Below are 54,283 nucleotides of genomic sequence, written 5' to 3' on the forward strand. Positions count from 1 at the left end.
CCGATGCCCAGCCAGATCACCAGCAGGGCGAGCAGCCCGATCGCCGGGGTCGCCTGGCCCATGTTGGCGAACGCCAGCGCCACCGGTGTGGCCTTGCTGAAGGCCCGCCGGGTCAGCAGGATGCCCAGCGGGATCGCGATGATCAGCACGAAGAACGTGGAGATCACGGTCAGTTCGATGTGCTCCCACAGGGCCTGCGAGACCTGGCCGTCGGAGAGCGCGTTCTCGGAGATCGGGTCGAGGTCGGCCTGCCGGAACCACAGCCAGGTCGCGAGGAGCAGCAGCACCAGCATCGTCGGCACGACGGTGAGCTTCTGCCAGCTCAGCTTGCGCGGCGGCCGCTTCGGGGGCGGGGGAGGGGGCGCCTCCTCGTCCTCGGGAGCGAGGTGTTCCTCCCCCGTCGCCGCGCCCGGCGCCTGGGACGTGCTCACGACTCCCGCCCTTCCGTGCCGCCCTCCTGCTCGGCGCGGGTGAGCCCGCTGCGCTGGTCCTCCAGCTCGTGCTGGGCCTCCAGCGCCTCCAGCCGGTCGGCCTCCAGCAGTTCGTGCACGGAGTTCATCAGCGTCTCCATGTCGACGACGCCCTCGTACTCGCCGCGCCGCCCGGTCACCGCCACCCGTCCGGTGTTGTCGGTGAGGACGGCCTCCAGGGCGTCCCGCAGGGTGGCGTCCCGGGTCACGGTGTCGCTGACCGGCGTCCCGGCCCGGGCCAGTGAACCGCGGGCGCGCATCAGGTCGCCGCGCCGCAGCCACTTGTAGGGGCGGCGCCGCTTGTCGAGCAGCAGGATCTCGTTGGTGCCGCTGGAGCGCAGCCGGTTGAAGATCTCCTGGAGCGGGTCGTCGATGGTCACCGTCGGGTAGTCGGTGATCTCCACGTCCCGCACCCGGGTCAGGTTGAGCCGCTTCAGCGCCGCGCCCGCGCCGACGAACCCGGACACGAAGTCGTCGGCCGGGTTGGTGAGGATCGCCTCCGGGGTGTCGAACTGGGCGATGTGCGAGCGTTCGCGCAGCACCGCGATCCGGTCGCCGATCTTGATGGCCTCGTCGAAGTCGTGCGTGACGAACACGATCGTCTTGTGCAGTTCCTGCTGGAGCCGGATCAGCTCGTCCTGGAGGTGGTCCCGGGTGATCGGGTCGACCGCGCCGAACGGCTCGTCCATCAGCAGCACGGGCGGGTCGGCGGCCAGCGCCCGCGCCACGCCGACCCGCTGCTGCTGCCCGCCGGAGAGCCGGCGGGGGTAGCGGCCGTGGAACTCGCCGGGGTCCAGTCCCACCAGGTCGAGCAGCTCCTCCACGCGGGAGGCGATCCGGGCCTTGGACCAGCCGATCATCCTCGGCACCAGGCCGATGTTCTGGGCGACCGTCATGTGCGGGAACAGCCCGGCCGACTGGATGGCGTAGCCGAGGCGGCGGCGCAGCTTCACCGGGTCCATGTCGGTGACGTCCTCGCCGTCGATGCGGATGCGGCCGCTGGTCGGCTCGATCAGCCGATTGATCATCTTCAGGGTCGTGGACTTGCCGCACCCGGAGGGGCCGACGAAGACCACCACCTCGCCCGCCTTGATCTCCATGTTCACGTTGTCGACGGCGGGCTGCGGGCTGCCGGGGTAGCGCTTGGTCAGGTTCTCCAGCTCGATGGAGGCACCGTGGTGGTCGCTCTCAGACACGGATCCCCCTGGGAATGGTCAGCCGTCCGAGGACGACGTAGGCGGCGTCGAACAGCAGCGCGAGGATGATGATCCCGACGGTGCCCGCGAGCACCTGGTTGAGCGCGTTGGCGCTGCCCAGCGAGGCCAGCCCGCGGAAGATCACGTTGCCGAGGCCGGGACCCGACGCGTACGCGGCGATCGCGGCGATGCCCATCAGCATCTGGGTGGCGACCCGGATGCCGGTCAGGATCGGCGGCCAGGCCAGCGGCAGCTCCACCCGCAGCAGTTGCGCGAGCCGGGACATCCCGATCCCGCGGGCGGCGTCCACCAGGGACGGGTCGACGCCGCGCAGCCCGACGACGCAGTTGCGCACGACCGGCAGCAGCCCGTACAGCGTCAGGGCGATCACCGTCGGCGCCACGCCCAGCCCCACGATCGGGATGAGCAGGCCGATCATGGCGAGGGACGGGATGGTCAGGATGCCCGAGGTGGTCAGCGTGGCCAGGTTCCCGGCCCACTCGCTGCGGTACGTCAGCACCCCGATCAGCACCCCGATGAGGGTCGCCACCACCATGCACTGCAGGACCGCGCCGGCGTGCTGCAGGGCGTCGGCGAACAGCTGCTGGTGGCGGTTGCCCAGGTACTCCCAGAAGCTCACGAGGACTCACCCCCAGCTGATCGCGCCGCTAACTGCTCTCCCGGTCCTGCGCCGCCTGTTCCACCAGCGGGATGACCCGCAGCGGGACGGGGTTCTCCATGACGATCGCGGTGGAGGCCCGGACGATCCCATCGAAACCGACGACCCGGTCGATCACACGTTGGAGATCGGCGTTGGAACGCGCCACCAGCCGGCACAGCATGTCCCCGGTGCCGGTGGTGGTGTGCAGCTCCAGCACCTCCGGCACGGACGCCAAGTGCGCCCGTACGTCGGCTCCTTGGCCCTGCCGGATCTGCAGCGTGGCGAACGCCGTGACCGGGTAGCCGAGGGCCGCAGGATCGACCTCGGGCCCGAAGCCGCGGATGACTCCGTTCGACTGAAGACGGTCCAGCCGCGCCTGCGCGGTGCCGCGGGCCACCCCCAGCCGCCGGGACATCTCCAGCACCCCGATCCGCGGCTCGCGCGCCAGCAGCGCGATGATCCGCCCGTCCAGCCGGTCGATCGCCATACGGCCCCCTTCCGGGGTGGTCATCCTGTACAGAAAGTCCGCCGGTACAGCCCAGGCGCTATGCAGACTGCCCAGCGAAGAACGAAACTATTGCGCACCTTGCCGTGCCGGGTGAGGCTGCGCCTATGACGCAGACCACACACCACACTCCCGACACCGCACGGCAGGCCGACCCCTTCCCGGTCAAGGGAATGGACGCGGTCGTCTTCGCCGTGGGCAACGCCAAGCAGGCGGCGCACTACTACTCCACCGCCTTCGGCATGCGCCTGGTCGCCTACTCCGGACCGGAGAACGGCAGCCGCGAGACCGCCTCCTACGTGCTGGAGAGCGGCTCGGCCCGCTTCGTCCTCACCTCCGTGATCAAGCGGTCCACCGAGTGGGGCGCCTTCCTCGAGGACCATGTGGCCGCGCACGGCGACGGCGTGTACGACCTCGCCATCGAGGTGCCGGACGCCCGCGCCGCGTACGCCTACGCGATCGAGCACGGCGCCACGTCCGTCGCCGAGCCGTACGAGCTGAAGGACGAGCACGGCACCGTCGTGCTGGCCGCCATCGCCACCTACGGCAAGACCCGCCACACGCTCGTCGAGCGCGGCGGCTACGACGGCCCGTACCTGCCCGGCTACGTCACCGTCGACCCGATGGTCGAGCCGCCGGCCAAGCGCTCCTTCCAGGCCGTCGACCACTGCGTCGGTAACGTCGAGCTCGGCCGGATGAACGAGTGGGTCGAGTTCTACAACAAGGTCATGGGCTTCACGAACATGAAGGAGTTCGTGGGCGACGACATCGCGACCGAGTACAGCGCGCTGATGTCGAAGGTCGTGGCCGACGGCACGCTCAAGGTCAAGTTCCCGATCAACGAGCCCGCCATCGCCAAGAAGAAGTCCCAGATCGACGAGTACCTGGAGTTCTACGGCGGCGCCGGGGTCCAGCACATCGCGCTGAACACCAACGACATCGTCCACACCGTCCGCCAGATGCGCGCGGCCGGCGTGCAGTTCCTGGACACCCCGGACTCGTACTACGACACCCTCGGCGAGTGGGCGGGCGAGACCCGCGTGCCCGTCGAGACCCTGCGCGAGCTGAAGATCCTCGTCGACCGCGATGAGGACGGCTACCTGCTGCAGATCTTCACCAAGCCGGTCCAGGACCGCCCGACCGTCTTCTTCGAGATGATCGAGCGCCACGGCTCCATGGGCTTCGGCAAGGGCAACTTCAAGGCCCTGTTCGAAGCGATCGAGCGCGAGCAGGCCAAGCGCGGCAACCTCTGACGGCCCGGTCCGCCGGGCAGGCTCACTCCCCGGCGGACCAGTCCTCGAAGTCCGGGACGTCCTCCATCGACGGCTCGCCGAGCTCCCGCAGCGCCTCCTCCGCCCTCGGCACCAGCGTCGGCGAGAAACGCGGACTGATCCGCAGCGCCTCCTGGAGATGCCGCCGCGCCGGGCCCTCCCGGCCCAGCTCCCGCTCGATCATCCCCAGGTGATAGCTGTACAGCGCGCTGCGCACCCCGCCTCCCTCGGCCCGGTCCGTGGCCCGCCGGGCGAACGCCAGGGCCTCCTCGTCCTCCCCGGCCCGGTGCAGCGCCCAGCCCAGCGCGTCCGCGACCGCGATCCCCGGCTGGCGCCGCCACTCCGCGCGCAGCCGCCGTACCGCCGACTCCGCGTCCCCGTGGTCCGCCTCGAAACGGCCCAGCACCAGCTCCTCGTCCACCCCGGCCGCCGCGGCCCGCGCCGCCCGCTCGCGCAGCAGGTCGTACTGCACGCGCGCCGCCTGCCCCAGCCCCATCGACTCGTACAGCTCGCCCAGCTCCAGCGCGTACTCCGGCGACGGCTGCCGTGCGAGGGCCGCCCGGTAGGCGGTCAGCGCCTCCGTGGTGCGGCCCAGCGCGGCCAGCGCCCGGCCCTGCCCGGCCAGCGCCGCCCACTGGTCCTTGTCGAGCCGCACCGCCTGCCGGAAGTGCCGCAGGGCCTCGTCCACGTCCCCGCGTTCGAAGGCCAGCTGCCCCGCCCGCTCCAGATAGGCCGCCCGCTCGGCCGGGGCCGTCGCCCCGGCCGCCGCGTCGGACAGCGCCGCCGCCGCGTCCTCGAGCCGCCCCCGGTCCCGGTACACGGCCGCCGCCCGCGCCTGCACCGCCGGGCCCGAGCGCAGCTTCAGCAACCGGTCCAGGGCCCGCCCCGCCGCCTTGTAGTGCCCGAGCCCGGTGTGCGCGTCGATCAGCTGCGGATACGCCGTCCACTGCTTCGGGTCCGCCTTCACCGCGGCCTCCGCCCAGGTCAGCGCCGCCCCGAAGTCCCGCCGGGCGTTCGCCAGCGCCGCCATGCCGCTCAGCGCGTCGGCATTGCGGGAGCGGGCCTCCAGCGAGGCGCGCAGCGCCTTCTCCGCCTTCGGGTAGTACGCCGGTTGCGCGGTCCGCCGGCCCTGCTCGACGTACGCGCCCCCCAGCACGGCCCACGACACGGCGTCCCGGGGATGCGTGCGCACCTGCCGCTCGCGCCGGTCGATCAGCACCGCCAGATCGGGCAGCGCCGCCGGCACCCCCGAGGTCACCGCGGTCAGCGCCCGCGCCCCCGGGGCCGGTGCGGGCGGCCGCGCCGGCCCCGGCCCGGACGGCAGCAGCGCCAGTGCCCCGCCGAGCACGGCGCACCCCGCCACCGACGCGACGAGGACCCGGCGCCGCAGGCGCCGCCGGCCGGTCGCGTCCTGTTCCTGGTCCACGGCCTCGTTCTCCATGGCGTCACTGTGCGCGAAGCGGGGCGCGGACACGACGACCACACCCGCCCGGGCCCAGCTGCCGCGCGTGGGGTTCACACCGATGGCCCCGGGTGTCACGCTGTGATCATGAGCCGTACCGAAGCAGCACCCGACCAGGCCCTGGGTGACCTCACCGAGCGGCTGCTCGCCGGTCTGCCCGCCGAGGCCGTCCTCACCGACACCGACGTCACCACCTCCTACGCGCACGACATGGCCAGCTTCTGCCCGGCCGGCGCCCCCGCCGTCGTCGTCCTCCCGCGCACCGTCGAAGAGGTCCAGCACGTGATGCGCACCGCCACCGCGCTGCGCGTCCCCGTCGTCCCGCAGGGCGCCCGCACGGGCCTGTCGGGCGGCGCCAACGCCTCCGACGGCTGCATCGTGCTGTCCCTGACGAAGATGGACCGCATCCTCGAGATCAACCCGGTCGACCGGATCGCCGTCGTGGAGCCCGGCGTCGTCAACGCGGCGCTCTCCCGCGCGGTGGGCGAGCACGGCCTGTACTACCCGCCGGACCCCTCCAGCTGGGAGATGTGCACCATCGGCGGCAACATCGGCACCGCCTCGGGCGGGCTGTGCTGTGTGAAGTACGGGGTGACGGCCGAGTACGTCCTCGGCCTCGACGTCGTCCTCGCCGACGGACGCCTGATGAGCACCGGCCGGCGCACCGCCAAGGGCGTGGCGGGCTACGACCTGACGCGGCTCTTCGTCGGCTCCGAGGGCTCGCTCGGCATCGTCGTGCGGGCGGTGCTCGCGCTGCGCCCCAAGCCGCCCCAGCAGCTCGTCCTGGCCGCCGAGTTCGCCTCCGCGGCCGCGGCCTGCGACGCGGTGTGCCGGATCATGGCCGGCGGACATGTGCCGTCGCTGCTGGAACTGATGGACCGTACGACGGTCGCGGCGGTCAACTCCATGGCGAAGATGGGGCTGCCGGAGACCACCGAGGCCCTGCTGCTGGCCGCGTTCGACACCCCCGACCCGGCCGCCGACCTCGCCGCCGTCGGCGCGCTGTGCGAGGCGGCCGGCGCCACCCAGGTGGTCCCGGCGGACGACGCCGCCGAGTCCGAACTCCTCCTCCAGGCCCGCCGGCTGTCCCTGACCGCGCTGGAGGCCGTCCGGGGCGTCACCATGATCGACGACGTGTGCGTGCCGCGCTCCCGGCTCGGCGACCTGATCGAGGGCGTGGAGCGGATCGCGGAGAAGCACCGGCTCACCATCGGCGTCGTCGCGCACGCGGGCGACGGCAACACCCACCCCACCGTCTGCTTCGACGCCGCCGACCCCGACGAGTCCCGGCGCGCCCGTGCGTCGTTCGACGAGATCATGGCGCTCGGCCTGGAACTCGGCGGCACGATCACCGGCGAACACGGCGTGGGCGTGCTGAAGAAGGAGTGGATGGCGCGCGAGATCGGCCCCGTCGGGATCGAGATGCAGCGCGGGATCAAGCGGGTCTTCGACCCGCTGGACCTCCTCAACCCCGGCAAGCTGTTCTGACCCGCCCTCCGGGCGCCCGTCACCGCGCGAGCAGCTCGTCGAGCGCGTCGTCGATCCCGAGCTGCTCGGCCTCGCTGCCCGGGGGAACCGCCCGCAGCGTCCGCTCCAGCCACGCCGACACCTGCGCGGCGGGCGCCTCCAGCAGGGCGTCCCCGTCGGGCGAGCTCAGCGCCATCAGCACCACGCTGCGGCCCTCCGACTTCGTCGGCCACACCCGCACGTCCCCGTGCCCGCACTGCCGGAACACCCCCTCGACCAGCAGTTCGCGGGAGAAGGTCCAGTGCACGGGGCGCGTCGAAGTGATGTGGAAGGCGACGTGGACGGCGTACGGGTCGTCGCTGCGGTAGCCCAGCCGGGCCGGGACCGGGACGCTGCGCTCGGGCGACAGGATGAGCCGCAGCTCCAGTTCGCGCTCGACGACGGTGTGAGACATGGCAGGGGTCCTCTCTCGTGACACGTACGGGTTCCCCCGATGGGCCCGTACGAGTGGAGAGGGATGGCCCCGCGCGGCATTACGCGACTCGGGCGTACCTTTTCCCGGCCCGGTCTCCCACCCGGCTTTCGTACCTGTGACGTACGTGCACGAGGTTGCCCGGAAAGGAGCGGGTCCCGTGGGACCGGCGGTGGCGGGTGCGTCCGTCTGATAGATGTGGAGCCCCCGTAGTGACCCACGAGCAGATACCGGACGACGGACATGAGCGCCCCAACCCCGGCCCCCGGTGACGACCGGCCCCGCGAAGGGTATTACCCGGACCCGTCCATTCCTGGATACGTCCGGTACTGGAACGGCGCCTCCTGGGTGCCGGGCACCAGCCGTCCCGCCCCGACCGACGGCGAGCCGCTCGCCCCGCCGCCGGGCGCCCGGCCGGCCGGCGCGCCCGCCCCGGTCGAGGAGACCGGCCCGCACTTCTTCGACGAGGACCCGGTCGCCCCGCCCGCCGCCGGCGAGGCCCAGCACGGCAGCCGCCCCGAACCCGCCTCCGCCTGGGGCGCCGACCGCTCCCGGCAGACCGGGTTCGGCGGCGACCAGGACCGCCGGGTCTCCTGGGGCGGCCAGCGGGAGGGCGCCGACCCGCGCGTCCCGGCGCCCGCCGAGCCGGAGGCGGAGTCCGGCGGCGGCGCCGCGCCCGACACCTTCCTGACGCGCCGGCCGGTGACGGACGGCGGGGGAGCGCGGTCCGCCGCCGCGCCCGACCCCGGCACCATGGCCATCCGCGCGGTGAACCCGCGCGGCGGCGCGCAGGACCCGCCGCCGGCCGTGCGGGGCACCGCGGCCGGCGCCCCGCAGGGCCCCGGCTTCAACGCCGGAAAGGCCGCCGCGGCTCCCTCGCCGGCCCAGGGGGCGGCCGCGGCCCCGCCCGCCGCCCAGCCCCCCGCCCCCGCGCCCCCTTCCGGCCCCCAGCAGGCCGGGCCGGGCATCCCCCAGCAGTCGGGCGGACCGCAGCCCGCGCCCGCGGCCCCCGCCGCGTCCGGTGCTCCGATCGCGCCGGGCCCCGGCGGCGGTCAGTCCTCCTGGGCGCAGCAGGTCCACCGGCTCGCGGAGCCGGGCGCCGACGGCCGGCCGGTCGCCCCGTGGAAGCCGGTGCGGGAGGACCCGTTCGCGGCGGCCGCCCTGCGGCAGGCCGCCGCCCGGCCCGCCGGCCTCGGCAAGCGGCTGGCGGCCCGGCTCGTGGACACCGTGGTGCTCGCCGCCGTCACGGCGGTGGTGGCCGTGCCGCTCGGCACCAAGGCGCTCGACCATGTCAACGACAAGATCGAGGCGGCCAGGCTCTCCGGACGGACCGTCACCGTGTGGCTGCTGGACGGCACCACGTCGGTCTACCTCGGCATCGTCCTGGCCGTGCTGTTGGTGGTCGGCGGGCTCTACGAGGCCCTGCCCACCGCCAAGTGGGGCCGCACGCTGGGCAAGCGGCTGTTCGGCCTGGAGGTGCGCGACATCGAGGCCCACGAGCCGCCGGAGTACGGCGCGGCGGTGCGCCGCTGGCTCGTGTACAGCGTGCCGGGCGTGCTCGTCGTCGGAGTGGTCGGGGTGCTGTGGTGCCTGTTCGACCGGCCCTGGCACCAGTGCCTGCACGACAAGGCGGCGCGTACGTTCGTCGCCGGATGACGGGATCCACCGTCCGGCAAGAATGACTGCGTACTCCGGACGGCCGCGCGCCGGATGCGCGGCCGTGCGGTTCGCGGTCGACTCGGGCCATGAGCAGCGAACCGCCTCCCGGCCCCGGCCGGCAGCCCCCGGACGACGACCCGTTCCGGAAGCAGCCCCCGCCCGGCGGGGGCCCGGACGGGCCGTACGGCGACCAGCCGCCCCAGGGCGGGCAGCCCCCGCCTCCGCCCGGTGGTGAGGGCGGCCCCTACGGCGGGCAGCCGCCCCCGCCTCCGCCCGGCGGCGGTGGCCCCTACGGCGGCGGTCCCTACGGGGGTGACCCGTACGGGGGCGGCGGCGGACCCGCCGACCCGCTGGCCGGGATGCCGCCGCTCGCGGACAGCGGCAAGCGCACGCTGGCCCGGCTCATCGACCTGATCCTGGTGGCGGTCGTCGTCTGGCTGATCACCTGGGGGTTCGGGATCACCGAGTACGACGTGAACACCGACAAGGTGCAGTACGGCAAGTCCTTCGCCCAGTCGCTGGTCGCCGCGGTGCTCTTCGTCGGCTACGACACGGTCATGATCTCCCGGACCGGTCAGACGCTCGGCAAGAAGCTGCTGCACCTGCGGGTCGCCAACCTCGACAACGGGGCCACGCCCTCGGTGCAGACCACGCTGATCCGCTCCCTGGTGCTGTGGATCCCGTTCGCCTTCTGCTGCGCCTGCATCTGGACCGCGATCGCCGGCGGCTGGAGCTTCTTCGACCGGCCCTACAAGCAGGGCCTGCACGACAAGGCGGCGAAGACCGTGGTCGTCAGCACGGACGCGTGAGCGCGGGTCAGGACTTGGTGAGGGCGGGCTCCTCGGTCTTCTCCCGCTCCGCCCCGGCGGCCCGGCCCACCGTCACCACACGGGACCCGCGCGGCACGGGCACCGTCATGGCGACCAGGAGTCCGAGCAGCATCGCGGCGAAGGCGATGACCGCGATCCCGGCGCCCGAACTGGTCTGGGACAGCAGCAGCATGGCGAGCGTCGAGAAGACCACGGTGCACGAGCCGTAGGCGAGCTGTGCGGCAGTCGGACGAGGCATGGTCATCGTGTCCTCGGAATCGGGGGTGCACGGGGGTTTCGGCCTGGCTTTGCGCCGACGTCCGGGCGTTCCGCCATCCGACTCTAACGGCGTCCATGCCCGAGCGGAACGTTCGGTAAGCGTGACCTGACCAACAGTGCCGGTGCACGGGGGGCGCACGGATTCATGGCGTCCACCCTGTGGGCGGCGGCACGCGCCCGCCCTCCGGCCGCCGTTCGGTAAGTGGACAGCGACTCCGCATAATGCAGTTGACCTGTCCAAGTCAAGGTCTGTTTTTTCTGCTTAACCTCTAGTCAAATGACGTCACTTGACTACACGCGTTGATAACGCGCGCGGATCCTACGTTGACCAGGACCCTCCTTCCGCGCGCCCGAACGCGGGGGAGGATCTCAAGTGACCAGTAGACCCTGGACGTTCCGGACGGCGGCGACGGCTGTCGCGCTCGCGACGGCCGCGGCGACGTTCTCGACCTTCGCGGTGGCTCAGGCCGACGAAGGCGCACCGGCCTCGGTGGACCGTCGTGACCCGGCGGACCGCCGGCACGCCGACCACGACCTCGAAGGCCCCCTGAGCAAGACCGTGGCGGCGCAGCGGCAGGAAGCGCTCAACCAGGTCATCTCGGGCAAGACCGAGGTGAAGAGCCGCGACGGCTCGAAGGTCGTCGAGCTCAAGAGCAAGAAGGGCGACAGCAAGTACGTCGAGCTGGGCCGTGAGAAGACCGACAAGATCTTCACGATCCTGGTCGAGTTCGGTGACCAGATCAGCCAGTTCGGCGGCACGCCGGGCCCGCTGCACAACCAGATAGCCAAGCCGGACCCGAAGAAGGACAACTCGACGGCCTGGAAGGCGGACTACAACCGCGAGCACTTCCAGGACCTGTACTTCGGCACCGGCGAGAACACCGAGTCGGTCAAGAAGTACTACGAGAAGCAGTCCTCGGGCCGCTACTCGGTCGACGGCGAGGTCTCCGACTGGGTCAAGGTGCCCTACAACGAGGCCCGTTACGGCAACAACGCCTGCGGCGACACGAACTGCTCCAGCGTCTGGAACGTCGTCAGCGACGGCCTGAACGCCTGGGTCGCGCAGCAGAAGGCGGCCGGCCGCACCGACGCCGAGATCAAGGCCGACGTCGCCCAGTTCGACGAGTGGGACCGCTACGACTTCGACGGCGACGGCGACTTCAACGAGCCGGACGGCTACATCGACCACTTCCAGATCGTCCACGCCGGCGAGGACGAGTCCGCGGGCGGCGGCGTCCAGGGCACGGACGCCATCTGGGCGCACCGCTGGTACGCGTTCGGCACGGACGCCGGCGCCACCGGCCCCGCGCAGAACAAGCTGGGCGGCGCGCAGATCGGCTCCACCGGCATCTGGGTCGGCGACTACACGGTCCAGCCGGAGAACGGCGGCCTCGGCGTCTACGCCCACGAGTACGGCCACGACCTCGGTCTGCCGGACCACTACGACACCCAGGGCGGCGAGAACTCCACCGGGTTCTGGACGCTGATGTCCTCCGGGTCCTGGCTGGGCACCGGCAAGACGGAGATCGGTGACCTGCCCGGCGACATGACCGCCTGGGACAAGCTGCAGCTGGGCTGGCTGAAGTACGACACGGCCAAGGCCGCCACGAACTCGTGGCACAAGCTGGGTGTCGCCGAGTACAACACCAAGCACAAGCAGGCCCTCGTGGTCGAGCTGCCCAAGAAGAAGGTCACCACCGAGATCGTCCAGCCCGCCCAGGGCGAGAACCAGTGGTGGAGCGGCAGCGGCGACAACCTCGCCAACACGCTGACCCGTACGGTCGACCTGACGGGCAAGTCGGCGGCCTCGCTGACGCTCGACGGCTGGTGGGACATCGAGGCCGGCTACGACTACCTCTACACCGAGGTGTCCACCGACGGCGGCGCCAACTGGACGGCCGTCGACGGCACCGCCGACGGCGCGGCCATCGGCAAGGACGCCAGCGGCAAGCCGGCGCTCGACGGCACCTCCGGCGCCTGGAAGAAGCTGGTCTTCCCGCTCGACGCCTACGCGGGCAAGAAGGTCGACCTGCGCTTCCGCTACCAGACGGACGGCGGTGTGGCCCAGAAGGGCTTCGCGGCCGACCGGATCACGGTGACCGCCGACGGTTCGGCGGTGTTCTCGGACGACGCCGAGAGCGCCGACGAGGCCTGGGCGAAGAAGGGCTTCTCGCGCATCGGCGCGTCCATCACGGACGACTACGCCCAGTACTACATCGCCGAGAACCGCCAGTACGTGTCGTACGACAAGACGCTGAAGACGGGCCCGTACAACTTCGGCTTCTCGACGACCCGTCCGGACTGGGTGGAGCACTACGCCTACCAGAACGGCCTGCTCATCTGGAAGTGGGACACCTCCCAGCTGGACAACAACACCAGCCAGCACCCGGGCACCGGTCTGATCCTGCCGATCGACTCGCACCCGACCCAGCTGAAGTGGACGAACGGCACGCTGATGCGCAACCGCATCCAGTCCTACGACTCCCCCTTCAGCACGTTCCGCACGGACGGCGTGACGCTGCACAACGCGGACGTCGCCGCGACGATCCCGTCGCGTCCGGGTGTGGGGGTCTTCAACGACCGCACCAACACCTACTACGACGCGTCGAACCCCTCCGCGGGTGTCAAGATCACTGACACCAACACCAAGATCAAGATCGTCAAGGAGGCCAGGGACGGCTCCACGATCGAGCTCGAAGTGGGCCCCGCGGCGAAGTAAAGAGTAGAACTGCAGGTCAGACCATGATCGGCGGCAGCCCCCTGGCGGGGTTGCCGCCGGTCGTGTTTAGGTGCACCCTGTGCTTCCGCTATTGACACCGCATCGCACGGGGGTGTGACCGTATGGCCGCAGGAGGTTTCTGCAAGCTGCCGACCGGCAGCGTCGTGGTGGCGCTGAACCTGCCCAGACCCACCACCGACGGCACGGGCAGCGTCCGTGTCCTGGTGCACGCCCGCAACCGCGCCCGAGCCCTGACCAGGCTCCGCAACCTGGGCATGCGCGCCGTCTACCTGCGCGGCAACGCCGCCCCGCCGACCCCGGACGAGATCACGGCGGTCCTGCACCACCCCGACGGGCTGATATGGCGCACGGCCCCCTGCCCGGACGTCGTCCCCACCGTGCCGGAACTCGTCCCCGGACCGCCCCAGGAGCTCTGGCACCCGATCCGGGCCCTCCTGCGCCGGCCCGCCGCCCCCGCCTAGGCGGCGTCACGCCCGATCACGCCGGGCACCCGGTGATCCAGCCTGATCGACAGGACACCCCCTGGGGGCTACGCCACCACGGGCTTGCCGGTCAGCTCCACACCGGCCCCGCGCAGCTCCTCCAGCGCCCGCTCGGTGGTCTCCGCGGCCACTCCGGCGGTCAGGTCCAGCAGCACCTGCGTACGGAACCCCTCGCGTGCCGCGTCCAGCGCGGTGGCCCGCACACAGTGGTCGGTGGCGATGCCCACCACGTCCACCTCGGTGACCTCCCGGGCCCGCAGCCAGTCCGCGAGCCGCACGCCGTTCTCGTCGGCGCCCTCGAACCCGCTGTACGCCGCCGCGTACGCCCCCTTGTCGAAGACGGCGTCGATCGCGCCGGAGGCGACCGCGGGCGCGAAGTTCGGGTGGAAGCCCACGCCCTCGGTGCCCGCCACACAGTGCGCCGGCCACGAGTGGACGAAGTCGGGGTGGGCCGAGAAGTGGCCGCCCGGCGCGATGTGGTGGTCGCGTGTGGCCACGACGTGCTGGTAGCCGGACCCGGCCGCCTGGCCGATGAGCTCCGTGACGGCGGCGGCCACGTCGGCGCCGCCGGCCACCGCGAGGCTGCCTCCCTCGCAGAAGTCGTTCTGCACGTCTACGACGATCAAGGCGCGGCGCATGGTCGGTGTCCTTCGGTTATGGACGCTGAGGTCGGGACGGCGGATCGGTGCGGCCCGGCCGTGAACCTCCGAGCCTAGAGACTTCGCGTGCGGTGCGGGAGAGGGCATGGGGCGGGCACTGCGGGCGCGCCCGGTTCACGCCCCCGTCTGGCTACCCGGGCGCCCGTGGACGTACTCCGTCGGAATGACGGGTTCCCCCCGGGAGAGCTGGATAGCGGACAGCGGCAGGTTGGCGCGGGCCGCCGCGTGCCGGTCCCGGACGACGTCCAGCGGCTCGCGCGCCACGACGTCCCCGCCCTTGACGAGCTGGGCGAGCAGCTGCCGGTCGGCGAGCTCGGCGGGCACCGGCCCAGTGCCGACCACCTCGGCCTCCGCGACCCCCTCGGCGTCGAGCCGGCGTGCCGCCCACTTGCGGCCGCCGACGGAGGTCTTCCCGCCGGTCGACCGCTTCGCCACCGGTACCAGGGGCGCCCCGGGGTCGGCGGACTCCGAGCGGGCGACGAGCTTGTAGACCATGGAGGCGGTCGGGTGCCCGGACCCGGTCACCAGCTGGGTGCCGACGCCGTACGCGTCCACGGGCGCCGCCGCCAGCGAGGCGATGGCGTACTCGTCCAGGTCGGAGGTGACGAGGATCCTCGTGCCGGTCGCGCCCAGCTCGTCGAGCTGCTGGCGGACCCGGTGCGCGACCAGCAGCAGGTCGCCCGAGTCGATGCGGACGGCGCCCAGCTCGGGTCCGGCGACCTCCACGGCCGTACGGACCGCCTCGGCGACGTCGTAGGTGTCCACCAGCAGCGTGGTGCCGCGGCCCATGGAGTCCACCTGGGCCTGGAAGGCGTCCCGCTCGTGGTCGTGCAGCAGCGTGAAGGCGTGGGCGCTGGTACCGACCGTCGGGATGCCGTACCGGAAGCCCGCGGCCAGGTCGGAGGTGGAGGTGAAGCCGCCGATGTAGGCGGCGCGCGCGGCGGCCACCGCGGCCAGCTCGTGGGTGCGGCGGGCGCCCATCTCGATCAGCGGGCGGTCCCCGGCGGCGGCGGACATCCGGGAGGCGGCCGCGGCGATCGCCGAGTCGTGGTTGAGGATGGAGAGGATCACCGTCTCCAGCAGCACGCACTCGGCGAAGCTGCCCTCCACCCGCAGGATCGGCGAGCCGGGGAAGTAGACCTCGCCCTCCCGATAGCCCCAGATGTCCCCGGAGAAGCGGTAGTCCGCCAGCCAGCGCAGCGTCGGCTCGTCGACGACGGCCCGCTCGCGCAGGAAGCCGAGGACGTCCGCGTCGAAGCGGAAGTTCTCCACCGCGTCCAGGACGCGTCCGGTGCCGGCCACCACGCCGTAGCGCCGGCCGTGCGGCAGCCGCCGGGTGAAGACCTCGAACACGCTGCGCCGCCCGGCGGTGCCCGCGCGCAGCGCGGCCTGCAGCATCGTCAGCTCGTACTGGTCCGTGAAGAGCGCCGTCGAGGGGACATCCACCGGCAGCCCAAGGTCCGCTGTGTTCATGGCCACGCATCGTACCCCCATTTCGTCAGTCTGACGATTTAGGGGCGGGTAGGGCCGGGGATTTGTGCGACCACCCCCCTGCGGTGGCAGCATGGGCACTGTGACGTCACCCGCTCCCCTAGAGATCGAACGCACCGAGTCGGCGGAGGAAGTGTTCGCCGTCCCCGAGCCCGACGTCCCCTGGGTCACGATCGTCCACAACGACCCGGTCAACCTCATGAGCTACGTGACGTACGTCTTCCAGACGTATTTCGGGTACAGCAAGGACAAGGCCACCAAGCTCATGCTCGACGTCCACCACAAGGGCCGGGCGGTCGTCTCCAGCGGATCCCGCGAGGAGATGGAACGCGACGTGCAGGCCATGCACGGCTACGGCCTGTGGGCCACCCTCCAGCAGGACCGGAAGTAGCGAATCGTCTCCATGCCAGGAACCTTCGAACCCGTCCCCGGCGGCGGCGCCGCCGTCGCTCTCGACGAAGTCGAGATCTCCATCATCCGGTCGCTGGCCGTCCAGCTGCTGGAACTCATCGGACCCGGCCCGGCCGGGGACGCCTCCGACGACCCGCTCGCCGAGCTGTTCGCCGAGGGTCCCAGCGAGCCGCCCTCCGACCCCGTGCTCAAGCGCCTGTTCCCCGACGCCTACAGCGACCCCGAGGGCACCCCGCAGGCCCAGGAGGCCGAGGAGCAGCGGGCGTACTCCGCCGAGTTCCGCCGGTACACGGAGAACGACCTGCGCGCCGGCAAGCGGGAGAACGCGCTCGCGGTGGTGCGCACCCTGGACGCGCTCAGCGCCGAGAGCGCCGGCGAGGGCGGCGCGGTGCTCAAGCTGTCCACCGAGGAGTCCCAGCAGTGGCTCGGCGCCCTCAACGACCTGCGCCTGGCCATCGGTTCCCGGCTGGAGATCACCGATGACGACGACACCGACCTGCTGTACGGCCTCCCCGACGAGGACTCCCGCAAGCCGATGGTGATGGCCTATCTGTGGCTCGGCGGCCTCCAGGAGACCCTGGTCGCCACCCTCATGCCCTGATCCCACCGGCCGTGCGACCGTTCCGTGCCGATATGTAAGGGTTCTGTGTTCGCTCAGCGGACGCTCAAATCCGGATAACGATCCTGTCACCGCCGCCACCCGCTATGCGGGGCGGCGGTGATTTTGTCCGGTTCTTCCTGTGGGATGCGCCACACGTGCCCTCACCGATCATCGTTGCGGTCGTGATAAATCTTCACGACCGCCCGCCGAGCACCACCCGAATGTTCGGCCGGGTGCGCCACAGGGCCGGCGGATCGCCGGCCGGGCACAGCTCCAGCAATCCGGGGGGATCGAGACCCGATCCGCGGCCGACGAAAGGCCCGGGTCGGCATGGAGAAAGGCGCACAACACATGACCTCTTCGAAGGTCACTGACGCGACGGCCACGGGTGCCCCCGAAGAGGGGTACGAGCGCGGCCTCGGCAGCCGTCAGGTCCAGATGATCGCGATCGGCGGCGCCATCGGTGTCGGCCTGTTCATGGGTGCCGGTGCGAACATCGCAAAGGCCGGACCGAGCATCATCCTCATGTACGCCCTCGCGGGCGTCGTCATCTTCTTCATCATGCGGGCCCTGGGCGAGCTGCTCCTGTACCGGCCCGTGTCCGGCTCCTTCGCCGAGTACGCCCGCGAGTTCCTCGGCCCGTTCTTCGGCTTCGTCACGGGCTGGACGTACTGGCTCATGTGGGTGGTCACCGGCATGGCCGAGCTGACGGCCGCCGCGATCTACGTCCACTTCTGGTTCCCGGAGATCCCGCAGTGGGTCAGCGCCCTGGTGTTCCTCGTGGTGCTCTTCGGCGTCAACCTGATCTCCGTCAAGATCTTCGGCGAGGTCGAGTTCTGGTTCTCGATGGTCAAGGTCACGGCCATCATCGGCATGATCGTCATCGGCCTCGGCGTGCTCACCCTGGGCTTCTCGGACGCCGGTGACACCGCCGCCGCCTCCAACCTCTGGTCGCACGGCGGGTTCTTCCCCAACGGCATCGGCTCCAGCCTGATGACGCTCCAGGGCGTCATGTTCGCCTACCTCGCCGTCGAGCTGGTCGGCGTCACGGCGGGCGAGTCCGAGAACCCCGAGAAGACCCTGCCCAAGGCGATCAACACGCTGCCCTGGCGCATCATCGTCTTCTACGTCGGCGCGCTCCTGGTGATCCTCTCCGTCGTCAAGTGGACCGAGTTCACCGCCGGCGAGAGCCCCTTCGTGCACGCCTTCGGCAAGATCGGCATCCCGCTCGCCGCGGGCATCGTCAACTTCGTGGTCCTCACCGCGGCCCTGTCGTCCTGCAACTCCGGCATGTACTCCACCGGCCGCATGCTGCGCGACCTGGCCGCCAACAACGAGGCCCCGCAGGCGTTCGGCAAGCTCAACAAGCGCAAGACACCGGCCGTCGGCATCACCGTCTCCGTGGCGCTCATGGGCATCGGCGTGATCCTCAACTACGTCGTCCCGGAGAAGGCGTTCCTCTACGTCACCTCCGTCGCCACCGCGGCCGGCATCTGGACCTGGATGATGATCCTCGTCAGCCACATCCGCTACCGCGCCGCCGTCGACGCCGGCCGGCTGCGCGCCTCGTCCTTCCCCGCCCCCGGCGGCGCCCTGTTCAGCTGGGTCGCGCTGCTCTTCCTCATCGGCGTGACCTGCATGATCGCGTACGACAAGGACGCGCGCGTCTGCCTGTACGTCGCCGCCGGCTGGGCCGTCGCCCTCGGCGTCGGCTGGACGGTCCTCAAGAGCCGCAACCCGGGCATCGCCACGCGCGGCGGCGAGGAGCCGGAGCTGGAGAAGGTCGGCTGAACCGCGCGCGGACGTCAGGTCGCGGGGAGCGCTCGTGGTGCCCCCCGCGCCCGCCGCTCAGGGCGTCCGCGCCTCCCGGGACGTGACCGCACGTCCGGCATGTGGGCCGCCCCGTACCAACCCTCGGTACGGGGCGGCCCCTCTGCTTATCCTGGCCGCATGCTGACCATCACCCAGGCCCTCGTCGACCAGATCGTCGCCCACGCGCGCAAGGACCACCCGGACGAGGCGTGCGGAGTCGTCGCGGGCCCGGCCGGCTCGGACCGCCCCGAACGCTTCCTCCCGATGCTGAACGCGGCGATGTCCCCCACGTTCTACGAGTTCGACTCCGGTGACCTGCTCAAGCTCTACCGCGACATGGACGACCGCGACGAGGAGCCGGTGATCGTCTACCACTCGCACACCGCCACCGAGGCGTACCCCTCGCGCACCGACATCGCCTACGCCAACGAGCCCGGCGCCCACTACGTCCTGGTCTCCACGGCCGACACCGACGGCCTCGGCGAGTTCCAGTTCCGCTCCTTCCGCATCCTCGAGGGCGAGGTCACGGAGGAGGAGGTCAGGATCGTCGAGTCCTACTGACGGCCCGCCCGCACGGCCCGCACCGGCCCGGTCTCACCAAGCGACCCGTCACCGTCCGGGATGTGGGATCACATTCCAGGACCCGGACCGGGAATCGATACGATGACCCCATGGTTCTCCACGACGTGAGCGGGAAGACGCCGGGCATGCTGCTCGTGGCGCGACTGCACGTCGACCTGTGCAGGCTCGCCAGCGCCATCTGTTGACGCGACACCCTGCCGCCGTCCGGCCGTGAGCCCCGGCGCCGCACTCACGCACCACGCCTGTTCCAGCGCTGCCGCGCGCCCCCGACCGACTACTCCCGACAGGAGCCCCGACCCATGGCCATCGAGGTCCGCATCCCCACCATCCTCCGCACCTACACCGACGGTCAGAAGGCGGTGGAGGGCAGCGGTGAGACCCTCGCCGAGCTGTTCGCCGACCTCGAGACCCGCCACACGGGCATCCAGGCGCGCATCGTGGACGGCGGCCAGCTGCGCCGCTTCGTCAACGTCTACCTGAACGACGAGGACGTCCGCTTCCTCGACGGCATCAACACCAAGCTCAGCGACGGCGACAACGTCACGATCCTGCCGGCCGTGGCCGGCGGTATGGCCTGATCGGGATGCGGTACGACTCCCCCCTCGCCGCGGTCGGCAACACCCCCCTGGTGCGCCTGCCGCGGCTGTCGCCGTCCGACGACGTCCGCGTCTGGGCCAAGCTGGAGGACCGCAACCCCACCGGCTCCGTCAAGGACCGGCCCGCCCTGCACATGATCGAGCAGGCGGAGAAGGACGGCCGTCTCACCCCGGGCTGCACCATCCTGGAGCCCACCAGCGGCAACACCGGCATCTCCCTCGCCATGGCGGCCAAGCTCAAGGGCTACCGCATGGTCTGCGTGATGCCCGAGAACACCTCGCAGGAGCGCCGGGACCTCCTCGGCATGTGGGGCGCGGAGATCATCTCCAGCCCCGCCGCGGGCGGTTCCAACACCGCCGTACGGGTCGCCAAGGAGCTCTCCGCCGAGCACCCGGACTGGGTGATGCTCTACCAGTACGGCAACCCGGACAACGCGGGCGCGCACTACGCGACGACCGGCCCGGAGATCCTCGCCGACCTCCCCTCGGTCACCCACTTCGTGGCGGGTCTCGGCACCACCGGCACCCTGATGGGCGTCGGCCGCTACCTGCGCGAGCACAAGCCCGACGTGAAGATCGTCGCCGCCGAGCCGCGCTACGACGACGTCGTCTACGGGCTGCGCAACCTCGACGAGGGCTTCGTGCCCGAGCTGTACGACGCGTCCGTGCTGACCACCCGCTTCTCGGTCGGCTCCGCCGACGCGGTCACCCGCACCCGGGAGCTCCTCCAGCAGGAGGGCATCTTCGCGGGCGTCTCCACCGGCGCCGCCCTGCACGCCGCGATCGGCGTCGGGAACAAGGCGCTGAAGGCGGGGGAGAGCGCCGACATCGTGTTCGTCGTCGCCGACGGCGGCTGGAAGTACCTCTCCACCGGCGTCTACACGGCCGCCACGACCGAAGAGGCCATCGAGACGCTGCACGGCCAGCTCTGGGCCTGACCGCCTCCGGCGGCTACGACGACAGGTGACGGACCTGGTCCCACACGGCCGGGTCCATCACCCCGACCCGCCGCCGGAAGTCCCGCAGCGGAACGACCCGCAGCTCACCCGTCTCCAGATAGCTGGCCCGGCCCCCGGCGTCCCCGACCGACCCCGGCGGCAGCGCGATGACACCGCTGCGCTCGGCGCGGTTCTTGCTGGTGATCTTCGCGACCGTGACGCGCTGGCCGCGCACCGCCAGCACGAGACACGGCCGGTCCTTGGCCCCCGGCCGGTCCTCGTAGGGGACGTTCGCCCACCAGATCTCCGCCGGCTCCGGCAGCCGGGCCGGCGCACGCCCCCCTGCGCGCCCCCGGGGCCGTCCCGGCGGCCCGGTCAGCCGTCGACGCGGCCTGCGCCCCCGCCCCCAGCCGTCGACCAGCGCGGCCACCAGCGCGAGCAGCACGACCGCGCCGAGCGCCGGCCACCATGACGTGTCCATAGGGACGAAGGTACCGGCGCCCACCCCGACCCGCGTGCCTACCGGCGGGTCGGGACGCCGGAGGGGGAGAGGCGAGGACGGTTCGTGCAGCCCAGGGACGTGCTCACTTCGGACGCGGCTGCGAGCAACACCTTGAGTTCGTCGCCGCCCGGAAGTCCGCATGCGAAGCGTGCACTTGCACGCAAGGGCTCCTCCACGGCGAGCGTCATCTCCGCATCGCCCACCCTGAAGCCGAGGGCATCGGCATCGGACACTTCCCCGTCGGTGAAATACGGGAGTTGTCCGTATCCGTTAGGCGACTTCCCCGGGAGTTCCAGGCGTCGAGTGCGGTATTCCGGGTGTCTCGCGATGGACCTGTCACGCCTTGGGCCGGCTCGGGGCAACCGCGGCCGGCCGCCAACAACTGCTCCGTGTCGTCGACATGAGTCGTGCCTGCCATTCGGGAAGAAGGCGTCCGTCCGGGTAGGCGGACGGTGGCAGCCGGCACGCCCGCCGGAGGGTGAGCGTGCGCGCGGCACAGCATCAAGATCGCCGACGGGACGAGGGCACCCGCGAGGCGGTCGAGGACTTCCCGCCGGGGGCGGCGCGGCAGCCCCAAGGTGACCTTGGATCTTGGTCGAACGGCTGAGCGCCTGCTAACCCGGATGGCAGCGCCTGTCAGGTGAGTTCGCCCACAACAGACCTTGGCGGAGGAGCGACCGGAGGTTTTGCGCCTTACGCTCGACAAACCGCACGACCCCCGACGCCCCCCATCCCCGATCTTCGGATTTCCCGCCAGCGGAGGTTTCTGTTTCATGAAGCTCACCGTCGTCGGCTGCTCGGGGTCGTTCCCGTCCGCGGAATCGGCCTGCTCGAGCTACCTCGTCGAGGCCGACGGCTTCCGGCTGCTCCTCGACATGGGCAACGGCGCCCTGGGCGAGCTGCAGCGCCACTGCGGTCTCTACGACCTCGACGCGATCTTCCTCAGCCACCTGCACGCCGACCACTGCATCGACATGTGCGCGTACTTCGTGGCGCGCTACTACCGGCACGACGGCGGCCGCTGCGCCCCCATCCCGGTCTACGGCCCCGAGGGCACCGAGCAGCGGCTGACCACCGCCTACGCCGACACCCCCACCGCCTCGTCCATGAGCGAGGTCTTCGACTTCCACACGGTCAAGCCGTCCACCTTCGAGATCGGCCCGTTCACGGTGCACACGGAACGCGTGGCCCACCCGGTGGAGGCGTACGGCATCCGGATCGAGCAGGGCGGCCGGGTGCTGACCTACTCCGGCGACACGGGCATCAGCGGCGCACTGGACGAACTCGCCCGCGACGCCGACCTGTTCCTGTGCGAGGCCGCCTTCACGCACGGCAAGGAGAACATCCCCGACCTGCACCTCAACGGTCGCGAGGCGGGGCAGTCGGCGGCCCGCGCGGGCGCCCGGAGCCTGGTCCTCACGCACATCCCGCCGTGGACCGACCCCGAGGTCAACCTGGCCGACGCGCGCGAGGTCTACGACGGCCCGGTGACGCTGGCGGCGCCCGGCCGGACGTACGAGATCTGAGGCCCCGAGCTGTTCCGCCGGTGGCACGGCGAAGGCCCCGGAACCATCCCGGTTCCGGGGCCTTCGCCATGCCGTGGGGCTCACGCCTTGGTGAGGTCCTCGACCTCCTCCTCGGGCTCGCGGCCCGGGGTGGGGAGGTTCCACTTCGTGATGGCGAAGCGGAAGACGGCGTAGTAGATCGCGGCGAAGACCAGACCGATCGGGATGATCAGCCAGGGCTTGGTCGCCAGGTTCCAGTTGAGCGCGTAGTCGATGAAGCCCGCCGAGAAGGTGAAGCCGGCGTGCACGCCGAGCGCCCAGGTGATCGCCATGGACAGTGCGGTGAGCACCGCGTGGATCACGTACAGCACCGGGGCGATGAACATGAACGCGAACTCGATCGGCTCGGTCACACCGGTCACGAAGGAGGTCAGCGCGAGCGAGACCATCATGCCCATCACGGCCTTGCGGCGCTCGGGACGGGCACTGTGGGCGATGGCGATGGCGGCGGCCGGCAGACCGAACATCATGATCGGGAAGAAGCCGGACATGAACTGACCGGCGGTCGGGTCACCGGCGAAGAAGCGGTTGAGGTCACCGTGGACGATCTCACCGGCGGCGTCCTTGAACTCGCCGAGCTGGAACCAGGAGACGGTGTTCACGAACTGGTGCATGCCCACCGGGATCAGCGCACGGTTGATCAGGCCGAACAGACCCGCGCCGAAGGCGCCGAGGCCGGTCATCCACTCGCCGAAGTCGGAGATGACCTCACCGATCGGCTCCCAGACCAGGCCGAAGAAGACACCCATCGCGGTGCCGACGAAGGCCATGATGATCGGGACGAGCCGGCGGCCGTTGAAGAAGCCCAGCCAGTCCACCAGCTTCTTGCGGTGGTAGCGCTGCCACAGCACGGCGGCCAGCAGACCCATGATGATGCCGCCGAGGACACCGGGGTTGTTGTAGGTCGCGGCTATGTCCGCGCCGTCCTGGACCTTCGCCTCGGTGACCGGGAACGCCTTGAGGACGTTGCTGTAGACGAGGAAGCCGACGAGGGCGGCCAGGGCGGTCGAGCCGTCCGCCTTCTTGGCGAAGCCGATCGCGACGCCGATGCAGAACAGCATGGGAAGGTTGTCGAAGATCGCACCGCCCGCGGTGGCGAACACGGCGGCGACCTTGTCCCAGCCGAGTCCGTCCTTGCCGAACACGTCGGGCTGGCCGAAGCGGAGCAGCAGACCGGCCGCCGGCAGCACGGCGATCGGGAGCTGCAGGCTGCGGCCGACCTTCTGAAGGCCCTGGATCAGGCCTGATCCCCACTTCTTCGTGGGGGCCGCCGTTGGCGAGGTGGCGGTGCTCATAGACTTCCTCCATCGGGTGGTGGTCTACACCACTCAGTGGTGTAGACCTGTTGTACACGATGAAGGTGCGATAAGGAACCCACGATTCCCGAGCGTTGCCCGGACCGTTATCCCGCCTTATTCGGACCTTTGCGGAGCCCCCCGGACCGCCGTCCGCCCCCGTCAGCCCTTGGTGACGTCCTCCACCTCCTCCTCCGGCTCCCGGCCCGGCGTCTTCAGGTCGAATCTGGTGATCGCGAAACGGAAGATCGCGTAATAAAGGACGGCGAAGCACAGACCGATCGGAATGATCGCCCACGGTCTCGTCGCCAGATTCCAGTTGATGACGTAGTCGATCAGCCCCGCCGAGAAACTGAACCCGTCGTGCACCCCCAGGGCCCAGGTCACCGCCATCGACACACCCGTCAGCACCGCGTGCACCGCGTACAGCAGCGGCGCCACGAACAGGAACGAGTACTCGATCGGCTCCGTGATCCCCGTGACGAACGACGTCAGCGCCACCGACAGCATCAGACCGCCGACCTCCTTGCGGCGCCGCGGCCTCGCACAGTGCGTGATCGCCAGTGCCGCCGCCGGCAGCGCGAACATCATGATCGGGAAGAACCCCGAGGTGAACTGACCGGCGTCCGGGTCACCCGCCAGGAACATGTTGATGTCACCGTGCACCACCCGGCCGTCCGGCGTGGTGAACGTGCCGAACTGGAACCAGATGGGCACGTTCAGGAACTGGTGCAGCCCCACCACCAGCAGCGCCCGGTTCGCGACACCGAAGACACCCGCGCCCCACCCGCCCAGACCGCTCATCCAGTCGCTGAAGCTCTCCAGCGCGTCACCGATCGGCGGCCACACCCACAGACACAGCGCCGCGAACACGATCGCCACGAACGCCATGATGATCGGCACCAGCCGCCGGCCGTTGAAGAAACCGAGCCAGTCCACCAGCTTCGTCCGGTGGTAACGCGCCCAGAAGAAGGCCGTCAGCAACCCCATGACGATCCCGCCGAACACCCCCGGATTCTGGTACTCGAAGACCGTCACCGAGCCGTCCCGCAGCCGGCAGCCCACCATCGGGACCGCCTTCGAGCCCTCCGGACAGTCCTCCGGGAACTGCCGCAGCACCGTGTAGTACACGAGGAACCCCGCCACCGCCGCCAGCGCCGTCGAACCGTCCGACTTCCGCGCCATGCCGATCGCCACGCCCACACAGAACAGCAGCGGCAGCCCCAGCGCGCCGTCGAGCAGCGCACTGCCCGCACCCACCATCACCCGCGAGACATCGGTCCAGCCCAGACCCTCGTCCCCGAACACATCCCGCTGCCCCAGCCGGTTGAGGATGCCCGCGGCCGGCAGCACGGCGATGGGGAGCTGAAGACTGCGCCCCATCTTCTGCAACCCCTGGAACAGCGCGTTCCAACGAGCCCGACCGGGGGTGACCATGCCGTCGGCAGTCATCCGAACCCCTGTCGTCGCTAGGCGGTTTGTCGGCCGTCCCCCTGGTGGTGTAGACCAGTCGCGGACGGTTCCGCTGTCGTGAAGGCCATCCTTCGACACAGACGGCACGACCGCTCGCGAAGATGGGCCAACTGTGGGTTACTGCGACAAAGCGGTTCGGATCAGGGAGAGGCAACATGGCCAGCAAGGCTGAGAAGATCGTCGCCGGGCTCGGCGGCATCGACAACATCGAGGAGATCGAGGGCTGCATCACCCGCCTCCGCACCGAGGTCACCGACGCCTCACTGGTCGACGAGACCGCCCTCAAGGCCGCCGGCGCCCACGGCGTCGTCAAGATGGGCACCGCCATCCAGGTCGTCATCGGCACCGACGCCGACCCGATCGCCGCGGAGATCGAAGACATGATGTGAAGAGCGGGCATCATCCCCGGCTTCACCCCCTGAAGGGCCCCTCCCCACGCGGGACGGGCCCTTCCTCCGGTCCCGCTAGGCTCACGCCATGTCCTCACAGCCCCGCATCGACGGCCGCACCCCCGACCAGCTCCGCCCGGTCACCATCGAACGCGCCTGGAGCAAGCACGCAGAAGGCTCCGTCCTCGTCTCCTTCGGCGACACCAAGGTGCTGTGCACCGCCACCTTCACCGAAGGCGTCCCGCGCTGGCGCAAGGGCAGCGGCGAAGGCTGGGTCACCGCGGAGTACGCCATGCTGCCCCGCGCCACCAACACCCGCGGCGACCGCGAATCCGTCCGCGGCAAGATCGGCGGCCGCACCCACGAGATCAGCCGCCTCATCGGACGCTCCCTGCGCGCCGTCATCGACTACAAGGCCCTCGGCGAGAACACCGTCGTCCTCGACTGCGACGTCCTCCAGGCCGACGGCGGCACCCGCACCGCCGCCATCACCGGCGCCTACGTCGCCCTCGCCGACGCCGTCGCCTGGGCCCAGGGCCGCAAACTCATCAAGCCCGGCCGCAAGCCGCTCACCGGAACCGTCAGCGCCGTCTCCGTCGGCATCGTCGCCGGCGTCCCCCTCCTCGACCTGCGCTACGAGGAGGACGTCAAGGCCGACACCGACATGAACGTCGTCTGCACCGGCGACGGCCGCTTCGTCGAGGTCCAGGGCACCGCCGAGGCCGAACCCTTCGCCCGCGACGAACTCAACACCCTGCTCGACCTCGCCGTCGCCGGCTGCGGCGAACTCGCCGACCTCCAGCGCAAGGCCCTCGGCACCCCCCTCGAACAGTAAAGAACAAACCAAGACACCGAGCGGCCCCGGGCAACCGCACCGCCCTCCCCGGCGTCACTAGGAATACGGGCGTACGGCACACCGCCGTACGCCCGCAGTGCACGGGGGCCCGCCAGGCCCGCGCAGGGAGGGGAACGACCACCATGGCCACCAGCCGACGCCGCCGGAGCCGCATCGCCACAGCCGCCGCAGCCGTCGCGGCACTGGCCCTCACCGCCGGACTCACCACCGGCTGCGACGCCGTCAGCAAGGCGATGGACTGCGTCAAGACCGCCGACGCCATCGCCGACAGCGTCACCGAACTCCAGCAGGCCGTGGAGAACGCCAGTGACGACCCGACCCAGCTCGAGGAATCGCTGACCTCCATCGACAAGAACCTCGGCGAGATCGGCGACCAGACCGACGACGCCGACGTGAGCAAGGCCGTCGACAACCTCCAGAAGGCCGTCACCAACGTCCGCGACGCCATCGAGGACGGCGACACGACCCCCGACATCAGCCCCGTCACCGACGCCGCCGGCGAACTCACCAAGGTCTGCACGCCCTGACCGGCCGTCCCCGCGGTTGGCCATACTGGGGGCCATGACCCGCCTGATCCTCGCCACCCGCAACGCCGGAAAGATCACCGAACTCCGGGCGATCCTCGCCGACGCAGGACTCGACCACGACCTCGTCGGCGCGGATGCCTACCCCGAGATCCCCGACGTCAAGGAAACCGGCGTCACCTTCGCCGAGAACGCCCTCCTCAAGGCCCACGCCCTCGCCCGCGCCACGGGACTGCCCGCCGTCGCCGACGACTCCGGCCTCTGCGTCGACGTCCTCGGCGGCGCCCCCGGCATCTTCTCCGCCCGCTGGGCCGGCAAGCACGGCGACGACCAGGCCAACCTCGAACTGCTCCTCGCCCAGCTCGGCGACATCGCCGACCCCCACCGCACCGCCCACTTCGCCTGCGCGGCCGCCCTCGCCCTCCCCGACGGCACCGAACGCGTCGTCGAGGGACAGCTCCGCGGCACCCTGCGCCACCACCCGGCCGGCACCAACGGCTTCGGCTACGACCCGATCCTCCAGCCCGACGGCGAGACCCGCACCTGCGCCGAACTCACCCCAGCCGAGAAGAACGCCATCAGCCACCGGGGCAAGGCGTTCCGGGCACTGGCACCGGTGGTACGGGAACTGCTGGGCTGACGGTACGACAACGGCCTGCGTCTCGATCTTCGAAACGCAGGCCGTTCAAGTGCGGCGGAAGGGATTCGAACCCTCAAGCCCGCTAAGGGCCACAGGACCTAAACCTGCTGTGTCGCCATTGCACCACCGCCGCTAGGTGCCTGTCATCGTACCGGCAGACACCGGCCGCCCGGCGCCTCCCCTGCACCACGTCCCCGTGAGCGCGTGGCAGTTGGGACACAGCAGCCGCAGATTCTCCCGCCGGTCGTCCCGCCAGGCCCCGCTGATGTGGTCGACCTCCAGCGTCATGGGCTTGCCGAGCCACTCGGGGCCCACCCCGCACCGCGCACACCGCTCCGGGACACCGACCGCCAGGAGCGCCCGGCGCAGGCGGCTCGTCGCGGTCCGGCGTGCGCCGTCGTGCAGGACCAGCACTTCCTGCGGGGGCTTCGCGTTCCGGGCCGGACGGCCGCGCTGATGGGCCTGCCCCGGGAAGTGCGCGGCGTCGATCCCCTCCTCGGCCAGCCACGCGCGCAGCCGGGCGCGTTGGGTGCCGTTGACCGTGCGCTCCAGGCGCCGCAGGACGTCCGCGAGGGACGACGACTCCGCGACTGCCGTGCACAGCTCCTCACGCGTGGGCCGTGGACGTCTGCCGCAGGGGCGGAAGTGCGAGACGTCGATGCCGAAGCGGGCGAAGCGCGCCAGCAGATGACGACGCAGATTGGCGTACGGCCGCGTCCCGAGGAAGACGATGACCTCGTCGATGTCGCCGCACCGGCGGGCGGCTTCGGCCAGCCGCTCCCGGCTGTACGGAGTGCCTGCGCTCATGAGGCCCCCTCCCGAGCGCGCCGCGTGCCGCGCCCGCGGTAACGGTCGGTCGTCGAGTGACAGTTGGGGCACAGGAGGCGCAGGTTCTCGAACCGGTTGTTGCGCCACTCGCCGTCGATGTGGTCGACCTCGAGCGGCAGGGGCTCGCCGAGCCACACGCCCTCCACACCGCACAGCGCGCACCGCTCCGGCACGCCCTTCTCCCGCATCGCGCGCTTGAGGCGAGCGCTCGGCACGCGTCCGGTCCGCCCCGAGGCGAGCACGGTCAGGATCTCCTCGGCCGTCCGGCGCCGCCGGTTGTCGCGCTGCCGCTCGGTGCGGACGGCCGGCGCGAAGTGCGACGTGTCGATCCCGTACGACCTGATCCGGCGGCTGATGTGGGTGTGGTGGCCGCCGACCACGTCCAGGCCGAGGTGGCGGAGGACCTCGGACATGTTGGTCGAGGCCGTGACCGCCTCCTGGAGGATGTCGCGCGTCCACTTCACGCCCTCGCGCTCGAAGTGGGAGACGTCCACGCCGAGCCGCTTCATCCGGGTCAGGACGTATCGCCGGGACGGCCCGCGCGGGTCCACGCCCAGTCGGTGCAGAGCCTCCGAGAGCGTCCGGGCGTCCCGTGCCGCCTCCTCCAGGCGCTCCCTGGTGCAGGCCCCCGCCTCCATCGCATCCCCTCCCCGTACCCGGCCACGCGTTCGTGGCTCGTACGGATCAACGAGCCGGGCGTCGGGGTGTCACGCCCGGAATGCGGAACGGCCCGCGCCGGGGTGTCCCGGTGCGGGCCGTCGCGGTGCTGCCAGGGGCCTCAGATGCCCAGGTCCTTGATGATCTTGGCGACGTGGCCGGTGGCCTTGACGTTGTAGAGGGCGCGTTCGACCTTGCCCTCCTCGTCGACGACGACCGTGGAGCGGATGACGCCGACCACCGTCTTGCCGTAGAGCTTCTTCTCGCCGAAGGCGCCGTACGCCTCCAGGACCTTCTTGTCCGGGTCGGCCACCAGGGTGACCTGCAGAGACTCCTTCTCGCGGAACTTGGCGAGCTTCTCCGGCTTGTCGGGGGAGACGCCGATGACGTCGTAGCCGGCGCCGGCCAGGAGCTCCAGGTTGTCCGTGAAGTCGCAGGCCTGCTTGGTGCAGCCGGGTGTCAGGGCGGCGGGGTAGAAGTAGACGATGACCTTGCGGCCCTTGCGGTCCGAGAGGGACACCTCGTTGCCGTCGGCGTCGGGCAGGGTGAAGGCGGGGGCCACGTCCCCCGGCTGGAGTCGCTCGCTCATCGAACAAGCGTAACCGGGGAGCCGGACGGTGCGGTTCGCCGTGGAGCTGACAGACTGTCCGGAAACATCATCAGTTCACTTCGGAGGCCGTACGGTGGCGGACACGTCGGACACCAGGACCCCGGCACAGATCGAGGCGGACATCAAGGCCCGCCGCGCCGTGCTGGCGGAGACGCTCGACGAGATCGGGGTGCGTGTGCATCCGAAGACGATCGTCGGCGACGCCAAGGCCAAGGTCGTGGCGAACATCGACCACACGCTCGGGCGGGCCTACGTGGGCGTGAACCGGGCCGTGAGCGACGTCAGGGCCAAGTTCACCGACGAGGACGGCGCCCCGCGTCTGGAGCGCATCGTGCCGGTCGCGCTCGTGGCCGTCGGACTGGTCGGGCTGCTGGCCCTCGGCACCCGGCGCCGCAAGGGCTGAGGGCGTGGACCCGGCGGCGTGCAGAGGTGGCGGAGGCAGGTAGGTTCGAGGCGTGAGCGCCAACAGAAACGAGCAGAGCACCCAACACGACAAGCTGCCCATCCGGATGCTGCACGACCGCGTACTCGTGCGGCAGGACACCACCGAGGGTGAGCGGCGTTCCGGTGGCGGGATCCTGATCCCCGCGACGGCCGCCGTGGGCCGCCGGCTGGCCTGGGCCGAGGTCGTCGCGGTGGGGCAGAACGTACGGACCGTGGAGCCCGGTGACCGGGTCCTGTTCGACCCGGAGGACCGTGCCGAGGTGGAGGTGCGCGGCGTCGCGTACGTGCTGATGCGCGAGCGCGATCTGCACGCGGTGGCCGCCGACCGGTTCGAGGGGTCGGAGGACTCCACGGGGCTCTATCTGTGAGGTGACGGTTCGAGGGGCCGGTGACGATCGTCACCGGCCCCTTCTTCCGTGGGCTTGCTAGCGTGGGACCTGCCCGACGAGACGCGCCGTACCGGGATGAAGGCAAGGACGACGCACCCCGTTCCACGTGGTCACGTCTCGAAAGGTGCCTGTCATGGCCTGGGTCCTGCTCGTTGTCGCCGGTCTGCTCGAGGTCGCCTGGTCGGTGGGCATGAAGTACACCGACGGTTTCACCCGGCTCGTCCCCAGCCTGTTCACCGGCGCGGGCATCGTGGCGAGCATGCTGCTGCTGTCGTACGCCGCCCGTTCGCTGCCCATCGGTACGGCCTACGGGGTGTGGGTCGGCATCGGCGCGGCCGGTGCCGCGGTGGTCGGCATGGTGGTGCTGGGGGAGCCGGCCACCGCGGCGCGGATCTTCTTCGTCTGTCTGCTGCTGGTCGCCGTGGTGGGGCTGAAGGCGACGAGCGGCCACTGAACCGCTCTCAGGGCCTGCGGGTCGGGAAGCCCGCCGTGGTGCCCGTGGTGCCCGGTCCGCCGGTGTCGGTGCCGCCGTCCTGGCCGGTGCTGGTACCGCCGTCCTGGCCGCCTGGTCCGCCGGCGCCCCCGTCGGTGGTCCCGCCGTCGTCCGTGCCGCCGTTCTGACCGCCGTCGGTGGTGCCTCCGGCGTCCGTGCCGCCGGTGTCGGTGCCGCCGTCCTGGCCGGTGCTGGTGCCGCCGTCGGGGCCGCCGGGCGTCTCGCCGCCGGTCTGGCCCTCGGTTTCCGTGCCGGAGGTCGGCTTCCCGGAGGCGTCCTCGTCACCCTCGTCCTCGTCCTCGTCGCCCTGCGTCGGGTCGGAGGTGGGGTACTGGGGGACCTCGGCGTTCTCCTGGAGCTCCAGGTCGAAGTCGGTGACCGGCTTCCCCTTCAGGGCGGCCTTCGTGTAGTGGGCCCAGATCTCGGTGGGCGCGCCGCCGCCGTTGACGCGGTCGAGGCCCATCGCGCCGTACAGCGGCTTGTGCCGGGCGGTGACGGGGTCCTGGCCCATCACGGCGACGACGGTGGCGAGGTCGGGGGTGTATCCGGCGAACCAGGCCGCGGTGTCCTCCTCGGCGGTGCCGGTCTTGCCGGCGGCGGGGCGGCCGGCGGCCTGGGCCGCGGTGGCGGTGCCGCTGTCGACGACGCTCTGCAGGACGGAGGTCGTGGTGTCGGCGGCTTCGCGGCTGACGGTCTGGGAGAGCTTGCGGTGGGGCATCTCGACGACCTCGGCGCCGTCCTTGGTCACCTTCTCGATCATGGTGTAGGTGCCGTGCTTGCCGTGGTTGGCGAGGGTCGCGTAGGCCTCCGCCATGTCCAGGACGCTCGCGGTGGCGGTGCCGAGGGCGATGGAGGGGTACGGCTCCAGGTCGGGGGTGGCCGTGGGCAGACCGAGCTTGAGCGCGGTGTCCATGACCTTCTGGGGGCCGACGTCGACGGCCATCTGCGCGTACACGGCGTTGACGGACTTGTTGGTGGCGGAGCGCACGGAGAGGTCGCCGTAGGAGACGTCGTCCTCGTTGGCGGGGGCGTAGGGCTTGCCCGGCCAGCCCTGCACGGGGCGCCGGTTGGTGCCGTCGTAGATCGTGGTGGGGGTGATGGGGCGGCCGTCGCGGGTGGTCGACTCGTTCTGGACGGCGGCGGTGAACACGAACGGCTTGAAGGTGGAGCCGACCTGGAAGTCCCGGCGGGTGGCGTTCGGGGTGTACTGCTTGACGTAGTCGATGCCGTTGTACATCGCGACGACCTTGCCGGTCTTGGGGTCGACGGAGGCGCCGCCCGCGCGGACGTAGCCGTCGACCTTGCGCTTCTCCTTGTCGAGCCGGGAGATCAGCTTGTCGTTGACGGCGTCGACGAAGGCGTCCTGCCGCTTCTTCTGGAGGGTGGTGGTGATGCGGTAGCCGCCGAACTCCAGGTCCTCCTTGTCGACCATCTTGTTCTGGATCAGGTAGTCCTGGACGATCCGCACGAGGTAGCCGCGCTGTCCGGACAGTCCGGTGGAGGTGGAGGACTCCTTCGGCATGGGGAACTCCAGCCCGGCCCGTTCGGAGGCGCTGAGCCAGCCCTTGGTCACCATGCCGTCGAGGACGTAGTTCCAGCGGGCGACGGCGTCGGTCTTGTTCTCCGGGTGGGTGACGACGTCGTACTCGCTGGGGGCGTTGACCAGTGCGGCCAGGTAGGCGGCGTGGGCGGCGTCGAGGTCCTTGGCGTCCATGCCGTAGTAGGCCTGGGCGGCGGCCTGGATGCCGTAGGAGTTGCGGCCGAAGAAGCTGGTGTTGAGGTAGCCCTCGAGGATCTCGTTCTTGCTCTTCTCGCGGTCGAGCTTGATCGCGATGAAGAACTCCTTCACCTTGCGGGTGACGGTCTGCTCCTGGCGCAGGTAGTAGTTCTTGACGTACTGCTGGGTGATCGTGGAGCCGGACTGCTTGCCCTTGCCGGTGGCGGTGTTCCAGGCGGCGCGCACCATCGCCTTGGGGTCGACGGCGGACTCGGTGTAGAAGTCGCGGTCCTCGGCGGCCAGGATGGCGTGCTGGGCGGGCCTGGACATCTGGGCGAGGGTGACGTTCTCCCGGTTGACCTCGCCGTCGCGGGCGATCACGGAGCCGTCGGCGTACATGTAGACGTTGGCCTGTTTGGTGGCGAGCGCGTTGGCCGGCGGGATCTTGACCAGGGAGTAGCCGAGGAAGAACAGGCCGGCGAGCAGCAGGACGCCGATGACGAAGGTGCCGAGGACCATGCGCCAGGTCGGGATGATCCGTCGCCAGCCCGTCCGCCGGGGTCGCTTCGGCTTCCCGGCGGGCTGCTGCGGCTGTGGCTCTTCGCTCATGTAGTGCTCGGACTCCTGATTCACGTCGTACTTCCCGTACGCCTGCTGCGCCCCCATTGAAGACTCTCGCGCCGGGTGTTCCGTTCCCGGAACGGCGCGCATGTTGGGGGAAAGTGAGCTGTTTCTCGCCTCAGGGTGCCCCGGAAAACGGCTGGCAGGCCGCATCGGGCGGCCACTAGGCTCCTGCGCTTCGGTGCCGGTGCGGGTGAGGAGGGCCGTGGATGTGGGCGCGGGGCGGTTGTACCTGGCCGTCGCGGCGGGTGGTTTCCGGCGGTATGCGACCTACCGGCTGGCCACGGCGGCCGGGGTGTTCACCAACACCGTCTTCGGTGTGATCCTCGTCTTCACGTATCTGGCCCTGTGGGAGGAGCGGCCGGGGCTCGGCGGCTACGACCAGGCGCAGGCGGTGACGTACGTGTGGCTGGGGCAGTGCCTGTTCGCGACGCTGGCGATCCAGGGCGGGGGCGCGGAGAAGGAGCTGATGGAGCGCATCCGCACCGGGGAGGTCGCCGTCGACCTGTACCGGCCGGTGGATCTGCAGCTGTGGTGGCTGGCCGGGGACCTCGGGCGGGCCCTGTTCCAGTTGCTGGGCCGGGGGGTGGTGCCGTTCCTGTTCGGGGCGCTGTTCTTCCCGATGGCGCTGCCGGCGGACGTGGTCCGGTGGGCGGCGTTCACGGGCACGCTGCTGCTGGCGGCGGTGGTGAGTTTCGCGATCCGCTATCTGGTGGCGCTGAGCGTGTTCTGGCTGCTGGACGGGACGGGCGTCAACCAGGCTCTGATGATCACGGGTCTGTTCTTCTCGGGCATGGTTCTGCCGCTGAACGCGTTCCCGGGGGCGTTCGGCGAGGTGGTGCGGGTGCTGCCGTGGGCGGCGCAGCTCCAGATGCCGGCGGACGTGCTGATGGGGGAGACCGGGGTGGCGGGGGCGCTGGCCTTCCAGGCGGGCTGGGCGGTGGTGCTGCTGGCGGCGGGGCGGGCGCTGCAGTCGGCGGCGACGCGGCGGGTGGTGGTGCAGGGTGGCTGAGCGCGGCGCGGTCGTCGAGGGGCTGCGGGCCTACCGGCTGATCGCCGGGATGTGGGTGCGGTCCAGCATGGCGTACCGGACGTCGTTCGTGGTCACGGTGGTCGGCAACCTGCTGCTGACCGGGCTGGACTTCGTGGGGATCCTGCTGATGTTCTCGCAGGTCGAGGCGTTGGGCGGCTGGTCGCTGCCGGAGGTGGCGTTCCTGTACGGGCTGTCGGTGACGGCGTTCGGGATCGCGGATCTGGTGCTGGGCTCGATGGACGTGCTGGGCGCCCGGATGCGGGACGGTTCGTTCGACGTGCTGCTGGTGCGTCCGGTGCCGGTGCTGGCGCAGGTCGGCGCGGACCGTTTCGCGCTGCGCCGGCTGGGCCGGATCACGCAGGGCCTGGTGGTGCTGGGCTGGGCGCTGTCGGCGGTGGACGTGGAGTGGACGGCGGCGAAGGTGCTGCTGGTGGCGGTGACGGTGGTGAGCGGTGCGGTGATCTTCGGCGCGGTGTTCGTGGCGGGCGCGGCCTTCCAGATCGTCGCGCAGGACGCCGCCGAGGTGCAGAACGCGTTCACGTACGGCGGGACGACGCTGCTGCAGTACCCGCCGTCGGTGTTCGGCAAGGACCTGGTGCGCGGGGTCACGTTCACGTTGCCGCTCGCCTTCGTCAACTGGGTGCCGGCCGCGCATGTGCTGGGCCGGCCGTACCCGGTGGCGCTGCCCGGCTGGACGGCGTACGCGTCACCGCTGGTCGCGGCGGTGTGCTGCGCGGCGGCGGGGCTGGCGTGGCGGGCGGGGCTGCGGGCCTATCGGAGCACGGGGAGCTGAGGAGCGGACGTGGACGACGAGGCGTTCATCGAGGTCGACGGGGTCGAGAAGGTCTTCGACGTCCGGCGCAGGACGGGTTTTCTGAGGCGGGAGCGGCGGCGGGTACGGGCGGTCGACTCGATCTCCTTCCGGGTGGCGCGCGGCGAGATGGTGGGCTACATCGGGCCGAACGGCGCCGGGAAGTCGACGACGATCAAGATGCTGACCGGCATCCTGACGCCGAGCGGCGGCCGGCTGCGGGTGGCCGGGATCGACCCGTCCCGGGAGCGGACCCGGCTGGCGCACCGCATCGGGGTGGTGTTCGGGCAGCGCACCACGCTGTGGTGGGACCTGCCGCTGATCGACTCGTACCGGCTGATGCACCGCATGTACCGGATCCCGGACGCCCGGTACCGGGAGAACCTGGACCGGCTCGTCGAACTCCTCGGCCTGGAGGAGCTGCTGGCGGTGCCGGTGCGGCAGCTGTCCCTCGGGCAGCGGATGCGCGGGGACGTCGCGGCGGCGCTGCTGCACGACCCGGAGGTGCTGTACCTGGACGAGCCGACGATCGGCCTCGACGTGATGTCGAAGGCCAGGGTGCGCGCGTTCCTGCGGGAGCTGAACACCGAGCGGGGCACGACGGTGCTGCTGACCACGCACGACCTGCAGGACATCGAGCAGCTGTGCTCCCGGGTCATGGTCATCGACCAGGGGCGGCTGGTGTACGACGGCGCGCTCGCCGGGCTGCACGAGGTGGGGGAGAGCGAACGGATGCTCGTGGTCGACCTGGAGCGTGAGCTGCCGCCGATCGAGGCGGCACCGGCCCGCGTGGTGAAGGTGGAGGGGCCCCGGCAGTGGCTGGCGTTCCCGGCGTCCGAGTCGGCGGCGGCGCTGGTGGCGCGTGTCGCCGCCGACCATCCGCTGGTGGACCTGTCGGTGCGGGAGCCGGACATCGAGGCCGTCATCGCGCGGATGCTGCACGGCCCGGCCGGACGTCCCGAGGCTCCGCGGGAGGACGTGGGGCGGGTCATCTCGTAGTCCCCGGGGCGAGTTGCTCGTAGGCTGCTGTCATGAGCGACAACGCCCCGGAGCTGCGCGCCTCCGACGCCGACCGTGAACGGGTCGCCGAGGTCCTGCGGGACGCCCTCGCGGAGGGGCGGCTCGACATGGAGGAGTTCGGGGAGCGGCTGGACGCCACCTACCGGGCCCGCACCTACGGCGAGTTGGAGCCGCTGACCCGCGACCTGCCGGTCGGCGCGGCGCCCGTGCCGAGGGTCGACATGCTGAAGCGGCCCGCGCCCGCGGGCCGGCCGTGGGAGGGGCGGATCGTCGGCGGTGACGACTCACCGGCGTGGGCGGTCGCCGTGCTGTCCGGGTTCCAGCGCAAGGGGCGGTGGACGGCGCCGAAGCGGCTCAACTGCGTGGCGTTCTGGGGCGGCGGGGAGATCGATCTGCGGGAGGCGGACTTCGCGGACCGCGAGATCGAGATCAACTGCGTGGCCGTGATGGGCGGCGTGCAGGTGATCGTGCCGCCCGGCGTGGAGGTCGTGGTGCGCGGCATCGGTGTCATGGGCGGCTTCGACCACCGTGAGGACGGCGTCCTCGGTGAACCGGGCGGGCCCCGGGTGATCGTGTCCGGGTTCGCGTTCTGGGGCGGGGTCGGTGTGGAGCGCAAGCTGACGCGCGCCCAGAAGCAGGAACTGCGCGAGGAGCGCCGCCGCGAGAAGCTGGAGCGCAAGGCCGGCCGGCGCGAACTGCCGGCGCCGGTGTCCGACGAGGACTGAGACGGCGGACGGCGACGGGGACGGGGACGGCGGAGGGGCGGCCACCGGGACCGCCCCTCGCGTGCCGCTCAGAGTTCGGCGCGGGCGGCGCCCTTCAGCAGGCCGAGGTCGAAGCTGTCCGCCATCCGCTCGTACCCCTGGTCGCTGGGGTGCAGATGGTCGCCCGAGTCGTAGGCGGCGCGGAACCGGCGCGGGTTGTACGGGTCGCGCACCGCCGCGTCGAAGTCGACGACCGCGTCGAAGACGCGTCCCGCGCGGATCTGCGCGTTGATCTGCTGGCGCACCTGCTCGCGGGCGTCGGTGTAGCCGCGGTGGCCCTGGAAGGGCATCAGGGTCGCGCCGATCACCTTCAGGCCGCGGGCGTGGCCCTGGCGGACCAGGGTGCGCAGGCCGTCGAGGATGCTCCGGGGGTCGGCGACCTCGGGGTTGCGCAGGATGTCGTTGACGCCGAGGTCGATGACGACGACCTTGACGCCGGTGCGGGAGAGCACGTCCCGGTGGTAGCGGCCGAGCCCGGCCTGGTTGTCGGCGGGGCGGCCGGTGCCGCTGGCGAGGATCTGGTTGCCGCTGATGCCCTGGTTGACGACGCTGTAGCGGGGAAGGTCCTGGCCGGCCGCGATCGCGGTGCGCAGCCGGCGCGCGAGGACGTCCGTCCAGCGGCGGTTGGCGTTCGGCGTGGAGGTGATGCCGTCGGTCAGCGAGTCGCCGAAGACGACGACGGTGCCGTCCGACTCCTTGCTGAGGACGTCCACCGCGGTCAGGTACCGCCAGGACGCGACCTGCCCGGTGTAGGCGGCGCCGGTGGTGTCCTCGGTGAGGTCGCCCTCGCCGACGTAGCTGGTCTGGCGGGCGTGCGGGTGCCAGGTCACCGGGCCGGACGGGGTCGGCGAGTACGTGGTGACGAGCACGTCCGAGTCGGCCGGGAGCGCGATGCGCACCGCGTCGCTGAGCACCTGCTGCCCCGGCGGTACGACGACGGTGGTGCTGCCGCCGAAGGTCAGGCGCCGCATGGTGTCCGCGACGGCGGCCGGGGTCCCGGTGCCGGCGGCGACGGCCATCGACGCGTGCGTGATCGTCAGCGCCGACTGGCCGTAGAGATTGGACAGCGTGATCCGGGCACTCGTACCTCCGACGCCGACGCGCACGACGTTGCGCACGGAGCGGCCCACCAGGCCCTCGACCTCGGTGCCCGGTTCCGCGCCGACCGGGGACGCCGACCAGGCGCCGACCCACAGGCCGGTGGAGGCGGGGGCGGCGGGGCCGCGGCCGGTGCCGCGCTGCGCGGGCGCGGTCTCGCCGGTGGCGCTGCCGTGGTCGGCGGCGACGCCGACGTACAGGGCGACGGACAGGGTGACGATCAGTGCGACGATCGCGGCGAGCAAGGCATAACCGTTACGCCTGGTCATGCGGTGCGTTCTCCTCGGACGGATGGGAGCCCGAGGCTCCGATGTGATCACCTCATGATGCGTCATAAGGCGGAAGGGAGTTGCGCAGACCCCCCATTGGGCCGCCCGGAGTCCTCCGGAGTCGTCATCGCTCCCCCCGAGAACAGACGCCGGGAACTCCTGATTCGTTCCAGGAGTAGGTCGGGAAGGGACAATGTGTGCGGGGGATCACGGACGGACGGAGCGGAATGGAACGTACGAATCCGGAGAAATCGGGAACGTCTGTCGTGGAGGAGCATGCCCGGCCGCGGCCCGGCGGTAACCGGGACGTGCCCCCGTCGGCCGTGCGTGCGATGACCACGTTCACCGCCGCCGACGAGGAGAAGCGGCGCGGCGTACGGCGGATGAAGTTCACCGCGACCGGCCTGCTGCTGCTCGTGGCGCTCGTGTACGTCCTCGCCGAGGTCGCCTCCCACCACGGCGCCGGCGCCTGGGCCGACTACGTCGCCGCCGCCGCGGAGGCCGGCATGGTCGGCGCGCTCGCGGACTGGTTCGCCGTCACGGCCCTCTTCCGGCACCCGCTGGGCCTGCCCATCCCGCACACCGCGATCATCCCGAACAAGAAGGACCAGCTCGGCGTCTCCCTGGGCGAGTTCGTCGGCGAGAACTTCCTCTCCGAGGACGTCGTACGGCAGCGGTTGCGCGCCGTCGGCATCGGCAGCCGGCTCGGCGCCTGGCTCGCCGAGCCGGCCCACGCCGACCGGGTCACCGCCGAGCTGGCGACCGCGCTGCGCGGCGCCCTGAGGGTCATGCGGGACTCCGACGTCCAGGCCGTCGTCGGCGAGGCCATCACACGCCGCGCCGACGCCCGCGAGATCGCGCCCGGCATCGGCAAGATGCTGGAGGGCATCGTCGCCGAGGGCGGCCACAGACGGGCCGTCGACCTGATCGTGACCAAGGCCCACGACTGGCTCGTGCTGCACGGCGACGACGTCATGGGGGCCGTGCAGGGCGGAGCGCCCGGCTGGACGCCGAAGTTCGTCGACCGCAAGGTCGGCGAGCGCGTCTACAAGGAACTGCTCCGCTTCTGCGCCGAGATGCGCGACATGCCCTCCCACCCGGCGCGCGGCGCCCTCGACCGGTTCCTCATCGACTTCGCCTCCGACCTGCAGTCCGACACCGAGACCCGGGCGCGCGTCGAACGGCTCAAGGGCGAGGTGCTGGCCCGCGGCGAGGTGCAGGACCTGATCGCCTCGGCCTGGACCGCCGTACGCGCCATGATCGTGTCGGCGGCCGAGGACGAGCGCAGCGAGCTGCGGCTGCGCGTGCGGTCCTCCCTGCTGTCGCTCGGCGCCCGGATGGCCGCGGAGCCGTCCATGCAGAACAAGGTGGACCGCTGGGTCGAGGACGCCGCCGTGCACGTCGTGACGACGTATCGCGCGGAGATCACCTCCCTGATCACGGACACCGTGGCGGGCTGGGACGCCGAGCACACGACGCGCAAGATCGAGGCGCACATCGGACGCGATCTGCAGTTCATCCGGATCAACGGCACCGTGGTCGGCTCCCTGGCCGGACTGGTGATCTACACGGTGGCGCGGGCACTCGGGGCGTAGACCGTGCGTTTCGCGGGCACTCGACGAGGGTTCCACTCGCCGAGGAGGGAGCCCATGAGCACGGCACAGGCCGAGAGCGGCCGCACGATCACCACCGACATCCCCGCGAGACTCGACCGGCTGCCGTGGTCCCGCTGGCACTGGACCATCGTGATCGGTCTGGGAACCGTCTGGATCCTCGACGGCCTGGAGGTCACGGTCGTCGGGAACATCGCGCCCCGATTGTCCGAACCGGGCAGCGGACTCCCGATCTCCTCCAGTCAGGTCACCGGTATGGCCGCCGCGCTCTACGTGGCCGGAGCCTGTGTCGGCGCCCTGTTCTGGGGGCGGCTGACCGACCGCTGGGGCCGCAAGAAGCTGTTCATGATCACCCTCGCGGTGTATCTGGCGGCGACCGCCCTGACCGCGGTCAGCTTCCACACCTGGTGGTTCTTCCTGTTCCGCTTCCTCACCGGCTTCGGCATCGGCGGCGAGTACGCGGCGATCAACTCCGCGATCGACGAGCTGATCCCGGCGCAGTACCGCGGCCGCGTCGACCTGATGATCAACGGAAGCTTCTGGCTGGGCGCCGTCGGCGGCGCGCTGCTGTCGATCGTCGCCCTGAACACCTCCATCTTCCCCGCGGACGTCGGCTGGCGGCTGACCTTCGCGCTCGGCGCCGTCCTCGCCCTCGTCATCCTCCTCGTACGACGGCACGTCCCGGAGAGTCCACGGTGGCTGCTGATCCACGGCCGGGACGAAGAGGCGGAACGGATCGTGTCCTCCATCGAGGAGAAGGTGGAGGCCGAGCGGGGCGAGCCGCTGCCGCCCGCGGAGGGCGAGATCACCATCCGCCAGCGCGAGAGCGTCACCTTCATGGAGATCGCCCGCACCGTCTTCGCCAAGTACCGCAGGCGCGCCACCCTCGGCTTCGCCCTCTTCATCGGCCAGGCGTTCCTCTACAACGCCATCACCTTCGGCTTCGGCGCGATCCTGACCCGGTTCTTCGACGTGCCGAGCGGTCACACCGGCTACTACTTCGCGGTCATCGCGGTCGGCAACTTCATGGGGCCGCTGCTGCTCGGCAAGCTGTTCGACACGGTGGGCCGGCGCGTGATGATCTCGTCGACGTACCTGCTGTCCGGGCTCCTGCTGTTCGGCACGGCCTGGCTGTTCGACCGGGGCTCGCTGAGCGCCACCACGATGACGGCCTGCTGGTGCGTCGTGCTGTTCTTCGCCTCGGCCGGGGCGTCCAGCGCCTATCTGACGGTCTCCGAGGTCTTCCCGATGGAGACCCGGGCCATGTCCATCGCCTTCTTCTACGCCCTCGGCACCGCGGCGGGCGGCATCAGCGGCCCGCTGCTGTTCGCCAACCTCACCGAGACGGGCAAGGTCGGCGACACGGTCCTCGCGTTCCAGATCGGCGCCGGACTGATGTGCGCGGCCGGCCTGGTCGCGGCGTTCCTCGCCGTACGGGCCGAACGCCGGTCCCTGGAGGACATCGCCCGGCCGCTGTCGGCGGTCGCCAAGTCGGCCGCCGAGGGCGCCCGCTCGGCCACGGCCGGCACGCCGGGGGCCACGGGCACGACGGGGTCCTAGAGAGGCGGTCGGGGGGGCTCCCCTCGCCCGCGGCGCGCAGGAGCTGACCGGCCCCGGTCTTCCTCCGGCCGGGACCGGTCCCTCGCCTCGCGGGGCACCGGGCCCGCGTCCGCCGGGGCGGTCAGCCGCGGCGGTCGGCGACCGCCCAGGAGGCGAGCGCGACGGCCCCCGCCACCCCGAAGACGGCCGGCCAGGCGCCGACCTTCCTGGCCAGCGGATGCGACCCGGCGAAGGCGGCGGCGTAGGTGACGCTCAGGGCCACCGCGGCCCGATCGCCGGCCTGCCGCCGCCACTGCTGCGCGGCCGCGGCCCCCGCGACGGCCAGTACGGCCCCGCCCAGCTGCCGCTTCCTCGTCCACCGGGCCACGCCGTAACCGCCGACGAGCCCGCTCGCGGCGACCACCGCGCTGGGAATCCTCGCCATGTGCCCCTCCAACCGCTTGCGCCGGCCGCTGCTGCCGGCCGAGCTGTAGAGCATGAAGATAACGGGCGGGCCGTCGCAGGCTTCCACCGGCGAGGCCCTCCCGCTCCGGCCCGGTGTCAGAGCACGTCGGCCAAGCGGTCCACCTGGTCGGGATCGACGCCGTAGCAGTAGAGCATCACCTCGTGGACGCCCAGCCCGGCGTAGGCGGAGAGCGCCGCGCGGATCGCGGCCGGAGTGGTGAGCAGGCCCTCGGCCATCCGGTCGGCCATGCCGGTGAAGGCGTAGTAGGCGTGCAGCCGGGAACGGGCGTCGTCCAGCACGTCCGGCGGGCCGAGCGCCACGTTCACCTGCGCCACCAGTCGCGGTTCACCGGCACGGCCGTACTCCTTCCAGAAGCCCCGGACGGTGTCGAACAGGCCGTCCGCCCAGGAGGGTGGGGCCGCGGCGAGGAAGCCGTCGCCGAAGCGCGCGACGCGTTCGAGCGCGGCCGGCTTGAAGCCGCCGAACAGCACCTGCGGGCCCCCGGCGCGGGCGGGCGCCGGCCCGATGGCACCGGCGCCCTCTCCGTACGCCTCACCCGCCCACAAGCGGCGCATCAGGGCCATCTGCTCGTCCAGGAGACGGCCCCGGGTCCGCGGGTCGGTGCCCGCGGCGAGGTGGTCGTCGGCGCGCCCGCCGACCCCCAGCCCGAGGACGAGACGCCCCCCGGTCATCCGGTCCAGGGTGCCCGCCTGCTTGGCCAGCAGGGCGGTGCCGCGCAACGGGGCGAGCAGCACCTCCGTCTGGACCCGGACACGGGAGGTGGCACCCGCGAGGACGGAGAGGGCGACGAGCGGTTCGGGGTTGTCGTGGACGAGACGGTCGAGCAGACCGAGGGTGCTGATGGGACCTGCGTCGGCACGTCGGGCCCAGGTGAGCAGGGCCGCGGGATCACCGATGGGCAGACCGATGCCCACGTCGAGACGGTGGTGCGAGCCGATGGTGTGCCCGGCGTTCAGACCGGTGTTCATGGGAGACCTCCGGAATGAGGGGTCGACAAAGTCGGCTGCCGCCCCTCCCGCACCTCATCGAGGTGGGACGCTCCCACGCTGCGGCGTGTCTCCGGGGAACGTCTCGTCGAAGTGACCGCACGGTACCGGCCCCGAATCCGCACCACAAACGATTTGGTGCGGGTCAGTCATCCGAACCGGCACCGGACGAGGACCCCTTGGACGTCCCCATGCCACGGACCAGCGCCTTGACGATCCCGGCCACGCCCAGCGTCACGGCGGACACCACCCGCACCCAGCGCGGCCCGCCCCGCGACGCCCACACGACACAGACGCAGCCCACGGTGGCGAGCAGCAGAATCCCGGCCAGTACGAGCACACCCATGCGCTCTCCCCCTCGCTCGTTTCCGGAAGGTCACCCCTCTGAGGGCCACCTCCGGAAGGTCCCCCGGAAGGTCCCCCCGGGGATCGGTACGGCCCGCCATCCTCCCCCAGCGGTCACGGGACCCGCCCACCGGGTCCGATCCCAGGGACACCGGGCACCGGCGAGGGCCCCGGCGCCGGGCGTGTGCCCGGGCACCGGGGCCCGTCGGGGTGAGTCGTCCGCCGCGGACGTGCAGCTCAGTGACCGCCGCCGCAGCTGGAACCCTGGTGAGTGTGTTGCCCGCCTGGGCTCCCCTCACCGTTGAACAGATTGCCCGCCAGCCCGTTGGCGATGCCGACCTCACCGAGGATGTCGAGGTTGAAGTCGTGCGAGTGACACCCGTCGCCACCGTAGGCGGGCTGCGCGCTGGCCGTGCCGGTGGCTATGCAGGTGAGGCTACCGATCACTACGGCCGCGAGAGCGGCCCTCTGAAGCTTGCGCATTTCTCCTCCTACGGGTGGGATCGTCCGAGCGCACACGAAAAGATCCACTTTGCGCTCATCTCGGAGGCTAATCCGATATCCCACCCCGCGCCGCTCGAGGACTGCCGAACGGGCCATGGGGTGAGGGGGTATCAGAAGCGCGGGGTCAGTGCGAGGCTGAGCGGCCGTCAGCCTGTCGGCGGACAAGTGATGGCACTACCCTGCGGCGATGCTCGCGTACGACCACACGTCTGCAGGCAGTTCGTGATGGAGGCGCCAGGTGATGGCCATGGGCTTGCTGCCCTCGTGCTGGACGTAGGTGGCCGGTCCCAGCAGCATCCACGGCTGCGCCTTACCGATGTCGGTCTCTTTGTAGCGCCGGGCGAACAGCAGCACATGGCTACCGCGCCGCTCGTGCTCTTGGTACCGGAGCCCTGTCGGCGAGGTGTCCGCCGTGGTGCTCTGCGACTCCCAGTGAAAGAGCCAGGGGCTCAGCGCGTAGTCCTTGTAGCGGATGGTGGGGGAGAAGTCCTTTTCGTTCTTCTCCAGGGTGATCAGCAGCGCGTCGGTCTGGTGCGCCTCGTCCCACAGCACGCCTTGGGCGAAGGAGCCGGGCATCTGCCCGCCGAAGCGCGCCACGCCGAGCGCGGCCAGGATCTCCGACCGGTTGTAAGCGCTGTGCACCTTCAACGGGACATCGGCGTGCGGCCCTTCCAGGGGGACGGGCAGGTGGTCGGCCTGCTCCATCACATACCGGAGGACCTGGCGCAGTTCATCGCGCAGCGCGCGCTGTCCACGGAGTGCCTCGAAGCCCTCGCCGTAGGATCCGAACCCGCCGGCCTTGTCCCAGAGCGAGAAGAAGAGCATGCGCGCGTAGGTCTGGTCCCGGGGGCTGAGCGACTCGTACACCGGAGCGTCGTCAGCCAACATGCGGAGATACGCGTCGGCGCGCTCCCGGTCGTCCACGTGCAGGAACGCGTGCACACGCTTCAGCAGGTCCGCCTCGCCGGGCTGTTCGGGCTCCTCGGCCAGTCCCGCCCGGCGCAGGATCGACGTCCACGAGTTGCTGGACTTGTACAACTCCCGTATTTCACGCCGGCTTTCGTGCAGGTAGTCCGCGAGCCGCGGCGTGTGGAACGCCCTCACCTCGCGAGCGAGTGTCTGGGCCGTCGCCTTCAGCTGGGTCCGGATGTTGTCCAGCACCAGGTCCTTCGACTTGCCCTCGAGGATGATCTGGCAGCCGGACGGCAGCACGGGAAAGTCGCGTTCCGCGTGCTCGAGCAGGCGGCCTCGCGAGAGGTTGGTCAGCGCGCGGAACTGCTCCTCGAAGCGGAACTCGGCGCGGTGCTGGCCGATGAAGTCGAGCACCGTGAGCACGGGCTTGTCCGGTGTGCGGCGCAGGCCCCGTCCGAGCTGCTGGAGGAAGACGGTGGCGCTGCTCGTCGGGCGCAGGAGCAGCAGGGTGTCGACGTCGGGGATGTCCAGGCCCTCGTTGAACAGGTCGACGGAGAAGACCACTTGGGTCCTGCCCTCTTTGAGCCGCGACAGGACGTCCTCGCGCACTTCGGGACGCGACGTGCTGTCCAGTGCCTCGGCCTCGAAGCCGGCCTCCCGGAAGTACCGGGCCATGAAGTGGGCGTGTTTCCTGCTGACGCAGAAGCCTAGGGCCCGCATGGCCGCCGGGTCGGGCACCTTGTCCCGCACCTGCTTGATGACGATGCGGGCGCGGGCGTCGTCGGCGGAGAACAGTTCCCCGAGCTGTGTCTGGTCGTACGCGCCCGCACGCCAGTCAAGCCGCCGCAGATCCGTGCCGTCCGGCACACCGAAGTAGTGGAACGGGCACAGCAGGTCGTTGTCGAGGGCTTCCCACAGCCGCATCTCGGCGGCGATCCGGCCGTCGAAGAACGCGTCCTGGACGTTGAGGCCGTCGGCACGCTCGGGGGTGGCCGTCAGCCCGAGAAGGTGCTTCGGCTGGAAGTGGCCGAGTACCCGGCGATACGTGGTGGCGGTGGCGTGGTGGAACTCGTCCACGACGACGACGTCGAAGTGCTCAGGAGCGAACTGCTCGAGGCGCTGCTCGGTGAGCGACTGAACGCTGGCGAACACGTGCTTCCAGTCGCGGGGCAGCTCGCCGCTGTACAGCACCTCACCGAAGGACGCGTCGTCGAGTACCTCGCGGTACATGCGCAGCGACTGCTTGAGGATCTCCTTGCGGTGGGCCACGAAGAGCAGCCGCGGATAGTGCCGACCGCCCCCCTGCTGGTGCAGTTGCCGGTAGTCGAGCGCGGCCATGACGGTCTTGCCCGTACCGGTGGCGGCGACGAGCAGGTTCCGGTGGTGACCGTGGACCTCGCGGGCCACGCGCAGCCGCTCCAGCATGTCGGCCTGGTGCGGGTACGGCCGGACCGCCAGGCCGGACAAGCTGATCTTCGTGTCCCGGCCGGACACCGGCCCGCCCGCGGTACGCAGCGCGTCGTCCAGCCGGTGGGCATCGCGATCCGGGTCGTAGGACTCGAAGGCGATGTCGTTCCAGTAGGCGTCGAAGGTGCCCTCGAACTTGCTGAGCACGGCCGGCGTGGCCACGGATGACAGCCGGACGTTCCACTCCAGGCCGTCTAGGAGCGCGGCCTTGGAGAGGTTGGAGCTGCCGACGTACGCCGTGTCGAATCCGCTGTTCCGCCTGAACAGCCATGCCTTCGCGTGGAGCCGGGTGGAGCGGGTCTCGTAGTTGACCTTGACCTGTGCGCCGAAGTCACGCACCAGCCGGTCGAGCGCGTGGCGGTCGGTGGCGCCGATATAGGTCGTGGTGATGACGCGGATGGGGACGCCACGATCGGCGGCGGCTCGCAGGGAGTCCTCCAGGACCCGCAGGCCGTACCACTTCACGAAGGCGCAGAGCAGGTCGATCCGGTCGGCGGTCGCCAGCTCGGCGCGGAGCTCGCTGCCCAGACTGGGATCGTCGGGCGCGTTGGTGATGAGCGCGGTCTCCGACAGCGGGGTCAGCGGACGTACGGCGTAGACGCCGGGGGCCTGCTTCTCGGCGAGCGCGAGGAGCTGCCGGGGGCCCTCGGCGATGGTGTCGGCCTCGCCGCCGTCCTCGGCGTCGGCGGCGAGGGAAGCCATGATCTGGTTGGCCACGGTGACGCGCCGGTCGGGCGGCAGCTGGGCGAGCCGCCGGCCCACCGCCTGGCCGATGTGCCGGGCGAGGACGTGCGGCGAGGACTCCTCACTGACCTCGGCGTCGATCGCCTTCCACCCCGCCGCGTGCAGCTGCTCCATCTGCTGCTGCATACGCCGGGTGACGACCGCCTCGTAGACGCCCGCTACAGGCTGCGACAGATCCCTCGACTGCGCCACGCTGGCCCCCCATCCCACACCAAGAGGGGCTCAGTTCTAGCAGGAGCCACTGACAGCCCAAGAGGTGGGAGGGGTACGGGACCACACCGCGGCGTCAGAGCGCCGGGTCCGCCCCATGGCACTCCCCGTAGACCCGCCCCGACCCGCACCAGCAGTCCGCCCCGCGCTGTGGCGGCCAGGCGGCGGCCCGGCCTCGGGCGGCGAGGACGGTCGCGTACTGGGGGAGGAGGGTCGTGTCCTCCGGGGAGGAGAGCTCCGAGGCGGCGAAGGCCTCGTAGGAGGGGACCGTGCCGGTGACGATGCCCAGGTTGGGGGTGCCGGAGGCGGACAGTTCGCGCAGGGACGTCTCTATCGTCGCCAGGTGCTCCTCGTGCGAGGGGTACTCGGCGGACAGCGCCGGGTACGCCGTCAGCAGTTCGGCCAGCTCGTTCGCCGGCCAGCGCAGCATCGCCACCGGGAACGGGCGCGACAGGGCCTCCCGGTAGGCGCCCAGTTCGGCCCGCAGGCGGGAGATCTCCGCCTGGAGCTCCGCCGGGTTGTCCGAGCCCAGGGACCACACGCGCTTGGGGTCGTGGAGCTCGTCCAGGGAGACCGGCATCGAGTGCAGGGTGTCCGCGAGGGCGTCCCACTCGTCGTGGGCCAGGCCCAGCATGCGGCGGACCCGGTGCCGGCCGAACAGCAGCGGATGCGTCGCGTACGGGGGTTCCTCGACGTCCGTCAGCAGGAGGCGGGCCGCCTGCGTGAACGTCTCCTGCGCCTGCTCCAGTTCGTCGTGCGCCTCCAGCGCCTCCGCGACGATCACCCAGGGGGCCGCCTCCCTCGGGGCGGACGCGCGGACGCCGTCGATGATCGCCCTGGCCTCGGCCTCGTGGCCGTACTCCCAGAGGTTCGACGCCTTGAGGGCGCGCACCAGATGAGGGTTCTCCAAGGGGTCCGGCGACGCCAGCAGGCGGTCGTACAGGGCGGACGCGGCGGTGCGGTCGCCGGACAGTTCCAGGTGGGCCGCGGCCCGCAGCAGCAGGGCTTCGGCGTCCTCGGGGTAGAGGCCGGCGGTTCGCTCCAGGCGTGCCGCCTCGGCGGTGTGGTCGACGTTTTCGGCAGGCGTGTCGGGGCGCATGGGGGACACCGTACTGCCCGTACATGTCCGGGGAGAGGACGGTGGGGAGAAGAAGAGGGGGCCGAGGGGGGTGTCGTCGGCCACCTCCGCTCCCCGTGCGCGGACCCCCGCCGGGGGCGACGGCCCTGGGGGTGTCTCGCCGATCACGCGGGGCTCCCGGTGTCCGGCTCCGCGTTCGCCGCCTTGTCGTCGGTCGCCGGTTCCCCCGCTCTCGGGTGCGTGCGAGCGGGGGGACCCCCGTCGCAGCCGCTCCCCTCCTGCGCCTTGCGACGCACGGCACCGGACACCGCTCGCTGATCCGGCCCGATCGACAGGACGGCCTCTCGGCCCGCCTCCTCAGGCCGCCCGCTCCCGCAGGGCCGCCACGCCCGCCGCCGCCACCAGGGACAGGACCGCCGAGATGAGCATGGCGATGTCGGCGCCGTGGGCGAGGCCGCCCTTCGTGGAGGTGACGACGGCGATCGTGAGGGCCACTCCCGCGCAGGATCCGATGTACCGGAAGGTCTGCTGGGCGCCCGAGCCCATCGCGGCCCGCTGGACCGGCACCGACTCGACGGCGAGCAGGGGCAGCGCGGCGTTGAGCAGACCGCTGCCCACCCCGGCGACGACCAGGCCGGGCAGCAGCCGGGTCCAGGAGCCGGAGCCGAGCGCGCCCAGCATGGTCAGCGTGCCGGCCGCGTGCAGGGCGAAGCCGAGGGCGAGCTGGAGGCGCGGCGCCATCCGGCCCGCCAGCCTGCGGGCCTGGAGGGCGACGGTGAAGGACAGCCCGGACCACAGCAGGAACAGCCAGGCCGTGTCCATCGCGGACAGGCCGAGCGTCTGCTGGAGCAGCGCCGGCAGGAAGCTGAACAGGCCGATCACCGCGAGGCCGGTGAACAGGCCGCCGGTCGAGGACGCCAGGAATCCGGGGCGGCGCAGCAGGCTCAGGTCGATCATGGGGGTCGCCGTGCGCCGCTCCACGACCGCGAAGAGCCCCAGCAGGACCACGGTCGCGAGGAGCAGCAGGCCCACGGGTGTCCGCAGCCAGCCGTCCCGGCCCAGGGTCAGTGCCGCGACCAGGGCGACCAGCGCCAGGCCGAAGGTGACCGCGCCGGCCAGGTCGGGGCGGCCGCCGCGCGGGGCGCGGGACTCGGTGAGCGCCCGGCGGGACAGGGCGGCCACGACGAGCGCGGCCGCGCCCAGGACGCCGTAGGCGATGCGCCAGCTGGGCATCGCGCCGGTGACGAGCGGGCCCACGGCGATGCCGCCGCTGACGAACGCGCCCCACACCCCGGTGGCGTGCAGCCGGCCGCGCGGGCTCGGGAAGGCGTGGACGATCAGGCCGAGGCTGCTGGCGAGGAGGGCCGCGCTCGCGGCTCCCTGCGCGACGCGGGCCAGTGTGAACAGCCAGGTCGAACTGGTCAGGGCGCCCAGCGCGGTGGTGACGCCGAGCGCGAGGGTGCCCGCGACGAAGATCCGGCGCCGCCCGTAGTCGTCGGCGAGGCTGCCCGCGACGAGGAGCAGGGCGGCGAGGCCGAGCGGGGTGCCGTTCAGGAGCCACGCCTGCGCGGAGAGCGGGGTGTGCAGATCGGCGGCGGTCTCGGGGAGCGTGACCATCGGCGCCGTGTACGTCATCAGGGCCACGGCGGTGGCGGCGCTGGTCAGCGCGAGGGTGGCCCGGCCGGATCGCGCGCCGGGCGGGGAGGTCGGGACGGAGGCCGGGCCGGGGGCTACGGCGGCGTCAGTTCGTTCAGTGAACCTTGGCATGAGGCCACCGTAGCATCGTGAGTCTGTTCATCGAACCAAGGAGGTGGAAAGGGGTACAGTGAATGCCATGGCACTGGGCAAGGACTACGCGACGCAGGACTGCTCCATCGCCCGCGCGCTGGAGATCGTCGGTGAGCGGTGGACCCTCCTGATCGTCCGCGACGCCCTCTACGGCGTCCGGCGCTACAACGACTTCCTCGTCCACCTCGGCATCCCGCGCGCCGTCCTGGCCGCCCGCCTCCAGACGCTCACCACCGAGGGCATCCTCGTCAAGCACCGCTACCAGCAGTCCCCGCCGCGGGACGAGTACGTCCTCACCGAGCGCGGCATCGCCCTGTGGCCCACCCTGCGGGCGCTCGGCCTGTGGGGCCGCCAGCACTTCGGCGAGCGCAAGCTGCGCACCTTCCGGCACGCCGGCTGCGGGACCGAGCTCGGGGCGTACGGGGAGTGCCCCGCCTGCGGGACCGTCGTCCCCGTCGCCGACGTCGAGATGGTGCCGGGACCCGGACTCGACCCCCACCCCGCGGACCCGGTCGGCCGGGCCCTGCTGCGGCCCAAGCGCCTGCTGGAACCCCTCGAGGTGGAGCCCGCCTGACCGGGGACCCCGGAGGGCGGAACGATCCCCTCCCGTGGCGCGTCCTGTATAACGAACGGCAGGACCAGTGAGGGCAGTGCACCGAGGGGAGGGCAGCCGATGATCCGCACGGCGTCGCGGCTGCGGCCCGCCACCCTGCTGGTGTTCCTCTTCCTGGAGATCGCGCTGCTCGACACGGGCAGCCTCTCCGCGACCGTCGCCCTCGCCGCCACCGCCGCCGCGAGCTCCGCGTTCGCCGCCTGCTCCCTCCTCGCCTCGCGGGCCGCGCCCTCCGTGCCGCCCACCCGCGTACGGACAGCCATCCGCGACCGGGCCCGGCGGACCGCCTTCCTGCCCCAACGCGACCCCGACGCCTCCGGCCGGCCCCGGCCCAGGGCCCCCGGGCACGCCCTCGCGACGACCTTCGCGTAGGGCACGCGCCCCCCTCCGTCAGACCCTGATGTGACTGCCGGTCCCTGAAGTGACCGGCAGTCCTGTGGCTGTCAGTACCTGATGTGACCGTCAGTCCTGGCCGTCGGCTCCCTGATGTGACCGTGTGACCCGACGCGGGTCGTCATGCCGCCATGCCGTCCACCGGCATCCACCCGTCTCCGGCACGACGAGACCCACGGAGGGCTCACCCATGTCCGTTTTCGCCGACCTCGTGTCACGGCTCGCCGACCTGCTCACCCCGCTGTTCGGCGCCACCGCGGCCGCCGCCGCGATCGTCCTGTTCACCGCGTTCGTACGGCTGCTCGTGCACCCCCTGTCCCGGGCCGCGGCGCGGGGCCAGAAGGCGCGCCAGGAACTCCAGCCGAAGATCGCCGAGCTGCGCCGGAAGCACGCCCGCAACCCCGAGCGCCTGCAGCGGGCCGTCGTGGAACTGCACGCCGAGGAGAAGGTGTCCCCGCTCGCCGGCTGCCTGCCGGGCCTGTTCCAGCTGCCCGCCTTCTTCCTGCTGTACCACCTGTTCTCCAACACGACGATCGGCGGCCACGCCAACGAGCTGCTGTCCCATCGGCTGTTCGCCGCGCCCCTCGGCGACCGCTGGGCCGACGCGCTCGGCGACGGGGGCGCCCTCGGCCCGGCCGGGCTCGTGTACCTCGTGCTGTTCCTGCTGGTCGCCGCAGTCGCCGCCTTCAACTACCGCCGTGCGAAGCGGATGCTGGCCGCGAACCCGGTGGCGGCGGCCGTGGCCGACGGGCCGGCCGTGCCCGGCATGGGGGCGATGAGCAGGGTCATGCCGTTCATGTCGTTCTTCACCCTCTTCACCGTCGCCGTGGTGCCGCTGGCCGCCGCCCTCTACGTGGTGACCAGCACGACATGGAGCGCGATCGAGCGCGCCGCCCTCTACCGGTGACCCCGCCCCATCCCCGGTCCAGTACGTGAACCGGGTCTTGCGGACTGGTCGAGCAGCTTGGAGGATCGACCAGTCCTCCGATGGCTGCACCCGTCGGCGGGCGCCCCACGATCGAGGGAGATTGTGACCATGAAGCTGCTGCGCGTCGGTACGGCGGGATCGGAGCGGCCCGCGCTGCTCGACGCCGAGGGGACCCTGCGGGACCTGTCGGGCGTCGTCCCGGACATCGACGGACCGCTGCTCGCCGACCCCGAGGCGCTCGGCCGGGTCCGTGCCGCCGCCGGCACGGGCGAGCTGCCCGCGCTGGACCCGGAGGGGCTGCGGATCGGGCCGCCGCTCGGGCGGATCGGCAAGATCGTGTGCATCGGCCTCAACTACCACGACCACGCCCGCGAGACCGGCGCCGAGCCGCCGTCCGAGCCGGTCGTCTTCTTCAAGGCGCCGGACACCGTCGTCGGACCCGACGACACCGTGCTGGTGCCGCGCGGGTCGGTCAAGACGGACTGGGAGGTCGAGCTCGCGGTCGTCATCGGCCGTACGGCCCGCTATCTGGAGTCCGCCGAGGAGGGGCTCGCGCATGTCGCCGGGTACGCGGTGGCGCACGACGTGTCCGAGCGGGAGTTCCAGATCGAGCGGGGCGGCACCTGGGACAAGGGCAAGAACTGCGAGACGTTCAACCCGCTGGGGCCGTGGCTGGTGACGGCCGACGAGGTGCCCGACCCACAGGACCTCGCGCTGCGGCTGTGGGTCAACGGCGAGCTGAAGCAGGACGGCACGACGGCCGAGCAGATCTTCCCGGTGGGCGAGGTCGTGCGGTACGTCAGCCGCTTCATGACCCTCTACCCCGGTGACGTCATCAACACGGGGACGCCGGCGGGGGTGGCGCTGGGGCGGCCCGAGCCGAAGCCGTACCTGCGGGCCGGGGACGTGGTGGAGCTGGAGATCGAGGGGCTCGGCCGGCAGCGGCAGGAGTTCGCGCAGGCGTGACGGGCGGGACCGGGTGGCGTGGCGAGGCCGCGCCACCCGGTCCCGGCGTCCTACCGCTTCGCCAGGAAGCTCTCCAGCGCCTCCACCACCATCCGGTGGTCCGCCAGCTGCGGCAGCCCGCTCACCGTGACCGAGCCGACGACCCCGACGCCCTCCACGGTGATCGGGAACGAGCCGCCGTGGGCCGCGTAGACGTCCGGGTCCAGCCGCGAGGACTCCTCGAACGTCGTCCCCTTGGCCCGGGACCGGGCGCCCACGAGGTAGGAGGAGGCGCCGTAGCGCTCCACAACCCGGCGCTTGCGGGCGATCCAGGCGTCGTTGTCGGGCGTGGAGCCCGCCAGCGCCGCGTGGAAGAGCTGCTGCCCGGCCCGGTGGATGTCGACGGCGACCGGGGCCTGGCGCTCCCGGGCCAGCTCCACCAGCAGGGAGCCCAGCGCCCAGGCGTCCTCGTGGGTGAACCGGCGGAAGACCAGGCGCCGCTCCTGGGCCTCCAGCTCCTCCAGCGAGGGCGTGATCTCGGGCTGGAACTTCGGGGTCGGTCCGCTCGTGTGCGTCACAGGGTCACCGTCACTCCGTCACGGGCGGAGCGTCGCGCCGCCTCCAGTACGTCCAGGGTGGCGGCCGCCTCCAGGGCGGTCACCGGGTTGGGGCCGCCGTCGCGCAGGGCCGCCGCGACGGCCGCGTAGTAGGCGGGGTAGTCGCCGGGCAGGGTGGGGACGGCGCTGCCGCCGCCCGTGAGCGGGGACTCGCCGGCGCCCAGCCGCCCGTACAGCTCCTCGGGCTCGGTGCCCCAGTCCGCTCCGTCGCCGGGCCGCCGCCCGTCGCGCAGTTCCGCCTCCTGCGGGTCCAGGCCGTGCTTGACGTACCCGGCCTTCGAGCCGAGCACCCGGAAGCGCGGGCCGAGCTGGGCGGTCGTGGCGGAGACGTACAGATGGGAGCGGACGCCGTTCGCGTGGGTCAGGGCGAGGAAGGTGTCGTCGTCGGTCTCGGCGCCGGCGCGGCGGACGACCGCCTCGGCGTACACCTGGGTGACCGGGCCGAAGAGGACGAGGGCCTGGTCGACGACGTGGCTGCCGAGGTCGTAGAGCAGACCTCCGATCTCTGTGGGGTCGCCGGACTCCCGCCAGCCGCCCTTGGTCTGCGGACGCC

The 54,283-nt window shown here is 71.4% G+C and carries 57 protein-coding genes, 1 tRNA gene and 1 riboswitch (2 of these 59 only partly in view); of the genes, 31 read left to right on the top strand and 27 right to left on the bottom strand.

The window, feature by feature from the left end; all coding sequences use genetic code 11:
* The 4 genes in view from ABZ899_RS00245 to ABZ899_RS00260 are tightly spaced (at most 28 nt apart) and all read right to left on the bottom strand, a layout consistent with a single transcriptional unit that may run on beyond the window.
* Window positions 1-431: the 5' portion of an ABC transporter permease gene (locus tag ABZ899_RS00245; protein ID WP_361338533.1), read on the bottom strand. 400 nt of this gene lie to the left of the window's left edge; the window shows 431 of its 831 coding nt (coding positions 1-431); the start codon lies at window positions 429-431; its stop codon lies beyond the left edge, outside the window.
* Complete coding sequence (locus ABZ899_RS00250; protein ID WP_361338536.1) at window positions 428-1,666, bottom strand: betaine/proline/choline family ABC transporter ATP-binding protein; 1,239 nt, start codon at window positions 1,664-1,666, stop codon at window positions 428-430. The genes ABZ899_RS00245 and ABZ899_RS00250 overlap by 4 nt, the downstream gene beginning before the upstream one ends.
* Entirely contained in the window at window positions 1,659-2,306 is a 648-nt protein-coding gene (locus ABZ899_RS00255) for an ABC transporter permease (protein ID WP_361338539.1), read from the bottom strand. The genes ABZ899_RS00250 and ABZ899_RS00255 overlap by 8 nt, the downstream gene beginning before the upstream one ends.
* 28 nt (window positions 2,307-2,334) lie before the next feature.
* Complete coding sequence (locus tag ABZ899_RS00260; RefSeq protein ID WP_361338542.1) at window positions 2,335-2,814, bottom strand: Lrp/AsnC family transcriptional regulator; 480 nt, start codon at window positions 2,812-2,814, stop codon at window positions 2,335-2,337.
* Between the two features lie 125 nt (window positions 2,815-2,939).
* Here ABZ899_RS00260 and hppD point away from each other — a divergent pair, with 125 nt between their 5' ends.
* Window positions 2,940-4,085 carry a 4-hydroxyphenylpyruvate dioxygenase gene (gene hppD, locus ABZ899_RS00265; protein ID WP_361338544.1) on the top strand — a complete coding sequence of 382 codons (1,146 nt, stop codon included), beginning with the start codon at window positions 2,940-2,942 and terminating at the stop codon, window positions 4,083-4,085.
* Window positions 4,086-4,107: 22 nt separating this feature from the next.
* Here hppD and ABZ899_RS00270 read toward each other — a convergent pair whose 3' ends face one another.
* On the bottom strand, window positions 4,108-5,544 hold the full coding sequence (locus tag ABZ899_RS00270; protein ID WP_361339506.1) for a tetratricopeptide repeat protein: 1,437 nt from the start codon (window positions 5,542-5,544) through the stop codon (window positions 4,108-4,110).
* 102 nt (window positions 5,545-5,646) lie between these two features.
* On the opposite strand from ABZ899_RS00270, the gene ABZ899_RS00275 reads away from it, so the two are divergent.
* Window positions 5,647-7,053 carry an FAD-linked oxidase C-terminal domain-containing protein gene (locus ABZ899_RS00275; RefSeq protein WP_361338547.1) on the top strand — a complete coding sequence of 469 codons (1,407 nt, stop codon included), beginning with the start codon at window positions 5,647-5,649 and terminating at the stop codon, window positions 7,051-7,053.
* 19 nt (window positions 7,054-7,072) lie between these two features.
* On the opposite strand, the gene ABZ899_RS00280 is transcribed toward ABZ899_RS00275, so the two are convergent.
* Entirely contained in the window at window positions 7,073-7,486 is a 414-nt protein-coding gene (locus tag ABZ899_RS00280; protein ID WP_361338550.1) for an SsgA family sporulation/cell division regulator, read from the bottom strand.
* A 261-nt stretch (window positions 7,487-7,747) separates the two neighbouring features.
* On the opposite strand from ABZ899_RS00280, the gene ABZ899_RS00285 reads away from it, so the two are divergent.
* Together ABZ899_RS00285 and ABZ899_RS00290 are read left to right on the top strand one after the other, a co-directional pair.
* Window positions 7,748-9,160 carry an RDD family protein gene (locus ABZ899_RS00285; protein WP_361338552.1) on the top strand — a complete coding sequence of 471 codons (1,413 nt, stop codon included), beginning with the start codon at window positions 7,748-7,750 and terminating at the stop codon, window positions 9,158-9,160.
* An 89-nt stretch (window positions 9,161-9,249) separates the two neighbouring features.
* The gene (locus ABZ899_RS00290; RefSeq protein ID WP_361338555.1) at window positions 9,250-9,972 is read left to right on the top strand and encodes an RDD family protein; all 723 of its coding nucleotides are present in this window, start codon (window positions 9,250-9,252) and stop codon (window positions 9,970-9,972) included.
* A gap of 7 nt (window positions 9,973-9,979) precedes the next feature.
* On the opposite strand, the gene ABZ899_RS00295 is transcribed toward ABZ899_RS00290, so the two are convergent.
* Window positions 9,980-10,237: a hypothetical protein gene (locus ABZ899_RS00295; protein WP_361338558.1), complete on the bottom strand. Its 258-nt coding sequence runs from the start codon at window positions 10,235-10,237 to the stop codon at window positions 9,980-9,982.
* A 387-nt stretch (window positions 10,238-10,624) separates the two neighbouring features.
* Between ABZ899_RS00295 and ABZ899_RS00300 the strand changes: the two genes are divergently transcribed.
* Complete coding sequence (locus tag ABZ899_RS00300; protein WP_361338561.1) at window positions 10,625-12,970, top strand: immune inhibitor A domain-containing protein; 2,346 nt, start codon at window positions 10,625-10,627, stop codon at window positions 12,968-12,970.
* A 122-nt stretch (window positions 12,971-13,092) separates the two neighbouring features.
* Entirely contained in the window at window positions 13,093-13,452 is a 360-nt protein-coding gene (locus tag ABZ899_RS00305) for a hypothetical protein (RefSeq protein ID WP_361338564.1), read from the top strand.
* Between the two features lie 68 nt (window positions 13,453-13,520).
* On the opposite strand, the gene ABZ899_RS00310 is transcribed toward ABZ899_RS00305, so the two are convergent.
* Window positions 13,521-14,111 carry an isochorismatase family protein gene (locus tag ABZ899_RS00310; RefSeq protein ID WP_361338567.1) on the bottom strand — a complete coding sequence of 197 codons (591 nt, stop codon included), beginning with the start codon at window positions 14,109-14,111 and terminating at the stop codon, window positions 13,521-13,523.
* Window positions 14,112-14,246: 135 nt separating this feature from the next.
* Entirely contained in the window at window positions 14,247-15,605 is a 1,359-nt protein-coding gene (locus ABZ899_RS00315; RefSeq protein ID WP_361338570.1) for a nicotinate phosphoribosyltransferase, read from the bottom strand.
* Between the two features lie 91 nt (window positions 15,606-15,696).
* Here ABZ899_RS00315 and clpS point away from each other — a divergent pair, with 91 nt between their 5' ends.
* The 7 genes from clpS to ABZ899_RS00350 all read left to right on the top strand — a co-directional run bounded on the left by clpS (window position 15,697) and on the right by ABZ899_RS00350 (window position 20,563).
* On the top strand, window positions 15,697-16,014 hold the full coding sequence (gene clpS, locus ABZ899_RS00320; protein WP_055623360.1) for an ATP-dependent Clp protease adapter ClpS: 318 nt from the start codon (window positions 15,697-15,699) through the stop codon (window positions 16,012-16,014).
* Window positions 16,015-16,026: 12 nt separating this feature from the next.
* Window positions 16,027-16,635 carry a DUF2017 domain-containing protein gene (locus tag ABZ899_RS00325; protein WP_361338573.1) on the top strand — a complete coding sequence of 203 codons (609 nt, stop codon included), beginning with the start codon at window positions 16,027-16,029 and terminating at the stop codon, window positions 16,633-16,635.
* A gap of 351 nt (window positions 16,636-16,986) precedes the next feature.
* Window positions 16,987-18,426 (top strand): amino acid permease, encoded by a 1,440-nt coding sequence (locus ABZ899_RS00330; protein ID WP_361338575.1) that lies wholly within the window; start codon window positions 16,987-16,989, stop codon window positions 18,424-18,426.
* A gap of 159 nt (window positions 18,427-18,585) precedes the next feature.
* Entirely contained in the window at window positions 18,586-19,008 is a 423-nt protein-coding gene (locus ABZ899_RS00335) for a M67 family metallopeptidase (RefSeq protein WP_361338578.1), read from the top strand.
* 110 nt (window positions 19,009-19,118) lie between these two features.
* Entirely contained in the window at window positions 19,119-19,214 is a 96-nt protein-coding gene (locus ABZ899_RS00340; RefSeq protein WP_309544746.1) for a putative leader peptide, read from the top strand.
* 114 nt (window positions 19,215-19,328) lie between these two features.
* Window positions 19,329-19,607 carry a MoaD/ThiS family protein gene (locus ABZ899_RS00345; RefSeq protein ID WP_361338581.1) on the top strand — a complete coding sequence of 93 codons (279 nt, stop codon included), beginning with the start codon at window positions 19,329-19,331 and terminating at the stop codon, window positions 19,605-19,607.
* A 5-nt stretch (window positions 19,608-19,612) separates the two neighbouring features.
* On the top strand, window positions 19,613-20,563 hold the full coding sequence (locus tag ABZ899_RS00350; RefSeq protein WP_361338583.1) for a cysteine synthase: 951 nt from the start codon (window positions 19,613-19,615) through the stop codon (window positions 20,561-20,563).
* Window positions 20,564-20,576: 13 nt separating this feature from the next.
* Here ABZ899_RS00350 and ABZ899_RS00355 read toward each other — a convergent pair whose 3' ends face one another.
* Window positions 20,577-21,044 carry a type II toxin-antitoxin system PemK/MazF family toxin gene (locus ABZ899_RS00355; RefSeq protein WP_361338586.1) on the bottom strand — a complete coding sequence of 156 codons (468 nt, stop codon included), beginning with the start codon at window positions 21,042-21,044 and terminating at the stop codon, window positions 20,577-20,579.
* Between the two features lie 794 nt (window positions 21,045-21,838).
* Here ABZ899_RS00355 and ABZ899_RS00360 point away from each other — a divergent pair.
* On the top strand, window positions 21,839-22,591 hold the full coding sequence (locus tag ABZ899_RS00360; protein ID WP_361338589.1) for an MBL fold metallo-hydrolase: 753 nt from the start codon (window positions 21,839-21,841) through the stop codon (window positions 22,589-22,591).
* Window positions 22,592-22,671: 80 nt separating this feature from the next.
* On the opposite strand, the gene ABZ899_RS00365 is transcribed toward ABZ899_RS00360, so the two are convergent.
* Both ABZ899_RS00365 and ABZ899_RS00370 read right to left on the bottom strand, forming a co-directional pair.
* Complete coding sequence (locus tag ABZ899_RS00365) at window positions 22,672-23,925, bottom strand: PTS transporter subunit EIIC (RefSeq protein WP_361338592.1); 1,254 nt, start codon at window positions 23,923-23,925, stop codon at window positions 22,672-22,674.
* A gap of 162 nt (window positions 23,926-24,087) precedes the next feature.
* Window positions 24,088-25,377 carry a PTS transporter subunit EIIC gene (locus ABZ899_RS00370; RefSeq protein ID WP_361338595.1) on the bottom strand — a complete coding sequence of 430 codons (1,290 nt, stop codon included), beginning with the start codon at window positions 25,375-25,377 and terminating at the stop codon, window positions 24,088-24,090.
* Between the two features lie 176 nt (window positions 25,378-25,553).
* Here ABZ899_RS00370 and ABZ899_RS00375 point away from each other — a divergent pair, with 176 nt between their 5' ends.
* The 4 genes from ABZ899_RS00375 to rdgB all read left to right on the top strand — a co-directional run bounded on the left by ABZ899_RS00375 (window position 25,554) and on the right by rdgB (window position 27,807).
* On the top strand, window positions 25,554-25,787 hold the full coding sequence (locus tag ABZ899_RS00375; RefSeq protein ID WP_361338598.1) for a PTS glucose/sucrose transporter subunit IIB: 234 nt from the start codon (window positions 25,554-25,556) through the stop codon (window positions 25,785-25,787).
* A gap of 88 nt (window positions 25,788-25,875) precedes the next feature.
* Window positions 25,876-26,622 (top strand): ribonuclease PH, encoded by a 747-nt coding sequence (gene rph, locus ABZ899_RS00380; RefSeq protein WP_361338602.1) that lies wholly within the window; start codon window positions 25,876-25,878, stop codon window positions 26,620-26,622.
* A gap of 143 nt (window positions 26,623-26,765) precedes the next feature.
* On the top strand, window positions 26,766-27,170 hold the full coding sequence (locus ABZ899_RS00385) for a hypothetical protein (RefSeq protein ID WP_361338605.1): 405 nt from the start codon (window positions 26,766-26,768) through the stop codon (window positions 27,168-27,170).
* 34 nt (window positions 27,171-27,204) lie between these two features.
* On the top strand, window positions 27,205-27,807 hold the full coding sequence (rdgB, locus tag ABZ899_RS00390) for an RdgB/HAM1 family non-canonical purine NTP pyrophosphatase (protein ID WP_361338608.1): 603 nt from the start codon (window positions 27,205-27,207) through the stop codon (window positions 27,805-27,807).
* 50 nt (window positions 27,808-27,857) lie between these two features.
* Here rdgB and ABZ899_RS00395 read toward each other — a convergent pair.
* From ABZ899_RS00395 to bcp, 4 genes are all read right to left on the bottom strand, one after another.
* Window positions 27,858-27,940, bottom strand: a tRNA-Leu gene (locus tag ABZ899_RS00395).
* A complete protein-coding gene (locus ABZ899_RS00400; protein ID WP_361338611.1) occupies window positions 27,940-28,614 on the bottom strand; it encodes an HNH endonuclease signature motif containing protein in 675 nt (224 codons plus the stop codon). The genes ABZ899_RS00395 and ABZ899_RS00400 overlap by 1 nt, the downstream gene beginning before the upstream one ends.
* Window positions 28,611-29,273, bottom strand: a complete 663-nt coding sequence (locus ABZ899_RS00405) for an HNH endonuclease signature motif containing protein (protein WP_361338614.1) — start codon at window positions 29,271-29,273, stop codon at window positions 28,611-28,613. The genes ABZ899_RS00400 and ABZ899_RS00405 overlap by 4 nt, the downstream gene beginning before the upstream one ends.
* Before the next feature lie 140 nt (window positions 29,274-29,413).
* Window positions 29,414-29,881: a thioredoxin-dependent thiol peroxidase gene (bcp, locus tag ABZ899_RS00410; protein ID WP_361338617.1), complete on the bottom strand. Its 468-nt coding sequence runs from the start codon at window positions 29,879-29,881 to the stop codon at window positions 29,414-29,416.
* Window positions 29,882-29,975: 94 nt separating this feature from the next.
* Here bcp and ABZ899_RS00415 point away from each other — a divergent pair, with 94 nt between their 5' ends.
* From ABZ899_RS00415 to sugE, 3 genes are all read left to right on the top strand, one after another.
* Window positions 29,976-30,305, top strand: coding sequence for a DUF3618 domain-containing protein (locus ABZ899_RS00415; RefSeq protein WP_361338620.1), 330 nt, complete (start codon window positions 29,976-29,978; stop codon window positions 30,303-30,305).
* A gap of 106 nt (window positions 30,306-30,411) precedes the next feature.
* Window positions 30,412-30,714 carry a co-chaperone GroES gene (locus tag ABZ899_RS00420; protein ID WP_361339509.1) on the top strand — a complete coding sequence of 101 codons (303 nt, stop codon included), beginning with the start codon at window positions 30,412-30,414 and terminating at the stop codon, window positions 30,712-30,714.
* Between the two features lie 46 nt (window positions 30,715-30,760).
* A riboswitch (guanidine-III (ykkC-III) riboswitch) is annotated at window positions 30,761-30,832 on the top strand.
* A 36-nt stretch (window positions 30,833-30,868) separates the two neighbouring features.
* On the top strand, window positions 30,869-31,189 hold the full coding sequence (gene sugE / locus ABZ899_RS00425) for a quaternary ammonium compound efflux SMR transporter SugE (RefSeq protein ID WP_062665174.1): 321 nt from the start codon (window positions 30,869-30,871) through the stop codon (window positions 31,187-31,189).
* 7 nt (window positions 31,190-31,196) lie between these two features.
* On the opposite strand, the gene ABZ899_RS00430 is transcribed toward sugE, so the two are convergent.
* Complete coding sequence (locus ABZ899_RS00430) at window positions 31,197-33,554, bottom strand: transglycosylase domain-containing protein (RefSeq protein WP_361338623.1); 2,358 nt, start codon at window positions 33,552-33,554, stop codon at window positions 31,197-31,199.
* 223 nt (window positions 33,555-33,777) lie between these two features.
* On the opposite strand from ABZ899_RS00430, the gene ABZ899_RS00435 reads away from it, so the two are divergent.
* From ABZ899_RS00435 to ABZ899_RS00450, 4 genes are read left to right on the top strand one after another with little or no spacing between them, the layout of a single operon-like run.
* A complete protein-coding gene (locus ABZ899_RS00435; protein WP_361339512.1) occupies window positions 33,778-34,578 on the top strand; it encodes an ABC-2 family transporter protein in 801 nt (266 codons plus the stop codon).
* Window positions 34,571-35,392, top strand: a complete 822-nt coding sequence (locus tag ABZ899_RS00440; RefSeq protein ID WP_361338626.1) for an ABC transporter permease — start codon at window positions 34,571-34,573, stop codon at window positions 35,390-35,392. The genes ABZ899_RS00435 and ABZ899_RS00440 overlap by 8 nt, the downstream gene beginning before the upstream one ends.
* A 9-nt stretch (window positions 35,393-35,401) precedes the next feature.
* On the top strand, window positions 35,402-36,409 hold the full coding sequence (locus tag ABZ899_RS00445) for an ATP-binding cassette domain-containing protein (RefSeq protein WP_361338629.1): 1,008 nt from the start codon (window positions 35,402-35,404) through the stop codon (window positions 36,407-36,409).
* 32 nt (window positions 36,410-36,441) lie between these two features.
* Window positions 36,442-37,155, top strand: coding sequence for a DUF1707 domain-containing protein (locus ABZ899_RS00450; RefSeq protein WP_361338632.1), 714 nt, complete (start codon window positions 36,442-36,444; stop codon window positions 37,153-37,155).
* 68 nt (window positions 37,156-37,223) lie between these two features.
* Here ABZ899_RS00450 and ABZ899_RS00455 read toward each other — a convergent pair whose 3' ends face one another.
* On the bottom strand, window positions 37,224-38,561 hold the full coding sequence (locus ABZ899_RS00455; RefSeq protein WP_361338634.1) for an SGNH/GDSL hydrolase family protein: 1,338 nt from the start codon (window positions 38,559-38,561) through the stop codon (window positions 37,224-37,226).
* 332 nt (window positions 38,562-38,893) lie between these two features.
* On the opposite strand from ABZ899_RS00455, the gene ABZ899_RS00460 reads away from it, so the two are divergent.
* Complete coding sequence (locus ABZ899_RS00460; RefSeq protein WP_361338637.1) at window positions 38,894-40,156, top strand: DUF445 domain-containing protein; 1,263 nt, start codon at window positions 38,894-38,896, stop codon at window positions 40,154-40,156.
* Window positions 40,157-40,210: 54 nt separating this feature from the next.
* Window positions 40,211-41,734 (top strand): MFS transporter, encoded by a 1,524-nt coding sequence (locus ABZ899_RS00465; RefSeq protein ID WP_361338640.1) that lies wholly within the window; start codon window positions 40,211-40,213, stop codon window positions 41,732-41,734.
* A 121-nt stretch (window positions 41,735-41,855) separates the two neighbouring features.
* Here ABZ899_RS00465 and ABZ899_RS00470 read toward each other — a convergent pair whose 3' ends face one another.
* From ABZ899_RS00470 to ABZ899_RS00500, 7 genes are all read right to left on the bottom strand, one after another.
* A complete protein-coding gene (locus ABZ899_RS00470; protein ID WP_361339515.1) occupies window positions 41,856-42,158 on the bottom strand; it encodes a hypothetical protein in 303 nt (100 codons plus the stop codon).
* 116 nt (window positions 42,159-42,274) lie between these two features.
* Entirely contained in the window at window positions 42,275-43,168 is an 894-nt protein-coding gene (locus ABZ899_RS00475; protein WP_361338643.1) for an LLM class flavin-dependent oxidoreductase, read from the bottom strand.
* 163 nt (window positions 43,169-43,331) lie between these two features.
* The gene (locus tag ABZ899_RS00480) at window positions 43,332-43,532 is read right to left on the bottom strand and encodes a hypothetical protein (protein WP_361338646.1); all 201 of its coding nucleotides are present in this window, start codon (window positions 43,530-43,532) and stop codon (window positions 43,332-43,334) included.
* 236 nt (window positions 43,533-43,768) lie between these two features.
* Complete coding sequence (locus tag ABZ899_RS00485; protein WP_361338649.1) at window positions 43,769-44,014, bottom strand: hypothetical protein; 246 nt, start codon at window positions 44,012-44,014, stop codon at window positions 43,769-43,771.
* A gap of 195 nt (window positions 44,015-44,209) precedes the next feature.
* The gene (locus tag ABZ899_RS00490; protein WP_361339518.1) at window positions 44,210-47,284 is read right to left on the bottom strand and encodes a DUF3427 domain-containing protein; all 3,075 of its coding nucleotides are present in this window, start codon (window positions 47,282-47,284) and stop codon (window positions 44,210-44,212) included.
* A gap of 160 nt (window positions 47,285-47,444) precedes the next feature.
* A complete protein-coding gene (locus tag ABZ899_RS00495; RefSeq protein WP_361338652.1) occupies window positions 47,445-48,467 on the bottom strand; it encodes an SEC-C metal-binding domain-containing protein in 1,023 nt (340 codons plus the stop codon).
* A 336-nt stretch (window positions 48,468-48,803) separates the two neighbouring features.
* A complete protein-coding gene (locus ABZ899_RS00500) occupies window positions 48,804-50,213 on the bottom strand; it encodes an MFS transporter (protein ID WP_361338654.1) in 1,410 nt (469 codons plus the stop codon).
* 67 nt (window positions 50,214-50,280) lie between these two features.
* Here ABZ899_RS00500 and ABZ899_RS00505 point away from each other — a divergent pair, with 67 nt between their 5' ends.
* The 4 genes from ABZ899_RS00505 (at window position 50,281) to ABZ899_RS00520 (ending at window position 53,134) form a co-directional block, all read left to right on the top strand.
* Window positions 50,281-50,808: a helix-turn-helix domain-containing protein gene (locus ABZ899_RS00505; protein WP_361338655.1), complete on the top strand. Its 528-nt coding sequence runs from the start codon at window positions 50,281-50,283 to the stop codon at window positions 50,806-50,808.
* A 99-nt stretch (window positions 50,809-50,907) separates the two neighbouring features.
* The gene (locus ABZ899_RS00510) at window positions 50,908-51,219 is read left to right on the top strand and encodes a DUF6412 domain-containing protein (RefSeq protein ID WP_361338658.1); all 312 of its coding nucleotides are present in this window, start codon (window positions 50,908-50,910) and stop codon (window positions 51,217-51,219) included.
* Between the two features lie 211 nt (window positions 51,220-51,430).
* A complete protein-coding gene (locus ABZ899_RS00515) occupies window positions 51,431-52,147 on the top strand; it encodes a YidC/Oxa1 family membrane protein insertase (RefSeq protein ID WP_361338661.1) in 717 nt (238 codons plus the stop codon).
* 129 nt (window positions 52,148-52,276) lie between these two features.
* Window positions 52,277-53,134 carry a fumarylacetoacetate hydrolase family protein gene (locus tag ABZ899_RS00520; protein WP_361338664.1) on the top strand — a complete coding sequence of 286 codons (858 nt, stop codon included), beginning with the start codon at window positions 52,277-52,279 and terminating at the stop codon, window positions 53,132-53,134.
* A gap of 50 nt (window positions 53,135-53,184) precedes the next feature.
* On the opposite strand, the gene ABZ899_RS00525 is transcribed toward ABZ899_RS00520, so the two are convergent.
* Window positions 53,185-53,691 carry a heme-degrading domain-containing protein gene (locus ABZ899_RS00525; RefSeq protein ID WP_361338667.1) on the bottom strand — a complete coding sequence of 169 codons (507 nt, stop codon included), beginning with the start codon at window positions 53,689-53,691 and terminating at the stop codon, window positions 53,185-53,187.
* On the bottom strand, window positions 53,688-54,283 hold the 3' portion of the coding sequence (locus ABZ899_RS00530) for a Gfo/Idh/MocA family oxidoreductase (RefSeq protein WP_361338670.1). Its footprint extends 478 nt past the window's final position; only the last 596 of its 1,074 coding nucleotides appear in the window; the start codon falls outside the window, past its right edge; it ends in the stop codon at window positions 53,688-53,690. The genes ABZ899_RS00525 and ABZ899_RS00530 overlap by 4 nt, the downstream gene beginning before the upstream one ends.

The sequence above is a fragment of the Streptomyces sp. NPDC046859 genome, from assembly GCF_040645135.1.
In the GTDB taxonomy this organism is placed as follows: Bacteria; Actinomycetota; Actinomycetes; order Streptomycetales; family Streptomycetaceae; genus Streptomyces.

Excerpts from the sequence above, each read along its gene's own strand:
- ABZ899_RS00465 (WP_361338640.1), top strand. The coding sequence starts at position 40,211 with ATGAGCACGGCACAGGCCGAGAGCGGCCGCACGATCACCACCGACATC.
- ABZ899_RS00370 (WP_361338595.1), bottom strand. The coding sequence starts at position 25,377 with ATGACTGCCGACGGCATGGTCACCCCCGGTCGGGCTCGTTGGAACGCG.
- ABZ899_RS00450 (WP_361338632.1), top strand. The coding sequence starts at position 36,442 with ATGAGCGACAACGCCCCGGAGCTGCGCGCCTCCGACGCCGACCGTGAA.
- ABZ899_RS00360 (WP_361338589.1), top strand. The coding sequence starts at position 21,839 with ATGAAGCTCACCGTCGTCGGCTGCTCGGGGTCGTTCCCGTCCGCGGAA.
- ABZ899_RS00260 (WP_361338542.1), bottom strand. The coding sequence starts at position 2,814 with ATGGCGATCGACCGGCTGGACGGGCGGATCATCGCGCTGCTGGCGCGC.
- ABZ899_RS00280 (WP_361338550.1), bottom strand. The coding sequence starts at position 7,486 with ATGTCTCACACCGTCGTCGAGCGCGAACTGGAGCTGCGGCTCATCCTG.
- ABZ899_RS00295 (WP_361338558.1), bottom strand. The coding sequence starts at position 10,237 with ATGACCATGCCTCGTCCGACTGCCGCACAGCTCGCCTACGGCTCGTGC.
- ABZ899_RS00330 (WP_361338575.1), top strand. The coding sequence starts at position 16,987 with ATGACCTCTTCGAAGGTCACTGACGCGACGGCCACGGGTGCCCCCGAA.
- ABZ899_RS00315 (WP_361338570.1), bottom strand. The coding sequence starts at position 15,605 with ATGAACACAGCGGACCTTGGGCTGCCGGTGGATGTCCCCTCGACGGCG.
- ABZ899_RS00500 (WP_361338654.1), bottom strand. The coding sequence starts at position 50,213 with ATGCCAAGGTTCACTGAACGAACTGACGCCGCCGTAGCCCCCGGCCCG.
- ABZ899_RS00470 (WP_361339515.1), bottom strand. The coding sequence starts at position 42,158 with ATGGCGAGGATTCCCAGCGCGGTGGTCGCCGCGAGCGGGCTCGTCGGC.
- ABZ899_RS00310 (WP_361338567.1), bottom strand. The coding sequence starts at position 14,111 with ATGCGCCGCGCCTTGATCGTCGTAGACGTGCAGAACGACTTCTGCGAG.
- ABZ899_RS00270 (WP_361339506.1), bottom strand. The coding sequence starts at position 5,544 with ATGGAGAACGAGGCCGTGGACCAGGAACAGGACGCGACCGGCCGGCGG.
- ABZ899_RS00475 (WP_361338643.1), bottom strand. The coding sequence starts at position 43,168 with ATGAACACCGGTCTGAACGCCGGGCACACCATCGGCTCGCACCACCGT.
- ABZ899_RS00285 (WP_361338552.1), top strand. The coding sequence starts at position 7,748 with ATGAGCGCCCCAACCCCGGCCCCCGGTGACGACCGGCCCCGCGAAGGG.
- ABZ899_RS00375 (WP_361338598.1), top strand. The coding sequence starts at position 25,554 with ATGGCCAGCAAGGCTGAGAAGATCGTCGCCGGGCTCGGCGGCATCGAC.
- ABZ899_RS00335 (WP_361338578.1), top strand. The coding sequence starts at position 18,586 with ATGCTGACCATCACCCAGGCCCTCGTCGACCAGATCGTCGCCCACGCG.
- ABZ899_RS00340 (WP_309544746.1), top strand. The coding sequence starts at position 19,119 with ATGGTTCTCCACGACGTGAGCGGGAAGACGCCGGGCATGCTGCTCGTG.
- ABZ899_RS00495 (WP_361338652.1), bottom strand. The coding sequence starts at position 48,467 with ATGCGCCCCGACACGCCTGCCGAAAACGTCGACCACACCGCCGAGGCG.
- ABZ899_RS00420 (WP_361339509.1), top strand. The coding sequence starts at position 30,412 with ATGCTGCACGACCGCGTACTCGTGCGGCAGGACACCACCGAGGGTGAG.
- ABZ899_RS00350 (WP_361338583.1), top strand. The coding sequence starts at position 19,613 with ATGCGGTACGACTCCCCCCTCGCCGCGGTCGGCAACACCCCCCTGGTG.
- ABZ899_RS00480 (WP_361338646.1), bottom strand. The coding sequence starts at position 43,532 with ATGGGTGTGCTCGTACTGGCCGGGATTCTGCTGCTCGCCACCGTGGGC.
- ABZ899_RS00400 (WP_361338611.1), bottom strand. The coding sequence starts at position 28,614 with ATGAGCGCAGGCACTCCGTACAGCCGGGAGCGGCTGGCCGAAGCCGCC.
- ABZ899_RS00520 (WP_361338664.1), top strand. The coding sequence starts at position 52,277 with ATGAAGCTGCTGCGCGTCGGTACGGCGGGATCGGAGCGGCCCGCGCTG.
- ABZ899_RS00325 (WP_361338573.1), top strand. The coding sequence starts at position 16,027 with ATGCCAGGAACCTTCGAACCCGTCCCCGGCGGCGGCGCCGCCGTCGCT.
- rdgB (WP_361338608.1), top strand. The coding sequence starts at position 27,205 with ATGACCCGCCTGATCCTCGCCACCCGCAACGCCGGAAAGATCACCGAA.
- ABZ899_RS00290 (WP_361338555.1), top strand. The coding sequence starts at position 9,250 with ATGAGCAGCGAACCGCCTCCCGGCCCCGGCCGGCAGCCCCCGGACGAC.
- rph (WP_361338602.1), top strand. The coding sequence starts at position 25,876 with ATGTCCTCACAGCCCCGCATCGACGGCCGCACCCCCGACCAGCTCCGC.
- ABZ899_RS00510 (WP_361338658.1), top strand. The coding sequence starts at position 50,908 with ATGATCCGCACGGCGTCGCGGCTGCGGCCCGCCACCCTGCTGGTGTTC.
- sugE (WP_062665174.1), top strand. The coding sequence starts at position 30,869 with ATGGCCTGGGTCCTGCTCGTTGTCGCCGGTCTGCTCGAGGTCGCCTGG.
- ABZ899_RS00505 (WP_361338655.1), top strand. The coding sequence starts at position 50,281 with ATGGCACTGGGCAAGGACTACGCGACGCAGGACTGCTCCATCGCCCGC.
- ABZ899_RS00385 (WP_361338605.1), top strand. The coding sequence starts at position 26,766 with ATGGCCACCAGCCGACGCCGCCGGAGCCGCATCGCCACAGCCGCCGCA.
- ABZ899_RS00485 (WP_361338649.1), bottom strand. The coding sequence starts at position 44,014 with ATGCGCAAGCTTCAGAGGGCCGCTCTCGCGGCCGTAGTGATCGGTAGC.
- hppD (WP_361338544.1), top strand. The coding sequence starts at position 2,940 with ATGACGCAGACCACACACCACACTCCCGACACCGCACGGCAGGCCGAC.
- ABZ899_RS00430 (WP_361338623.1), bottom strand. The coding sequence starts at position 33,554 with ATGAGCGAAGAGCCACAGCCGCAGCAGCCCGCCGGGAAGCCGAAGCGA.
- ABZ899_RS00405 (WP_361338614.1), bottom strand. The coding sequence starts at position 29,273 with ATGGAGGCGGGGGCCTGCACCAGGGAGCGCCTGGAGGAGGCGGCACGG.
- ABZ899_RS00490 (WP_361339518.1), bottom strand. The coding sequence starts at position 47,284 with ATGCAGCAGCAGATGGAGCAGCTGCACGCGGCGGGGTGGAAGGCGATC.
- ABZ899_RS00355 (WP_361338586.1), bottom strand. The coding sequence starts at position 21,044 with ATGGACACGTCATGGTGGCCGGCGCTCGGCGCGGTCGTGCTGCTCGCG.
- bcp (WP_361338617.1), bottom strand. The coding sequence starts at position 29,881 with ATGAGCGAGCGACTCCAGCCGGGGGACGTGGCCCCCGCCTTCACCCTG.
- ABZ899_RS00455 (WP_361338634.1), bottom strand. The coding sequence starts at position 38,561 with ATGACCAGGCGTAACGGTTATGCCTTGCTCGCCGCGATCGTCGCACTG.
- ABZ899_RS00365 (WP_361338592.1), bottom strand. The coding sequence starts at position 23,925 with ATGAGCACCGCCACCTCGCCAACGGCGGCCCCCACGAAGAAGTGGGGA.
- ABZ899_RS00305 (WP_361338564.1), top strand. The coding sequence starts at position 13,093 with ATGGCCGCAGGAGGTTTCTGCAAGCTGCCGACCGGCAGCGTCGTGGTG.
- ABZ899_RS00345 (WP_361338581.1), top strand. The coding sequence starts at position 19,329 with ATGGCCATCGAGGTCCGCATCCCCACCATCCTCCGCACCTACACCGAC.
- ABZ899_RS00515 (WP_361338661.1), top strand. The coding sequence starts at position 51,431 with ATGTCCGTTTTCGCCGACCTCGTGTCACGGCTCGCCGACCTGCTCACC.
- clpS (WP_055623360.1), top strand. The coding sequence starts at position 15,697 with ATGGGCACTGTGACGTCACCCGCTCCCCTAGAGATCGAACGCACCGAG.
- ABZ899_RS00460 (WP_361338637.1), top strand. The coding sequence starts at position 38,894 with ATGACCACGTTCACCGCCGCCGACGAGGAGAAGCGGCGCGGCGTACGG.